This is a genomic window from Pseudomonas fluorescens group sp., from assembly GCF_020093335.1.
Classification (GTDB): Bacteria; Pseudomonadota; Gammaproteobacteria; order Pseudomonadales; family Pseudomonadaceae; genus Aquipseudomonas; species Aquipseudomonas petroselini.
This window is the reverse complement of the sequence record NZ_JAIOKW010000033.1, coordinates 1-56,223: the sequence shown is the minus strand read 5'-3', so window position 1 is coordinate 56,223 and position 56,223 is coordinate 1. Positions and strand designations below refer to the sequence as shown.

The window sequence follows — 56,223 nt, the reverse complement described above, 5'->3', positions numbered from 1 at the left end:
TGCCCGTGATTTTAGGCCCGAAACCGTCGGAGTACTTCGACTGGCCACCGACGTTGACGGTGAACAGGGTACGGCCGTGGAAGCTGTTCAGCGCCGCAATGATCTCGTACTTCTCAGTGCCGAAACGGTCGAACGCCACGCGACGGGCCAGCTTGAAGGCGGCCTCGTTGGCTTCGGCGCCGGAGTTGCAGAAGAACACGCGCTCGGCAAAGGTGGCGTCGATCAGCTTATGCGCCAGGCGCAGGGCCGGCTCATTGGTGAACACGTTCGACACGTGCCACAGCTTGTTGGCCTGTTCGGTCAGCGCACCGACCAGCGCCGGGTGGGCGTGACCCAATACGTTGACCGCGATGCCGCCGGCAAAGTCGATCAGCTCTCGACCCGCCTGGTCCCATACGCGCGAACCTGCGCCACGCACGGGGATGAAGGCGGCAGGTGCGTAGTTGGGAACCATCACCTGGTCGAAATCGGCACGTTGCACCGGGGCTTGCTCAACGGACATCGGAGTCTCCTGAAGAGGAACGCCTGCCTGGAACTGGCGGGCGATGCAGGGATTGTAAGGACAGTTTTCAGAGCGGCCTTGCCGCCAAGCGACAACTTCTTATAGCGCCAACCCCCGTTTTACGCGGGTTTACGCCAATGCGACAAATAGCGTCGCAATGGCGCAGTTTAAACGTTCCACGCCGTCTTAGGCAGCGGGAATGCCGGCAGGTTATTTATCTACCGCCGAGTGCAGGCGCCGGATTGCTTTGCTGACAGCCTTCTTGATCATGCAAAGGACCGCGCTCGTGACCCCATCCTCCATCGTCCTCCACACCCCGCCCTTGAACACCTACGCCGACGTGCATGAGGAAACCCTCAAACAGTCGATACCCGCCTGGGTCATCAACGCCTCGCCAGCCAAGCGTGCGGCCCTCAGCCGTGGGCAAGCCGCCATTGCCGACTGGTACAAAACCGCAACCCCCAGGGAACATGACACCCTCAAAGCCCTCGTCGGCGCGGCCTGGGCCGCGCAAAACCAGGTGGACCAGGCGATGAACAACCTGCTGTCACCCGCCGACTTCGGCGCCCCACTGCTGCAACAGTTACTCAAGCAACGCTTCGGCATGGACCTCGATGTACGGGCTACCTACCTGCGGTTTTACGTGCCCCAGACTGTCCCGTGGTTTCCTATCCGCACCGGCGCAGCCCGGACCTGGACCGTCTCCCTGCTGGACGCCGCCTTGCATAACTTCGAAGCGGGTGAAGCCTTTGAAGCCCAGTCGGGCTTCATCACGCAGCCGCGCCACGATGGCCAGTTCGAGCCTTTGCCCACGCTTGACGCGCGCATCAGCGTGGCCCAGTTCACCGCCCTGTGCCGCGAACTCGATATAGGCGGTCGGTACCAGCACTACCTGGATCAATTCTTCGATGCCCGGAACGCGGTGGCCGTGACCCGACTGCGACTCAAGCTCGACACCACCCACAAAGCGGACCTGGCCGTTGCCCTGCAAATAGCCTGGATGAAAAAAGACCTGCTCGACGACCAGTCCTTTGTGCTGTTGCAACGCCTGCTCAGCCCACAAAGTGGCGGTAAAACCGGCGCGCCCCTGCAGTGTTACGACCTGAGCATCATGTCGAGCACACTGACCGGCATCGTGCTGTTTTCGCAGAGCCTGGGCAGCCGTCACGACGTTCCGATGATCGCCTACATCCCGGACGACCCCTACGCGCCGCTCAAACAATACCCCTCCCCCGCCGCCTTCATGAAGGCCTTGGGAAACAACTTGCGCACCGTCGAGTATCAACAGTTTTTCAGCCGTTTCATCCACCACGACGAGCGCGGGGAGTTTTTCGCCGACCTCAATCACCGGCTGTCCCGGGTCACCTGGCACCCGCACACACGGGGCGACCCGCTGCCGACGTGGCGCGACACGCCCATCGACAACCCTCATCTGACATTCGGTGGCCATGTCATCCAAGGCGACCTATTCCAGCACCTGTACCTGCAAAAGCTCAACAAGGTGTACCGGGACGCGAAAGCCCTCGCCGTGTCCACCGCCAGCGTCGATCAGAAGGTGCGCTGGGAGCGCTGGAGCGTCTTTCAGAAAATTGCTTCGACGCTGCTGCAAATCGCCGCCTTTATTGCTGCGCCCTTTATTCCGCCGATTGGCCTGGTGATGCTCGGCTATACCGCCTACCAGATGCTCGATGAAGCCTTCGAGTGGATTATCGACTGGGCCGAAGGCGAGGTCAGCGAAGCCTTCAGGCATTTGCTGTCGTTCGTCGAACAAGGGATACAACTGGGGCTGTTCATTGCGGGTGCGCCTTTGGCCACTGGCGCCTTGCGCAAGCTGCTACCGCCCGAGGCCTGGGCGTTTTTTGAGCGTCTCAAGCCCGTGATATTGCCAGATGGCCAGGCGCGCCTGTGGAAACCCGACCTCTCACCCTATGCCCACGACCTCACGCTGGCCAAGCACTCCTACCCCAACGTGCAGGGCCTGCACCCCTATAACGGCATAAAGGTGCTGCCCCATGCCAAGGGCATGCTGGTGGTACAAAGCGACCCGATCACCGAGCAGCCTTACCTGCAACATCCGTCCCGGCCCAACGCGTACCGCCCGCCCTTGACCACCAACGGCAAGGGTGCCTGGCTGACCGAGTTGGACCGCCCCCTGAGTTGGGACAGCCAGACCCTTATGCAACGCCTGGGCCCGCACACCCAGGGTTTGACCCACGAACAACTGGCCAATGTACGCCGCATCAGCGCCACCGAAGAAGGCGCGCTACGCAAGATGTACGCCACCGGCCATCCCCCGCCCGCGCTACTGCTCGACACCCTGGAACGTTTCAAGATCGACCAGGGCTTGCAGGACTTCATACGGCAAATGAGCAGCGATGACCCGCAGGTCTATGGGCAGGCCGACATCCAGACACAACTGCAACTGCTCACTAACCTGGACCCGTGGCCCAAGACCGCGACCCTGCGTGTTGTCGATACCCAAGGTCAACGCCTGTGGGAGTTTGCCGGGGATAAACAGGCCCGCGTCATCCTGATCCAAGAAGCCCAACTGCAAAACGGGGACCTGTTGCACACCCTGCTCGACGCCCTTGATGAGCCGCAGCAAAAGGCACTGCTGGGCGAATACTTCGGTGACCCGACCCTGTCCACGCGAGCGCGCGCCGCCAACCTGCGTAAAAAGCTGGCCGGCCTGGCCCGATCACACCGCACGGAACTCTTCGAGTCACGCTACCTGCTCCTTGACCGCCCTGCGGACGCGCGGCAAAAAGTGCTGGTCGACGCCACTCCCGGACTGCCTGCCAGCGCCGCCGAGGCCATACTGCACAGCGCAAACAGCGAGGAACTGCAACAACTCGACCAAGGCACGCTGGCGCCACGCCTGGCGGAACTGGCCAAAACACTGCAGGAACAAGCCCATCTCAATCACACCTACGAAGGCCTGTTCCTGGACGCCGTCGACGACCTCGACACCCACCGGCTGGCCCTGCATTCCCTCGAAAGACTGCCAGGGTGGACAGGCACCGTGCGCATGGAGATCCGCCGACCGGCACCGGCCTCTACGCTCATCGACGCGATTGGCACGCCGGCAGCGCCCACCCTTAGAACCCTGATTCGCGAACCTGATGGGCGTTACACCCCACACGACAGCGAAGGCCCGCTGTTTGGGCAGACGGATCTGTACACCGCCATGCTCCAGGCCCTTCCCGACAGTGAACGCGATGCCCTGAGCCTGCGAATCGGTCAAGCCCCCCAACTCAAGCAGGCACTGGCTGCCCACGCACTGGAGCGTGCACCGCTGAAAAAACTGATCATCGCCCACCCCGCGCCACCACCCCGCGACACCCGCACGCATCTGCGCCTGCTGGGCATGGACGGCTATCGTGCGGCGCCCGGGGAGCCGAGTGCCGGCCCGAGTCACCGGCCTTCCCTGGAAGAACAGGCACAACAGCTCTTCCCTGCGCGCACCGCCGAACAAATCAGCCAACTGATTCACAACTTGCAAACCCACCCCGGTGGGGCTCAACCGCGACTCACTGCTCTGAAGCAGGAATATCAACAGCTGGGCCGAGACCTGGACACCTGGGTGGTCAACACCCCCCGGCTATACCCAGGCACACAGGTGCGCATCAGCCGTTCGGAGTACGGGAACAACAAACAAAATCGACACCTTTGGGCACAAGAGCTCAGACGCTGCTGGCGCCAGGAAACCGAAGTCGACCCGTATTTCGACGTGCCCGAGCGAAACGGCCAGGTACTGAGTCTGCTCCACCCCGTCTCCGGCGAACTACCGTCGCTACGGGTGCGCTTCGATCACGTTTCCAAACTGGAGATCACCGGCCGTGGCGAGGCATTGGATGTCGATACGTTTCTACAGCTGTTCCCCAGGCTTCGTCATCTGAGCCTGAGGAAGATCCGACTCCACAGCCTCCCTGGGACGATCGGTACATGGGGGCATCTAAATGCGCTGATCCTCAGCGAATGCAACATCACCCTGACACCCATCAGCCACATCACGTTGACCACCCTCAGCCGGCTCCGGGCCCTGGACCTGTACAACAACCCCTTGGGCCTTATTCCCAACATCGAAAACCTGCCTGAGCTACGCGACCTGGACCTGTCCTCCACAGGCATCACGGCGCTACCCGCGGGACTTCTGAGCCGCCCTCAACTGGAACTGGCCGTGCTATCCGACAACCAGATCAGTGAACTGCCGGCGGCTTTTTTCGAGCTGCCCGGCGATACCCGCAAGGAGTTCGACCTTTCCAACAATCCACTTTCCCTGCAGACCCTGGAGCACGTCAAAGCCTACTTCCTGAGGACCGGCCGCCACTGGGACATTGATGCGCCCAGCGAGGAGGTCGAGCAGGTCAATACGCTGTTCCCGAGCTTCAGCACAGACGAGGTCAACCGCCTGATTTTCGGCTTACCCGGAAGCCTGGAAACCGGCCGAGTCGAACTGGCCCGCCTGCATCAGCAATACCAAGGCTTGAATAGCGACCTGAACCGCTGGGTCAGCAGTGCGGCATCCCCCGAGGAACAAGCCCGGCGCCTGGCCTTCCAGCACTCGCTCCAGGCGTGCTGGCGACGGGAAACCCCGCTGGACAACAACAGCCCTCAAGCCATTCCTACCTACACGCTTGAGCATCTAAAGCCGATTGAAGGTGAGTTCCCGCCGCTGGACAGCGTGTTCAGCCACGTATCCGCGCTGCGGCTGCAAGGCGAAGACGGTCCGTTCCCTTTACACTCAGCCCCGTTTTTAAGGGGTTTCCCGACACTCAATCACTTGTCGATTGGGCATTACACAATGGGCGATATTCCTGGCCCGCTGCTCGAACTGCCGCAGCTCACGTCTTTAAGCCTGCGCTACTGCGCACTGACCTTGTCTGCCGACAGCGCGGCCTCACTTGTCACCCTGGACGCCCTGGATTTACTCGACCTCAGCCACAATGCGCTGGAATGGGTGCCGGAATTCGGCCGCTTACCACGGCTGTCTCGCCTCAACCTTGAACATACCGGCCTCACTCAAATTCCCGACAGCTTGCTGACACCGGTAGCGCGCACGCAGATCAACTTGAGCGGTAACCGGATCACCCAGATTCCCGACGCGGTATTCAAGCTACGCCCCGAGGTGACCGGCGCCTTCGACCTGTCCCGTAACCCGCTGACAAACCAGGCACTGGCGCAGGTCAAACGCTATTGCCAACGAACCGGCGAACACCTGAAAGCCGACCCTCCTACCGCACTGAGCGAGCGGATCAAGGCCCTGTATCCCACGTTTACCGACAACGAAGCCAATCGCTTTTTCTTTGAATTACCCGGCGACCTGGAAGCCGCGGCGCCGGCGATTGAAGGCCTTGAACGCGAATTCCACCAACTGATGACCGACCTGCAGCAATGGGCCCTGGATATCCCCACACGACACCCCATCCTGGACGTTCCGCTGGACGCTGGGATGCGGGCTCAGGAGCAATTCAACCGCCTGGCCTTCAAGGCACTGCTGGAAGAGGCGTGGCGCAGGGAGACCGAACTGGACGAAACCAACGGCGCCACCACCCACAGAATAGTGTTCGAGAGTCCCTTGCTGGGGACGTTGCCGGAACTGTCCGCACGCTTCGACCATGTTTCGCTGCTGGAACTGGGAGGCGAAGGCGGCACCACAAACGTCGACGGGCTCCTACAGCGCTTCCTGCAACTCGACACCCTGATCCTGTCCAAACTCCGCTTGGGCGCTGTTCCCCAGCGGGTATTCGATATGCACAGGCTGACCAGCCTGACCCTGGCGGAGTCCAACCTTCGACTGACGGCTGCCAGCGCCGATGCACTGTCAGGCATGAGCACCCTCAGGTACCTTGATTTGAGCGAAAATCCGCTGGGTATCACGCCGGACGTCAGTCAGCTTAACCAACTGGAGTCGCTGTACCTGCAGGACACCCAGATCAGCGAAATCCCCCGCGGCCTGTTTGAATTGCGCGAACTGGGCGTGCTGGACTTGAGCGACAACCTGATCACCGAGATACCGGCAGACATCATCGACCTGGCGCCACGGCTCAACGGCGCGTCCGACCTGAGCGGTAACCCGCTGTCGGTGCAAAGCCTGGAGCATCTGCGCCAGTGCTATTTACTCACCGGTAACGACTTCGGCATCAGAGAGGCCACCCAGGATGCCGCCGGCAACCCGTTGGTGCGACCGGACGCCACTGAACCCATGGAGGAATAATCAGCCGCGCTCGGAGGGTACCGACGACAACTCGAATGGGCTACTGCTGCGTCGCTGGTTGCGGTCTTCGCGAGGGGTGGCGCCGAAGAAGTTGCGGTAGGCGCTGGAGAAGTGCGGCCCCGAGGAGAAACCGCACGACAGGCCGATCTGGATGATCGACTTGCTGGTTTGCATGAGCATCTGGCGCGCTTTGTTCAGGCGCAATTCCAGGTAGTACTGGCTGGGGACACGATTGAGGTACTGCTTGAAGATGCGCTCGAGCTGTCGTCGCGACACACACACGTGCTGGGCGATTTCGTCGGTGGTCAGCGGCTCCTCGATATTCGCTTCCATCAGCAACACCGCCTGGGTCAGCTTCGGATGGCTGGAGCCCAAGCGGTTTTGCAGAGGGATACGCTGGCGCTCGCCGCCTTCGCGGATGCGCTCCACCACCAACTCTTCGGACACCGCACCGGCCAGTTCGGCGCCGTGGTCACGGGCGAGTACCGCCAACAGCAGGTCGAGTACCGACATGCCACCGCAGGCGGTCAGGCGGTCGCGGTCCCAGTCGAACAGATGGCTGGTGGCGATGACCTTGGGGAAGCGTTCGGCGAAATCGTCCTGCCAGCGCCAGTGCACGGCGGCGCGGTAGCCATCGAGCAAACCGAGTTGGGCCAGCGGGTAGACACCGGCCGACAGGCCGCCGATCACGCACCCGGCGCGCACCAGCTGCTTGAGCGCAGTGCTCAGTTGTGACGCGATCACGGTCGGCGGTTCGTCCGCCAGCAGGAACAGTTTCTGGAAGCCCTCAAGCTTGCCGGCCCACGGCACGCCCGGCAGTTGCCAGTCGCCTTCGGCGGGCGGTTCGGCCTGCAGGAACGAGAGTTCATACACCACATCCGGATGCACCCGCTGAGCAACGCGCAAGGCCTCCTCAGCCAGCGCAAGCGTCAGTGCTTTTGTGCTGGGCCAAATCAGGAAACCAATTTTGTGGGCGGTCATGGAGTGCTATCCGAAGCCTGTAACAGTAATGAAGACAAGGGCCAATGCTAGCCCGTAAACCAACACAAATCTCAAAAACAATGAAGATCAATGTGGGAGGGGGCTTGCCCCCTCCCAAACAGAGCCAACCCCACAAGCAGGAATTATTTCAAGCTGCCGGACAGGAACTGCTGCAACCGCTCGGACTGCGGGTTCACCAGTACTTCACGCGGGTTGCCACGCTCTTCGACGATGCCTTTGTGCAAAAACACCAACTGGTTCGACACCTCACGGGCAAAGCCCATTTCGTGGGTCACCACCACCATGGTGCGGCCTTCCTGGGCCAGGTCCTGCATCACCTTGAGCACTTCGCCGACCAGCTCCGGGTCGAGGGCCGAGGTGGGTTCGTCGAACAGCATCACCTCCGGTTCCATTGCCAGGGCACGGGCGATCGCCACGCGCTGCTGCTCGCCGCCGGACATGTGGCCGGGGAACGCATCCTTACGATGGCCCACGCCGACTTTGGCCAGGTAGTGCTCGGCCTTTTCACGCGCGTCTTTCTTCGACATGCCCAGCACGTGCACCGGTGCTTCCATCACGTTTTCAAGCGCGGTCATGTGCGACCACAGGTTGAAATGCTGGAACACCATGGACAGGCGCGAACGCATGCGCTGCAGTTGCTTGGGGTCGGCGGCCTTCATGGCGCCGTCCTTGTTGGCCACCAGTTTCAGCTCTTCATTGTTGAGCAGGATCTTGCCGGCGTGGGGTTGCTCCAGCAGGTTGATGCAGCGCAAAAAGGTACTTTTGCCCGAACCACTGGAACCGATGATGCTGATCACATCACCGGCCGCGGCGGCCAGGGACACACCTTTGAGCACTTCATGACTGCCATAGCGTTTATGCAGGTCTTGGACTTCAAGTTTGTACATGCGGTCGGTTCTCACAAAAACAGGTGGTCAGTCGTTGAGCAAGCGCCCGTGACGCAGCGCTTCGCGCCCCGCCACCTTGGCCAGCCAGAAACCCGCTTGGGCATAACGTAGCCGTTCAACGGCAAACAACACCCCCGAGGTGCCCGCGCAAATCGTGCTGACGCGGTCTTCCAGGGGGTCAATCACTTCAAAAATCGGCTCGCCTTTTTCGACCACATCACCGGCTTTACGCAGGTAACTGATCACCCCGGCGTGGGGCGCGAACAGCAGTTCGGTGCCTTCAAACGGCAGGCCTTCACAGGGCTCGAACTGTGGCGCGGGCCATTCCCCCTTGATCAAGCCCTGCTCGGCGAGAAACGCGAGGATGCCTTCGGCGTGGAAGACCGCTTCATCGCGTCCGGTGTCGGCTTGGCCGCCCAGTTCCAGCGTCGTCGCCAGACAGGCCAGTGGGATCTGCGCCTCAGGGAACGCCTGGGATAAACGCAGCCATGGCAGCGAACAGGCCTCATCGAACGAACTGCCGCCGGAGTCTTCCGCCAACAGGCCGACTCTCACATTCAAGTGCGCCGACAGCGAGCGCCACTGCGGCCAGTGCTGCGGCAGCGCGTACATGTGCAGCGCGGCTTCGGCGTCGCAATGCAGGTCGAGCACCACATCGGCGGTGCAAGCGTGGCGGAGCAGGATGCGCTGCATGCCCTGCAACTGGCTGCTCGGCTCTGGCAATGCGCTGAGCACATCGTTCATGGCTTGGCGGATCATGCGCACATTGGCGTGGGAATCATCGCCCAGCTTGCCCTTGAGCAGCTCAGTGACCGGCTCGCTCAACTCAACAAAATCGCGGTTGAAGTTCTTGCCGCTGCCCACTTCGAAACGGCCCTGGTGGCTGCCTTGCAGCAACTGGCCCAGGCCCATCGGGTTGGCCACCGGCACCAGCTCGATCACGCCGTTGAGGGCGCCTTGCTGTTCCAGTTCGGTGAGACGCTTTTTCAGCTCCCAGGCGGCGCGCATGCCGGGCAATTCATCGGCGTGCAAGCTGGCCTGGATATAGGCCTTGCGCTCGCCCTTGCCGAAACGGAACACGCTCAGCTGGCGCTCGCAGCCCAGGTGGCCCCAGGGCAACAGGTGATCGATACGTTCCATATCAGTGCTTCCGTGGAGCCAGGTAGCTCAGCCAGCGGCGCTCGGCCAACTTGAACAGGCGCACCAGGATGAAGGTCAGGCACAGGTAGAACACACCGGCGGTGATATAGGCTTCGAACGGCAGGTAAAACTGCGCGTTCACCGTGCGTGCGGCACCGGTGATGTCGATCAGGGTGACGATGGACGCCAGGCTGGTGGTCTGCAGCATCATGATCACTTCGTTGCTGTACTGCGGCAGCGCACGGCGCAGGGCCGACGGCAGCAAAATGCGGCGGTACAGCTTGTAGCGCGACATGCCCATGGCCTTGGCCGCTTCGATCTCGCCGTTCGGCGTGGCCTTGAGGCTGCCGGCAATGATCTCGGCGGTGTAGGCGCTGGTGTTGATCGCAAAGGCCAGGCACGCGCAGAAGGTCGCGCTGGACAGCAGCGGCCACAGGACGCTTTCGCGCACCGCTTCGAATTGGGCCAGGCCGTAGTAGATCAAAAACAGCTGCACCAGCATCGGCGTGCCGCGAATCACATAGGTGTAGAGCCAGGCCGCACCGTTGACGATCGGCTGCTTGGACACGCGCATCAAGCCCAGGGGCAAGGCGGCGAGCAGGCCGAAGAACAGCGAGATGGCGAGCAGTTTCAGGGTGGTCAGCAGGCCGCCAAGGTACAGCGGCATGGCCTCCCAGATGACGTTGTAGTCGAAGATCATAGATCAGCCGCCCTTACGCCTACCGAGTAGCGCTTCTCAAGAGAACGCAGGGCCAACAACGACACGCTGGTGATCACCAGGTACATCGCCGCCACTGCGAGGAAGAAGGTAAAAGGCTCGCGGGTGGCGTCTGCCGCCTGCTTGGCCTTGAACATCATGTCTTGCAGGCCCACCACCGAAATCAGCGCGGTGGCCTTGGTGAGGACCAGCCAGTTGTTGGTAAACCCAGGGATCGCCAGCCGGATCATCTGCGGCACCATCACCCGGAAAAACACCTGGAAACTGCTCATGCCATACGCAAGGCCGGCTTCGGCCTGGCCCTTGGGAATGGCCATGAAGGCGCCGCGGAAAGTTTCCGACAGGTAGGCGCCGAAGATGAAACCCAGGGTGCCGATACCGGCGGCCAAGGGGTTCAAGTCGATATAGTCGTCGTAGCCGAGCATCGGCGCGACGCGGTTGAGCAGGTCCTGACCGCCGTAGAAAATCAGCAGGATCAGCACCAAGTCCGGAATCCCGCGGATCACCGTGGAGTACAAGTCACCCAGCCAGGCCAACCAGCGCACCGGCGACAGGCGTAACGCGACCCCGATCAGACCCAGAACAATGGCCAAGGCCATGGACGACAAGGCGAGCTGAAGCGTCAACCATGCGCCATCGAGGATGACGGCCCCGTAGCCTTTCAACATGATTCAGGTCCTCGAAAAGGGGGATGAAAAAATGGCGCAAACCGCAGGAATTCTGTTGCTTGCGCCATTTTGGACAGACCGTTGCGACGATTTACTTAGGGTCAGCGCCGTAAATATCGAAGTCGAAGTACTTGTCCTGGATTTTCTTGTACTCACCATTGGCACGGATCGCGGCAATGGCTGCGTTGATGCGGTCCAGGTTTTCCTTGTCGCCTTTGCGTACAGCGATGCCGATGCCGTCGCCGAAGTACTTGGGGTCGGTGAACTGTGGGCCCACGAACGCGTAGCCTTTACCGGCTGGGGTTTTCAGGAAGCCGTCTTGCAGCAGGGTAGCGTCAGCCACGGTGCCGTCGAGGCGACCGGCTTCCACGTCCAGGTAGATTTCGTTCTGCGAGCTGTAAGGCACAACCGTGGCGCCTTTAGGGGCCAGGACTTCCTTGGCGAAACGATCGTGGATCGAACCGCGTTGCACGCCGATTTTCTTGCCCTTCAATTCATCCAGGCTGTCGCTGACGGTGGTGCCTTCCTTCATCACCAGTTGCGCTGGGCTCAGGTAATAGCGGTTGGTGAAGTCCACGGACTTCTTACGGTCTTCGGTGATGGACATGGACGACAGGATCGCGTCGATCTTGCGCACTTTCAGCGCTGGGATCAGGCCGTCGAACTCTTGTTCGACCCAGGTGCACTTCACGTCCATCTGCTTGCACAGGGCGTTGCCGATGTCGTAGTCAAAACCGACGATGCTGCCATCGGGCGCTTTGGAAGCAAACGGAGGGTAAGCCGCTTCGATACCTATTTTCAGAGGCTTGCCTTCAGCGAAAGCCTGCATGGACAGCACGGACAGCGCCAGGGCGCCCAACAGCACGAGTTTCTTCATCTTGGGACTCCATCGGTATAGGGCAAAACAGCAGTATGAGCCATGGCCCACGATGCGACGTAAGGGAAACCGAATTGCGCTGCTGCGTCCTACACCAGTTACACACCGGAGACGACGAGCGAGTGATCGGCATTCTAACGACAGGCCGGAAGCCGATATTTCCTCAATGCGACAACAATTTACAGAAGCACCGAGAAAGCGGTTCCAGCTCATTGACAGCCTCTGGATTTTATGCAGAGACAAAAGACATTAAACCTGTAGACGCTGCAAATTGCGGGCCTATTATTCGCAAACCCTTCTAGCACGGCAAGTGTGGCGTTTAATCTTATTTCTAGGGGTGTCTGGAACGCGGTTTTTCGGGGCATGGGCGTAGCACATTGCCTCATGTTCGGGCGGCAGGTTACACATTTGCGTTCGACGGTAACATTCAGAAACCTCCTACGAGAAAAACCGATATTTATTTGACTGGCGCAGATCCCATGTGGGAGGGGGCTTGCCCCCGATAGCGGTGGACCAGCGCCAAATATGGCCACTGACACACTGCCATCGGGGGCAAGCCCCCTCCCACATTTGATCTCCATAGGTTTCAAGATCCCACAAAAAAGCCCCACCCGACTCACGCCGGATGGGGCTTCGTCCCACTAACCCGCGTTACGCGACGTTCATGGTCTTGTGTGTCTCAATCAAATGCGCCACCACGCCCGGATCCGCCAGGGTGGAGATATCCCCCAACCCGTCATACTCGGCCGTGGCAATCTTGCGCAGAATCCGCCGCATGATTTTCCCCGAGCGCGTCTTCGGCAAGCCCGGCGCCCACTGGATCACGTCCGGCGAAGCAATCGGCCCGATCTCTTTGCGCACCCAGTTTTTCAACTCCAGGCGCAGCGCTTCGTTCGGCTCTTCGCCATTTTTGAGCGTGACATACACATAGATGCCCTGCCCTTTGATGTCGTGCGGCACACCGACGACGGCCGCTTCGGCAACTTTCGGGTGCGCAACCATCGCGCTTTCAATCTCGGCGGTGCCCATGCGGTGGCCGGACACGTTCAACACGTCGTCCACACGCCCGGTGATCCAGTAGTAACCGTCCTCGTCACGCCGCGCACCGTCACCGGTGAAGTACATGCCACGGAACGTCTTGAAGTAGGTGTCAACGAAGCGGTCATGGTCGCCAAACAGCGTACGCGCCTGGCCTGGCCACGAATCGAGGATCACCAGGTTACCTTCAGCGGCGCCTTCGATCAGGTTGCCGAGGTTGTCCACCAGCGCCGGCACCACGCCGAAGAACGGGCGTGCCGCCGAACCCGGTTTGAGCGCATGCGCGCCCGGCAATGGGCTCATCATGTTGCCGCCGGTTTCGGTCTGCCACCAGGTGTCGACGATCGGGCAACGGGATTGGCCGACGTTCTTGTAGTACCAGTCCCACGCCTCTGGGTTAATCGGCTCACCCACCGAACCGAGCAAACGCAGGCTGCTGCCATCGGCGCCTTCAACAGCGGCGGTGCCGGAAGCCATCATCGCGCGGATCGCGGTCGGGGCGGTGTAGAGGATATTGACCTTGTGCTTGTCGACGATCTTCGCCACCCGCGTGATATCCGGGTAGTTCGGCACGCCTTCGAACAGCAAGGTGGTCGCGCCATTGGCCAGCGGGCCGTAGACAATATAAGTATGGCCAGTGACCCAGCCGACGTCGGCGGTGCACCAGTAGATTTCGCCTGGGCGGTAGTCGAACACACGCTCATGGGTCAGGGCCGCATACAACAGGTAGCCGCCGGTGGTGTGCTGCACGCCCTTAGGCTTGCCGGTGGAGCCAGAGGTGTAGAGGATGAACAGCGCTTCTTCGGCGCCCATCTCTTTGGGCGCACACACGGTGCCCGCCACTTTCATCAGGTCTTCGTACCAGATGTCGCGATGCTGGTTCCACTTGATCTGGCCATTGGTGCGCTTGCACACGATGACCTTCTGGATGCTGCTGGTTTCCGGGTTGGTCAGGGCGTCGTCGACGTTGGCCTTCAGTGGGATTTTCTTACCGGCGCGGATGCCTTCGTCTGCAGTGATCACCACCTTCGACTTACAGTCGATGATGCGGCCGGCCAGGGCCTCCGGCGAGAAACCGCCAAACACCACCGAGTGAATCGCACCGATGCGGGTACAGGCCAGCATGGCGACCACGGCTTCGGGGATCATCGGCATATAGATAGTCACCACGTCGCCGCGGTGCACATCCTGGCCACGCAGGGCGTTGGCGAACTTGCAGACTTCTTCATGCAGCTCGCGGTAGGTGATGGTGCGGCTCTCGGCAGGGTCATCGCCCTCCCAGATGATCGCCGCCTGGTCGCCACGCTCGGCGAGGTGACGGTCCAGGCAGTTGTAGGAAACGTTCAAGGTGCCATCGGCAAACCACTTGATGTCGACATGGTGATCGTCGAAAGAAGTCTGCTTCACCGTGGTGAAAGGCTTGATCCAGTCGAGGCGCTTGGCTTGCTCGCGCCAGAAGCCATCGGGGTTGACCACCGACTGCTGGTACATGGCCTTGTAGGTTGCCTCGTCGGTCAGCGTGTTGGCTGCTACTTCGGGGCGAACGGGGTACAGGGAAGCCGCACTCATCTTTCTTACCTCGGTGACATAGTTGTTGTTGTATGGCCCTGTTGTAGCCGGGGCTGGCCTATAGAACCATTCGACGATGGTAGTAACAAGCCCCTACAAATTGCCCTGATATCCCCTCCTGCACCTCTAGCCCGCGGTCTGCGGCGCTTCGCAGCATTGTGAAAAAAGCTTTACCACAGGATTGTTACAAAAACCGCCAACAGTGTTTATCAAAAGCACGGGTATATGAATATAACCTGAGGGCCTAAAATCACTTCCGCCAACACGGCACTTTAGTTAAATACAGCAGTGATTAACAACGCAACAGCCCCCACGAAGGCAACGTTAATCCGAACTTCCCAACTCTTAAGTTACACACGTGGCCTCACAAGGGTCCCGTGACCCCTTTCGCCCTGAAGAAGGTAAATAGAGAAATGAAAGCTTTAGTAGTTATGGCCCTCAGCAGCCTGTGCGCCACCGCCGCCCTGGCCGACGAAGCCCCGACTGACGTAGCTGGTCGCAACACCCCGATCGTTGAGGACTACACTTACAGCACCCATCTGGACGTAGCAAAAGTACTGTCCATGAGCAACATTCCAGAAGTGTGCGAAGTTGTACCGGTAAAGATGGAATACGAAGACTCACAAGGTCAGCGTCATATTCTTAATTACCATGTGATGGGCAATGGTTGCTCTAACGGGTAATAACTTGGTTATTTAGATTCAACTCGGATCTTGGTCGCCGCAAGAAATCGATCTTGCGGCCAAGAACCGCCCCCAAGCCCGACACCGCCCAAATGTGGGAGGGGGCTTGCCCCAATAGCAATAGCCGCCACACCCACCCTATAAAGCCTGACTCACCACTCCTCTCCCCGCCCTACAAAAAACATCCCACCGCCCGTCAAAAAAATCCAACCGCAGCAAAGCCTTATAAACCCGCACTCTGGCCGAAAAACACGCCATTCGGGCCCGTCTCCGTGACCATCCGCCTCAACACAAACCGGTTTTTTTCCCCTACAATGCGCGGGTAAATCGGGCCTGCAATATCCCTTTACACAGGGATGAAGAGCCAGACCTGAGGCCTCCGCTGGAGCAAGCACCTACCGCTCCGCCCCTCAAGCCTCACGCAGAGCACCCGTTACCCTATTGCGTTTAATGCCTGCGCTAGCTGCTGCAACAAACGATTCCTTAAGATCCACCGCGGCCCTGGGGCCGTGTGAACACCCAACCATCCGGTTTCACACGGGCACCTTGAGCCCTCACGCAGGAGACGACACGTCATGCTGAGCTGGGACGAATTCGACAAAGAAGAAGACGGCGAAGTAGCCACCAAAGGCGCCAACGCCGGCCACGCCACCGAAGCCAACATGGACCGCCTCGACGGTGCCGGCGCTGCCGCCGCCATCGAAGCCCGCGCCGTCACCGCCAGTGACTCCGCCGCCATCGTGCGCGCCAAGGCCGCCCTCGACAAACTCGACGTCGCCGAAGGCCTCGCCGAACTCGAAGGCTCCGCCGCCCGCGTCGCCGTCGACGAAAAGCGCATGATCAACTGCCGCGCCGACCTCAACCAACTCGTGCCCTTCAAGTACGACTGGGCCTGGCAAAAGTACCTCGACGGTTGCGCCAACCACTGGATGCCGCAAGAGGTCAACATGACCGCCGACATCGCCCTGTGGAAAAACCCCGAAGGCCTGACCGACGACGAACGCCGCATCGTCATGCGCAACTTGGGCTTCTTCTCCACCGCCGACTCCCTGGTGGCCAACAACCTGGTGCTGGCCGTGTACCGCCTGATCACCAACCCGGAGTGCCGCCAGTACATCCTGCGCCAGGCCTTCGAAGAAGCGATCCACACCCACGCCTACCAGTACTGCATCGAATCGCTGGCCATGGATGAAGGCGAGATCTTCAACATGTACCACGAGATTCCATCGGTCGCCAAAAAGGCTGCCTGGGGCCTGAAGTACACCCGTTCGATCTCCGATCCGAAGTTCGAAACCGGTACCGTTGAGACGGATAAAGAGCTGCTGCGTAACCTGGTCGCCTACTACTGCGTACTGGAAGGCATCTTCTTCTACTGCGGCTTCACCCAGATCCTCTCCATGGGCCGTCGCAACAAAATGACCGGCGTGGCAGAACAGTTCCAGTACATCCTGCGCGACGAGTCGATGCACCTGAACTTCGGTATCGATGTGATCAACCAGATCAAAATCGAAAACCCGCATTTGTGGGATGCCGAGATGAAGGAAGAAGCGACCCAGATGATTCTGCAAGGGACTCAGCTGGAGATTGAATACGCTCGCGATACCATGCCACGCGGCGTGCTGGGCATGAACGCGGCGATGATGGAAGACTACTTGAAGTTCATCGCTAACCGTCGTCTGTCGCAGATTGGGTTGAAGGAAGAGTATCCAGGCACCACCAACCCGTTCCCGTGGATGAGTGAGATTATGGACTTGAAGAAAGAGAAGAATTTCTTTGAGACTCGGGTTATTGAGTATCAGACGGGGGGCGCGTTGAGCTGGGATTGATGATGGCTTAACGCCATGATATAAACGCTTACCTTACAAGGATGTCAGGAAGCGCAAGAGGGCCCCGCATTAGGGGCCTTTTTTATTTCTAAGCATCTATGTGAGCTAACACCCAACACACGCAATAGGGAAGCTCCGATGATTTTAGTAGCAGGCTTATTTTTACGTCACTACGGTGTTTACAAAAACATAAACTATATCCCTCTATCTGACGGCGAAAATTTCACCTCCCTCATCGGAGAAAATGGCGTTGGAAAGAGCTCGATACTTGACGCCCTTGACAAATATTTTAACCATAAAGACTCAAAAGACTGGGTAATTAACAAACAAGCGCAACTTGAAGGTGGTATCAGCACAAACGATAAGACCCCCTTTATCAGCCCCCTCTTCCTAATTTCGATTTCAGACTCCAACAAGCACCTTGACGAAAATTCTATAAAGTCTCTAGAAGCCATAAGCAACTATCTGTGGTCAAGCTCAAAAAAAGGCGTACTAGATGACTTCCTCACCCATAGAGACACGATCAAAACCACAGAAGCAGAAACCACACACTATCTAATCTCTATCGGAAAAAGACACAATGAGAAGGACGCCTTCTTTTTAACTTTCGAACCAGAGCTAAAAAAAATATTTGACGATTTAAGTTTAGACTTCAAACTGGAAACAACAAAGTTGTTAGCTTGGATCATAGAGAGCATAACCTACCTATATATACCAGTAGAGACAAATGTAAACTCCTTTACAAAACTTGAAGCCGCCGACATGCAAATCCTCATGGACAAAAACATCCATAGAGAAGTAGGCTCATCAATCGATGAAAGAACGGTCAAAGAGATAAATAAAAACCTTGACAATTTCATTACAGATATAGAAAAAAATCTTCCCGACTACAAGTACAAATCTACAGGAAAGAGAAAGAATCTCACAAAGTTAGATATAGTTCAAAAAACTATTGAAGCTTACTTCTCGGTGAAAATTCTTCACAGAAAGGTAGGTACTTCTGAAGTACCTATTCAACATCTAAGTTCGGGAGAAAAAAGAAGAGCTTTAGTTGACTTAGCGTACGCCTACCTTGTCCATGGGGATGTGAGAGAGAAGGATGTTATACTTGCGATCGACGAACCGGAAAGCTCGTTACATGTTAGTGCATGCTTCAATCAATTTGAGAACTTGAAAAAAATAGCTCAAAACAAAACTCAGCTCATCATCACAACCCATTGGTACGGACACCTTCCAATACTTAGCAGCGGAAAGTCAGTACTGATATCTAAGGAGGGAAATGAGATCCAAAAAGACTCATTTAATCTCTCAAACTATAGAGAGCAGATAGCTCAAGAGCAGAAAGCCCTTAAGCAAAATGCTCCTCCATATTCAGTACAACTAAAAAGCTACAACGACCTAACGCAATCAATTATTGAGTCGCTTCAAAATGGCTACAACTGGATAATATGTGAGGGCAGCTCAGAAAAAATTTATTTTGAGCATTTCTTTAAAGAAGAGATCGAAAAGCAAAGATTATGCATTTTACCGTGCGGTGGCTCTGCAGAAGTCCTCAGAATGGCCCGCTATATAAAAACGCCACTACAAGACAAAAACATTGCAATAACCGGAAAAGTTCTATGCTTAATTGACACAGATATAGAAGCAAAAACATTCGAACATGACAACAATCTCAGCAATTTGCTGGTCAAGCGCTTATTAAATATCAATAGCACCATAGAGCTTGTTGAAATCAATGACATTCGAAAAATACCCGCAACTGAAATTGAAGATGCGCTAGACCCACGCATATATTTCGAAACGCTATCATCTTTTGATAACCCCGAAATAAATAGAATTTTAGAAACATCTGATTTTGATCACGCCGCTGTAAATTCAGCCGACTGCATGGACCTCAAAACCTCAGAAAAAGTCATAATCAAAGATTTCTTTGATGGCCCAAATATTAAGTATAATTTCGCAAAGAAATATGTTGAATTCTCAGACTTAGACCCAATAGGTTTTTTCCCTAGCTGGGTAGGAAAAATCAAAGAAGAGTTTATTGAAATAAAACCTAAACTCATTAGGCGCCGCAAACCATAAACTTTCTATTGACCGCATACAAAAAAATTACTAGCCTCTTGCCCGGTGCCTAAGAAACACCTCACACAGCGGACTGACCGCACCCGACAGTAGCGGCTTTTTTGTGCCTGCGGTTTCCCCGTGGGCATCGAAAATCTCTGTTATGCCGGGAGTGGGCTAATACAAGACCCGAAAGGGGAATATGTCCGGCCCTCTGTGTGGGGTTTCTTAACTCCCGGCACCCAGCCCTAAGAAAGCTGACATCACACAGAGGTAACGGAAATGCCTAGAATTCTCACCTTCGTCGAGAAGGTTATCTGCTGCGTACGTACCGACCTTCAAATGCCTCCAATCCTGGAGGTGCTCCATGCGTGATACCTTAGTTCCTACCGTCTTTTCGCGTCACAACCTTTCTCTGCATGCCCTCCTCCTAGAAAATCAACCTTGGTTCTGCGCTCGTGACCTTGGCCGCCTGATGGGCTGGTATTTGGATGAGCGAACAACTCGTAAGCTCGATGAGGACCAACGAAGAACTGTAAACATTTTGTTCCACGGTCGTGGGAAGAAATGCTGCTGATCAGCGAGTCAGGTGCTTATGCGCTGCTGGTCTATCACTACACGCCAGGGAATCGCCTACTGCGTAGCTGGCTCACCCATGAAGTCGTTCCAACATTGCGGGATGAACGTCAGCCGCGAACAGCGGAGCGGCCGCTGTTAAGCATGTTGGACTGGCCGGAAATGTCGCTGAACCTGCTGCACTGGCAGGATGAAGGCTGGATTCGCCTTCGAGACATGCCATATCTATTGGTCAATCGAACCTATCGGAAAGAGTCAGCAAGGACACAGTGGTGGCGCAAGCTCACTCAACCTTTCTTCCGAATGAAACAGCGAATCTACTAACGCAGACGACCGCCGAATCCCACCTAAGCGTAGGAAATTTCGTAGACGCCATAATGGCTACTCAGTATCGTCCGAGGGTTTTCTACCCTCGGCGGCTGTATGGATATTACGAAAGACAAAACGGACTGGAACGACACGGAATTGGCAGCAGCGGTCGAAGCGTACTTAAAGATGTTGGCCTGGGAAAAGAGCGGCCAACCTTTCAACAAAGCGATCGAAAACCGCCTTCTGCGTGAAGGCCCGGTGGCAGGCCGTGCAAAGGGCTCCATCGAGTTCCGCATGCAAAACATTTCCACCGTGCTTGTGCGTATGGGCTGGGACCGCATAGAAGGCTATAAGCCTGCAAAGAACGTGGGCACAGGCGTAGAGCAACGTATCCGCCAGGCCCTCGCCGCACAGGGTGTATTCGAATCCGACGACGCCGCCCAAACAGCGGATGAGCAAACGCTTATCCGCCGTGCGTCCAAACTGCAGCAGCAACCTTTCACTCAACTACCGGACGGCATTGCCCAGCCCCAGAAGGTATCGACCGTCAGCACGGCCTTCGTCCGTGATCCAAAGGTCCGCGCCTGGGTGTTGAAAGAAGCCAAAGGCATCTGCGAAGGCTGCGGCTCAAACGCGCCTTTTGAAGTCGACGGTTTGCCATTTCTTGAAGTACATCACGTCAAGCACCTCGCCCAGAAGGGTTCGGATCGCATCTCCAATGCTGTAGCCTTGTGCCCCAATTGCCATCAGCGTTGTCACCGGTCGAGTGACCGGGATGCCTTCACCGAGGGGCTTTACGCCAAAGTCGGAAGATTGGCACGGGAGTAAACTCCTGCTGTCACACCTGATGCACACTCAAAAAATACTAGATAGGACCGAGGCCACCCCGTGAACCCAGACATGCTCGAAGCCGGCCCCGCTGACGCCAAAGTACTCTCCGTCTTTGACTTCGACGGCACCCTCACCCACCACGACAGTTTCGTGCCGTTCCTCAAGTTCGCCTTTGGCACCGGTGAGTTTTATGGCCGGATGGTCAAGCTGGCGGTGCCAGGTCTGCGCTTTTTGTTGCAGCAGATCAGCCGGGATGAGTTGAAGGCGCAGTTGATCCGCACCTTTATGACCGGGGTGGAGAAGGCGTGGGTGCAGCAGAAGGCCGAGGAGTATTGCCAGCGCAATTGGGCGCGGTTGATGCGCCCGGCCGGCGTGCTGTCGGTGGAGCAGGAGTTGGGTTCGGGGGCGGTGGTGACGCTGTGTTCGGCGTCGCCGGCGTTGGTGTTGCAGCCGTTTGCCGATCGTCTTGGGATCAAGTTGATCGGGACTGAGCTTGAGGTGGTGGATGGGGTGCTGACCGGTAAGCTCACCGGGAATAACTGCCGGTGTGAGAACAAGGTGCTGCGACTTGAAGCGGTGTATGGGGATTTGGGCGAGTATCGGCTGCGGGCCTGGGGCGATACGCGTGGGGATCGGGAGTTGTTGGCGGCGGCGCAGGATGCGCATTTTCGGCATTTTCATGCGAAGAAGAAGCGGGCTCGGTTGAAGCGGTGATACGGGTGGGGTTGGCAGATACTCGCTAGGCGCCTATCCAGTTCTCCACAATCAAGCCATTTACGCGCTTGAACTCACCCTCATTGTTAGTCACCAACACCAAGCCTGAGCTTCTAGCGTGCCCGGCAATGTGTAGGTCATTGACGCCAATAGGCGTGCCCTTTTTCTCCAGGTCTGAACGGATCGAGCCGTAGTGAAAAGCCGCCTTGTCGTCGTAGCTAAGGACATCGAGCCGGGAAGAGAAGTCTTCCACGGCGCGCGTGTTTTTTTCTACAAGCTGACTCTTTTCTGCGCCATGCATCAGCTCTGCGAGGGTGATTGAGGAGATAACCATGCGCCCTACGTTGGCGTTGAATTTCTCCAGTATCTCAATCGGCCGACGCTTGATGATGTAGATCACGATGTTGGTATCAAGCATGTACTTAATCATCAAAGGACTCTCGTTCTTGCTGGGTTTGATCGGCGCGCTCCTCCATGAAATCCTCAGATACCGATTCACTGGCAAGAAAAAAGCTGTCCCAAGTGTTTTCCACAGGCGAAATGATCAGCTCTCTCCCTACAGCACGGACCTCGACAGTTTTCACTCCCGCAGGAAAACGCATGTCGGCAGGGATGCGGATATTTTGCGTCCGATTGTTAGTAAAGATGGTTCCAAAAGACATAGAGAACACCTCTCTGGGTAGGGAAAGACCAAGAAGAATGATAGATCGAGGATGCTCTATTGCATAGCTCTATGGCAACCGTCCGACGACTGTCTATTCTTAGCGCACTAGCATGGGGGGCTAGGGGTCAATCATCCAATTCACCCCTCCTGATAGCTGCTTGTTGCTTCCTACTATCAGGAAAACGCTAATGCACTCTGAAATTCGCTAACAAATCGGCTATCCGCGTTGAACACGATAACGGTCCGTAGAGATGCGATATGAGGTCGTGGGCTCGACAGGGAAACCGAGTCGATCCCTTCGCAGCCTCGCTGAAGCTCGACAGCTCCCACAGTTGATCTCTGTCGCTCGGAGGGACGGTGTTTGGCTTGAGTGTTATGTCGTGGCTTTGAGGTCTACGCCCAGGGCTGTGGCGAAGGCTTTTACCATCGGGCTGCGCGGGGCGTTATGGCGCAGGATGAGGTTGAAGGCGGTGCTCAGGTGAACGTGCTCCGGGCACAGTGCGCGCAGGCGCCCTTCCCTTACCAGTGGCGCGGCGTAGTGTTCGGGCAGGAAGCCGAGGAAGCGGCCGGTGAGGATCAGGATGGCGACGGCTTCGACTTGCGAGGCCGAGGCGGACTGGCTGTCGTAATTGACGAAGGTGGCCTTGTCGCGATGGATCGCATACCGGTGGTTCACTAGGCGTTGAAGATTCTGTCTGCGGTGCTGGCCTGCAACGCCATCACCGTGATCTTGATGCAGTACCAGATCGGGCGGTTTCTCAAGCGTGAGCAACTGCGTTACTGGATCGTGCTCGGCACCTTGCTGTTCATTGTCGGGCTGATCGGGTTCAGCCTGGCCGACAGCCTGGTCACTTGGTGCCTGGCGATGTTCGTATTCACCTTGGGCGAGATGATCATCTACCCCTCGGAGTTTCTGTTTATCGACACCATTGCTCCCGATGCCCTGCGCGGCAGTTATTACGGTGCGCAAAACCTGGCCGCGTTTGGCGGGGCAATGAGCCCGGTGATGTGTGGGTATTTGCTGATCAATGCGGCGCCAGCCAGCATGTTCTATGCATTGGGGGCGCTGACGGCGGTCGGTGGAACGCTGTGCTTCTTGAGCGGCCGAAGGGTTGCAGTTTCTTGCTGATATTTGCGCGGGATCCCGCTATTAATAGCGAAACTTCTCACGGACCCGAGCCCCATGAAATTCGACACGGCCTACAGCCTGAGTCTCGACGACAAGCTGTCGATCTACGACGTACGAGACCTGAATTTCGACGAAACCGCCGACTTCGATTCCGACAAGGACAGCTTCCTCTGCCCCAACGAGGCCTGCCGTGCGGCGTTCGATACGGGCAATACGCTGAGCACCTTCAACGCGAAGAACGTTAACTATCAGCGCACGCCCCATTTCAAGAACAAGACCAGCACCCAGCATATCGACGGCTGCCGTTACGCCAGCACCCACAAGACCGCGACCGGTGAAGGTGACGACGAGCGTGAAGACAACTTCCCCTCGGAATTTGTACTCACGCGCCGTCAATACGAACGTAAGGCCCCGCTTGCCGGGGCTGAGGGAAGTGCCCCACGCGAGCCAGCGAAAGCGCCTTCAAACCGTAGCTCTGCGCCCCACAGCACCCACGACACCACCCCGGACAAAACCAGCGTCTTCGCCCACCCGGTGGAATGCTATGTGTCGAATATCGACGACAAGGACAAGCTCAAGGCGATGCCGCTGAAGATTGGCGACCACACCGCGACCTACTGGACGTTTTTCAAGAAAATCGAATACCTGCAAGACAACAAGGGCCTGATCTACTGGGGCAAGATCAAGGCGATCAAGGACTACACCAGCAGCTTTCGCATCGACTTCGAGAAGAAGGTGTGGCTCGACAAAAAGCCCTATTCGGTCAACGTCTACCTGAGCAAAAAACTCATCGACACTTACCGCAAGCGCAAGGCTTTCCTGGAGCAGATCAAGGCGGCGGTGGACAGTGAGCGAGAGCTGTATTGCTTCTTCTACGGGGTGACGCCGGCGTTGAAACACGTACCGAGCACAAAAAAACCCGAACAGACGTTCGGGGTGTTCAGCGCGAACATCGAGAACCTGGATCACCTGATTATCCGGGAGGCGCCGGGGGTGGAGTAACGGCTGATTAAACATCCAGTTGATGAGCGGTCAAAACAACTGTACAAAAACACAGTATAGTTTGCCCTCCCCCGTCGAATCCTGGAGAAAACCATGTCCTCTCTGGCAATGAGCTCTTTTGTAGAACAGCAGATCGTCCTGCATCAATTCACCGCCAAGCACAGCGTGCAGGCCCGCGCGATGCTGGGCTGGAGCACCGAAGACCTGGCCCGGTTGGCGGGCGTGACGGCGCAAGCGGTTCAGCACTTCGAAAGCCAGGGCGACGTGGGCGATGAAACCCGCCTGGCATTGGCGTTCAGGCTGGAGGCTGAGGGGCTGGTGTTTTTTCCGGGCTTTGCGCCGGGGTGGGGAATGAGTGTGCGTCGGTTCGACCTTCCTTCAACCGAGCCCAGTGCCCACAACAGCGCCCGACGCTCCCTTTGCGATGTACTGGGATGGCCGGTCAAAACCCAGGTTTGATTGCCACCTGGGCGGCCTGCTCATACCCATGGGCCACTGCCAACAAGGTAGGTTCAGCCCAGCGAGTGCCGAAAAAATAGGCACTGGTGGGTAAACCGTCCTCATCCGTCCCGGAAGGTACGGCGATCCCTGGGTAGCCGGCTGCCGCGACACCGAAGTAACTGTTTGTCTCGAAATCCGACACCATGACGTCCAGGTTTTCCGATTTGATCGGGTCATCTATGGCGCTGCGGAAATCCTGGATGAGCGCGTCCCACAGTGGCTGACGCTGCTCCGGCGTCAGGGTTGAGGCACTGATTTCCTTGAGTAGTGGTTGATGATCCTCGTTGGCGCCATCACGTTCATCGTTGAACCTGATGAGTTCGGTCAGTGATCTGACCGGTAGTCCCGAGCGATTGGCCAAGTAAGCATTGAGTTCTTCTTTCGCGTCCGAGAACAACAACTCGTCATAGCGTGAAGCATCGGCCAGGCGCATGTTGACGGGCACCAGTACCGCGCCTTGCTCGCGAAGCACCTCGAGTGTCCGACTGAATTGCGCACTGTTCACCACGGGCAGGGTTTCACCCTCTTTGGAAAACGTCGCAAGGTAACCGATACGCTTGCCCTTCAACGCACCTGGAACCAATAGCTTTGTGTAATCAATGCCTTGGGGCGCGCCCACACTCGCCGTGTCCTGGGGATCGCTGCCTGACATGGCATTGAGCATCAACGCAGCATCCATTACCGAGCGAGCCATCGGGCCTGGCGTGTCCTGGTGCTGGCTCGCGGGAATAATCCCGTTGCGGTCCAGCAGGCCGACGCTGGGTTTGAGCCCCACCACACCATTGCGGGCGGCCGGCACAATGATCGAACCATTGGTTTCAGCCCCCACCGCCAAGGGCGCCAACCCTGCCGCGACTGCGGCGGCAGAGCCGGAACTGGAGCCCCCGACGTCGGCATCCGAATGATGCGGGTTACGGGTTTGCCCGCCCCGGCTGCTCCAGCCATCGGGGCCTCCACGAAACCCGGCCATTTCACTCATGTTGGTTTTACCCAAGATGACCGCGCCCTGCTTGATCAGGTAATCCACCAACGGGGCATTCTTGCCGGCACTTGCCCCCACAAGCCCAAACGCACCTGCACTGGTTTGCATGCCTGTGGTTTCGAGGGTGTCCTTGAGCAAAATGGGAATACCATGCAGTGGCCCGCGCACCTTGCCGCTGGCTCGCTCGCGATCCAACTCGCGCGCAGCCTCAAGCGCTTCAGGGTTGAGTTCGATAACAGACCTCAGTTGAGGGTCCAGCCTGCGAATCCGCTCTTGCAGGAAACTGACCAGATCGACCGAGGTGAGCCCACCCGGCCGGGCCATTTGCCTGCCAAGCTCATTGACACTGAGGTATTCGGTACCGGGGGCGACTGGCTTGGAGGCCGCAGGTAAGTAGTCGCCGGCAATGGACTGCAGGGCCAGCTGGGCAATCGAGCCCAGACCATACGCAATAGAGAACATAAGACCTCTTCAGGGAGTCAGAAACGACGAAGGACCCACATCGATCCATGCCCCAGTCTAAAAACCTCTCGTCCTCCCAGCATTGCGACGCACGTCGCTTACACCGTGGGATTAGTCAACACGTCGAGTAGCCCGGCCTGTACCGGTGTCAGGCGCCGAGCATTGCGGTACACCCGCACCAGAATCGGCAGTAAATCCTTGGAAGATCGCGCGCCATAGAACCACAGCGTTGAACCGTCCCCGAGCGGCTCGCCAAGCCTTGGGTAACCCGTCCAGCACGCCGCATGGAACGCAGCGCTTTGACTGTCGGACACCAGCGCATCCAAGCGGTATTGACTCATTAGCGTGTCGATTTCATTGCGGGTGTGCAGATCGAACCTCAGGGAGTCATCCGCTCGCTGTGCAGGCACCGGCACCAGTGTCAGCCCAGCCAGACGAAGGGTTTCCAGCGCCAGCGTAAAGAGCGCACGGTGCTCAATACGTTCGTGGTCATTGCCGTGCTCGTACCGTTCTGCAACCCCCACGCACAGCCCAGTCGTTCTCCGGTCTGCCGTGAAGGTGGTGTTGTTCTGCACCAAAGGCACCTCCACCATCACCGGCCCCGAAGGATCGATGCCGCTTAAGGCAATCAGCGACAGCGATGGGTCACGCACAGGTTTCACGGGCAGGGCAGGCGCGTCATACCCTGGAATCGGGATGCCGCCCGCGGGGCGTTTGTCGCCACCGGGGGCCGTCCCGAAAGCGGTACCGCTCGGGGCGGGTGTATCGACGGAGGGAGTGGGTGGCACTGTCGCCAGACCTGCTATCTCCGCCGGCGAAGATGACGGTGGCGGCGAAGGTGAGCCCGGTCGACAAGGCACGCCCAGCAGCCAAATTTTCCTACACTTGATGTCCATGTGGACAGCCCTCCGGAAGATGACTTTCCGAAGGATCATCGCACCCTCATCCGAGGCCTGGAACTGCTTGGAAACACCCGGAAAACTCCTTTTTCCGACGCGTCTTCCGACTGCCAGCCCAGTCGTCAGCCAGCCAAGTGCTCTTGCGCACCTTGTGTTTCCACCTCCAGCCACCACGCATACCCACGCTCAGGCTGGTTCAAGCTGAATGCCTGCCCCATCGGCGGTGTGGTAATCGACACGTTGCGCTCCCAGGCCAGCGCCATGATCCGGTCAAACGGTTCGTGCCAGGCATGGAACGCCAGGTCGAAGGTACCGTTGTGAATCGGCAGCAGCCAGCGCCCCTTGAGGTCGATATGGGCTTGCAGGGTTTGCTCAGGTTGCATATGCACATGGGGCCAATCGACGTTGTAAGCACCTGTTTCCATCAGCGTCAGGTCAAAGGGGCCGTACTGTTCACCGATACGTTTAAAGCCGTCGAAGTAACCGGTATCGCCGCTGAAAAAGATCCGCCGCGCCCCGTCGATCATCACCCAGGAACACCACAGGGTCTGGTTGGCATCAAACAGCCCGCGTCCGGAAAAATGCTGCGCAGGTGTCGCGACAAACCGAATACCGTCCACCTCAGTGCCCTGCCACCAATCCAACTGGCGCACTTTGCTGGCCTCCACCCCCCACTTCACCAGCAGGTCACCGACACCCAACGGCGCAAGAAAACAGCGGGTTTTCTCGGCCAATTGAACGACAGCCTTGCGGTCAAGGTGGTCGTAATGGTTGTGGGAAAGAATCACCGCTTCCAACGGTGGCAGCGCTTCAAGACTGATGGGCGGCTGGTGGAAGCGCTTGGGACCGGCCCAACTGAACGGTGAGGCACGCTCGGCGAATACCGGGTCGGTGACCCAGAATTTACCGCGCATTTTCAGCAAAACCGTCGAATGCCCGAGGCGGAACACGCTGTGATCCGGGGCGGCCAGTAATTGCTCGCGGGTCAGCGATTGCACCGGGATCTGCCCCACCGGCCGTGTACTGCGTGGTTTGTTGAACAGCATGTTCCAGAAAATACGCAAGGTCTTGCCAAAGCCTCCGTGCTGCACGGGAGGCTCTTTGCTGAAATGCGCCTGATCGTGCCTGGGCGCTGCTGGCGAAGAATCGACACGGGACGAGATCGTGGCCATTACCGGGTGACTCCTACGGATCGCTTATAAGTTACACTGCACAGTGTAGTTTCAAGATTGCAACAAAATCCGGAGCAAGTAAACTGCCGAGTGTAATTTCCTTGAAGAGCCGAACGCCACCCATGACTGCCCCTCAACGCCTCACCGACCGCAAGCGCGAAGCCATCGTGGCAGCGGCCATTGCCGAGTTTCGCGCAAACGGTTTCGAGGTCACCAGCATGGACAAGATCGCCGCCACCGCCGGCGTTTCCAAGCGTACGGTGTACAACCACTTCCCCAGCAAGGAAGAACTGTTCGCCGAAATCCTCCACAAACTCTGGGCCAGCAGTGTTGCACAGCTCGACGTCAGCTACGCCAGCGACCGCCCGTTGCGCGAACAATTGCGGGGGTTGCTGGAAGCAAAGATGAAGATGATGTCGGACGTGAATTTCCTCGACCTCGCCAGGGTCGCTATCGCTGCCACCATCCATTCGCCGGAACGTGCGCAGGACATGGTCACCCGCCTGAGCCAACGCGAAGAAGGGTTTACCCAATGGGTGCGTGCCGCCCAGGAAGATGGCCGGCTCAACTGCAGTGACCCGGCCTTTGCCGCCCACCAGATCCAAAGCCTGCTCAAGGCGTTTGCCTTCTGGCCACAGATTACCCTTGGGCAACCGACCCTGGATGCGGCCAGCCAAGCCAGCGTAATCGAGTCGGCCATCGACCTGTTCCTGGCCGGCTACGAAGTCAAAGCACCGGGCCAGCCGTAAAAAGCCGTTGCACGAGCGACGTCCCAGGTCGTTTTTGACGCATTCGCCCTCTGTTTTGCGCAAATGGCCTGGAAGGACACTGATTATTCCCCCGCGAATAATTGACAATATTCGTGGGCATTCTCCGATCAGCGGTGAAGCCCACGAACATGTGTCGTCGTATCTGCAAAAAAGAGCTGACCCAGGAATTTATGGAAAACAGACAAGGCAAAGGGCTTTCCTTTGCCAGGCGTATCTACAGGCCAAGGATTATCGGCACAGCCATGTGCTGTATCAGCGTGATAGCGGCCCTGTACCCGCTCGCGATGCCGGGTTGGCTCTGGGCGCTGTTATTGATCAATGCTTTCGTCTGGCCACACGTGGCGTATCAATGGGCAACCCGCTCCAAATACCCCTATGACGCCGAGCAACGCAACCTGCTGTATGACGCACTGTTCAGTGGGTTCTGGGCCGCGACGCTGCAATTTACACCGCTGACCACCGTGACCTTGCTGTCGATGGTCGCCATGAACAACGTCGCTGCCGGTGGTAAGCGCCTGCTGATACGCGGCGCACTGGCCCAAGTACTCGGCGCCGCTATCGGCGCTGTGGTGTTCGGCCTGCACTTCAACCCGTCGGTCAGCCTGGTTGAGGTTTACGCCTGCCTGCCCATGCTCACGCTCTACCCCATGGCCATCGGCATGGTCTGCTATCAACTGGCGATCAAACTGTCGGAACACAAGCGAGCTCTCAGCGCCCTGAGCCGTATCGATAGCCTCACCGGCCTGCTCAATCACGGTTCGTGGAAAGACCTGCTGCACCTCAAGTTCCACAAGTGCCAGCAACAGCAAAGCCATGCCACCATCGCCTTGATCGATATCGATCACTTCAAGCGAATCAATGACACCCACGGGCATATCGTCGGCGACGCGGTACTGCGGCAACTAAGCCTGGAGTTGCGGCGCAACCTGCGGGAAAACGACCTGGCCGGGCGTTACGGAGGCGATGAATTCTGTGTGATTCTTCCACAAATGCCGCTGGAACAAGCCGCCCAGGTCATGGAGCGCATGCGTGAAACCTTCAGCAATTACCGCAACCCACAGATCCCGGAACTGCGCGTGAGCCTGAGCATCGGCCTGGCGGGGTTCCAGCCGTCCTTTACCAATGCCGCCATGTGGCTCAATGCCGCGGACCGGGCGCTGTATGCCGCCAAAGACACCGGGCGCAACCGGGTCAGCGTAAGTGACGACAAGGTCGCCTATTCCGCTTGACGTTGTCCGATAACTGCTCGTCTGAATAGTGCGTCCTGCACCCCAGGCAGCAGCATAATGCCACCATTGGTCGCCTGCCCAAAAAAGGTCCTGCCCCTGGGGCGAACTTCCCGTCAGGCTGATCACTCTGAACCCGTTGTTCCACCCCGTTCTGTCGGCACAAGGAAGCTGACAATGAGCAAGTCAACCGTATGGCGTATGCCTTACGGGGGCAGGCGCATACCCAAGGAAACTCCAGCAGTCGCTTGCCCGAGCACCCGACCATGTTATTCAACACCCATAAACAAACCATCAACACCCTGCAACACACCGTCGCCCAACAGGCCAGCCTGCTGGAGGCCATCGAGCGCGCCATGGCGGTGATCGAATTCGACCTGCACGGCAATGTCCTGCGCGCCAATGCCAACTTCCTGCAGACCATGAACTACCGCGCCGAGCAGGTGGAGGGCCAGTCCCACCGCATGTTCTGCACCCCGGCGTTCGCTCGCAGCGCCGAGTACAACCAGTTGTGGTCGAACCTGCGCAATGGCCAGTTCCAGTCCGGCACCTTTGAACGAGTGGCCGGCAATGGCCAATCGGTGTGGCTGGAAGCCAGCTACAACCCGGTGCGAAATGACGCCGGCCAGGTGATAAAAGTGGTGAAGTACGCGATGGACGTCACCCCACGCCTGCAGGCGGAAAGTGAAGCCAATGCCAAACTGGAGGCCATCGGGCGTGCCATGGCGGTGATCGAATTCAACCTCGACGGCACCATCATCACGGCCAACGCAAACTTTCTGCAGCGCATGGGTTACACCTTGGCGCAGATCCAGGGCCAGCATCACCGCCTGTTCTGCACTGCGGAACTGGCCGGCAGTTCGGCCTACAGCGACTTCTGGCGACGCCTGAACCAGGGCGAATTGTTCAGCGGCCAGTTCGAGCGGGTCGATAAAAACGGCCGGACCGTATGGCTTGAAGCCAACTACAACCCGGTGTACGACGCCAGTGGGCGCCTGTGCAAAGTGGTGAAATTCGCCTCGGATATCACCGCCACGGTGCAACAACATGCGGCCGACGCCGCCAGCGCCGCCCAGGCGTACCACATCTCCCTGAACACGCGGGACATCGCCGAAAAAGGTGCCGAGGTGATCCAGCAAACAGCCAGCGGCATGCGCGACATTGCCGCGGACATTGATGGCTCCTCGCAACTGATCGCCAAGCTGGGTGAGCGTTCGCAGCAAATCACCGCCATCGTCAACACCATTCGGGGCATCGCCGACCAGACCAACCTGCTGGCACTCAACGCCGCCATTGAAGCGGCGCGGGCAGGCGAACAAGGTCGCGGGTTTGCCGTGGTGGCTGATGAAGTCCGGCAACTGGCAGCACGCACCAGCGGCTCCACGACGGAAATTTCCAGCATGATCGCAATGATCCAGGACGAAACCCGCCAGGCCATCCACAGCATGGACGGCACCCGCGACCGCGCCGCACAAGGTCTCGACCTGGCCGATCGCGCCGGTACGGTGATCCTGCAGATCCGCGCAGGTACCAGCGAGGCTGTGCAGGCGGTGAGTGCGTTTGCCAATGAACGTGGGGCCAACTGACCCGATCTTCATGCGGGCAGCCGGGGGCTCGGTCTATAGTGCACAACTGTCTATTTGTTGAGCACCCGAGCCCGCCATGACCTCAGAAAAGCCCGAAGCCGCCCCCGTCGACCACCTGCGCTTCCACCGCCGCCACGCCCATTTGGCGCCGACCTTCGGTAACGACACCTTTGCCCTCAAGGCCGAAGCCTTCGCACGCTTCTTCGGTACGCCCACGTTCCTCGGTGCGCAAACCGCCATTGTGGTGCTGTGGGTGGTACTGAACATCACCGGCATCACGCATTTCGACGTGTACCCGTTCATCCTGCTCAACCTGGCCTTCAGCCTGCAATCGGCCTATGCCGCGCCCTTGATCCTGCTGGCCCAGACGCGCCAGGCCGCTCGCGACAAAGCCCAGTCCGACGCCGACGCGCAGCACCGCGAAGCGCTGGCCGTTGCCAACACCGAACGCCAGGCCCAGGCCGCGCAGACCACCAAACAGTTGCTGGAACTGCTGGAACAGAACACCCGGCTCACGGAAATGACCAAACAGCTGACAGAACATATCGAAAGCCTGACGTGCGAAATGCATGAGCACTTTGTGCGAAAAACCTAAGGCAAGCGCACATGCCCACTCAGCTCATCAAACAGTGTCACCACCGAGCGCAACGCCCGGCAGTCAGGGCGCGTAAGCAACCACAGCGCCGTATCGTGCCCCGCCAACGCGGGGCCCAGCGGTTGCAGGCCGTCGTCGACTAGAAAGTCGGGCAACGCCGCCACGCCCAACCCCGCCCGTACCAACTCGGTGACCGACTGCATACTGTTGCAGCGATAACTCAAGCGCACGCCGGGCAGGTGCTCGCGGCGCCAGGCCACTGTGGGATGATCGGGCAGGAAATCATCCGGGGCGATCCAAGGCAGGTCCGCCCACTCCCGGCCCGCGTATTGGCTTGCCAACCCTGGGCTGGCGCACACCCGATAGGCCACGCCGCCCAAACGGCGGCCAACCAGATGCTCCGGCGGCGCGCGGGTGAGGCGCAAGGCAATATCCGCATCGCGGCGGCTGAGGTTGGCGAAATCATTCGACGTGCTCAGCTCCAAGGTCAGCGCCGGGTACTGCGGCATGAACTGCGCCAGGGCCGGCAACAGCAAACCTTGCAGCACCGAGTCGGTACAGGTCAGGCGCACCGTGCCGCTGATCACCTCACCGCCCTGTTCCACACCGATGCGCGCCGCTTGCAGCGCTTGTTCGGCACATTCCGCCTGCTGCGCCAGGTGGCTCGCCAGGCTCGTGGGCAGGTAACCGGCGCGGCTTTTTTCAAACAGCGTCTGGCCCAACGCCGCCTCCAGGCGCCGCACTGCACGGAACACCGTAGACACATCCACGCGCAATAACGTCGCCGCCCGCGCCAGGGTACCGCCGCGCACCAGGGCGAGGATCAGCGACAGGTCAGGGTAGTCAATGGAATAGTGCGTGGCTGCATTGAGCATGTGGGCAAACGCCAATTTTTATTGCGTGAACGCCAATCTATAGTGCGTCCCAGGACACCACAAGCCACGGGATGTACACCATGAACGCCACGCCCTTGCACCTCGCCCTGATCGGCGATTACAACCCTGATGTTATCGCTCACCAGGCGATTCCCCTGGCGCTGCAACAGGCGGCCGACACGCTGGGCCTGACCCTCCATACCCAATGGCTCGACACGGAGGCGATGCCAGAAACCCTCCACTACTTCGACGGTTTCTGGTGCGTCCCCGGCAGCCCCTACCGCGACACCGATGGCGCACTGCGGGCGATCCGTTTTGCCCGCGAACAGCGGCGACCGTTCCTCGGCACCTGCGGCGGTTTTCAACATGCCGTACTGGAATACGCGCGCAATGTGCTCGGTTGGAAGGACGCCGAGCACGGCGAACTCGCCCCACAGGCCAAGCGCGCGGTGATCGCGCCGTTGAGCTGTACCCTGGTGGAAGCCACCGACAACGTGCGTCTGGTGCCCTACACTCACATCGCCGACGCCTACGGCACCCTTGATCTGCTGGAAGGTTATCGCTGCCGCTACGGCGTGAACCCTGAGTTCGTTGATGCCCTGCTCGAAGGCGACCTGATCCCCAGTGGTCATGATTCGGCTGGCGACCTGCGCGCAGTGGAACTGCTCGATCATCCGTTCTTCGTGGCCACGTTGTTCCAGCCCGAACGCAGCGCGCTGAAAGGCGTCACCCCGCCCTTGGCGATTGCCCTGCTCAACGCCTGCCAGGCGGTGTCGGCATGATCGCCCGTACGCCCAACCCGCCCTATTACGCGGTGATTTTCAGCTCACTGCGCACCGAGGGCGACCAAGGTTACGGCCAGGCGGCCGGCCGCATGCTCGAACTGGCGCGCGAACAACCGGGGTTTCTCGGCGTGGAATCGGCGCGGGAAGACGGCCTGGGGATCACCGTATCGTACTGGGAGAGTGAGGCGGCGATCCTGGCCTGGAAGCAGCAGGCCGAGCACCAGGCGGTGCGCGAACAGGGGCGCGCCACGTGGTATTCGGCCTTTCAGACCCGGGTATGCAAAGTCGAGCGGGCCTACGCCTTCCAGAATTGAAAGACAGGCCCCTCCTGCGCCTAACTGACCAGGCTGCGCAACGCAGTGATCTGCGGGATTTCCACCCGACGCATATACACCCGCAGTGGCTCGGTGATGTTGATGCGGTCGTCGATGTTCTGGTCCAGCAGCAACTGGATGCGTTCGCGGGACAGGGTCATAGTCTGCTCCGGGGCCGGCAGCCAGACGAATTCGGCGGTGGGGATGATGCCGTCATCGGCCACGTCCATGCCGAAGGCGTCTTCGCTGAAACGTACGATGTACTGGCCCGTCTTGCGGTTGAGGCCAACAAACCCGTGGAGTTGGTCGGCGGCCTGGCAGATAAGCTCGGAGGTGATGCGCATGGTAAACCTCACTGAAAAGTCCCACAGGGACTGGAAAGATGGTTTACACGCGTGGCGAAAGTACCGCCCTCTGACGGGGCAGCTTCGCGCAAGAGTACTGCAATGCATCCCCTAAAAACCCGAAAAACTTTGGCCGTGCGCACGTTAATGTCGGTTTGGTGATAGCGCCTTTCGCAATCAATTGTTAAAAAGGAGGCCTTCTCAAAGCTACCTCCACGAAAGGACTTCGCATATGCCTGCCACGTTTACCAAGAGCGCCCTGCTGCTCGCCCTGATGCTCGGCCTCGGCCAGGCACATGCGCAAGACCCGATCAGCCCGGCTGAATTGGCGACTAACGAAGGCATCCCCTACCCTGCCGTGATCGCCCACCGTGGCGCCTCCTATGACGCCCCCGAGTCCACCGCCGCCGCCTACAAGGTCGCCCGCGACCTGGGTGCCGATTACCTGGAAATGGACCTGCAGCGCAGCAAGGACGGCGTGCTGTTCGCCCTGCACGACAACAACCTGCAGCGCACCACCGACGTGGCCACCAAGTTCCCCGACCGCAAGGACGCCCCGGCCAACGAGTTCACGTGGAAAGAACTGCAAACCCTCGACGCCGGCAGCTGGTTCAACGCCGCCTACCCGGACCGTGCACGCCCAGGTTTCGTCGGCCTGAAAATCCAGAGCCTGGACGACATCATCAAGATCGCCGAAGGCAACCCGCAGCACAAACCGGGCCTGTACATCGAGACCAAAGAACCCAAGCAATTCCCAGGCATCGAAGCCGACCTGAAGAACAAGCTGCTGGACAAAGGCTGGCTGAGTTCGGCCGGTTCCAAGCTGGGCAAGAGCAACACCGGCGTCGGCCAGGGCAAGGGCCGCGTGGTGCTGCAAACTTTTGAAGTGGCAAGCCTCAAAGCGCTGCAGAACGAAATGCCCAACACCCCGAAAATCCTGCTGTTGTGGGTGGGTGAAGGCAGCATCGAGCCGAAAAACAAGCAGACCTTCGCGGAGTCCGGCGAAACCACCAAGGCCGCGTATTACGCCAAGCAAGAACCGAAGGATGCTGCCGAGTTCGAAAAATGGGTCGACGAAGCCAAGAGCCTCGGCGCCATAGGCACCGGCCCTTCGGCTGAGCTGACCGCCCATGGCGACCAGAGCTACACCGACTTGGTGAAACCCGAAATGAACAAGCTGACCCACGACAAAGGCCTGCTGGTGCACGTGTACACCGTCGATGAGCCGGTGGACTTCGACAAGGTGATGAAAGCCGGCGTCGACGGCATCTTCACCAACCGCGCCGCCGAACTGCTGAAGTTCTACAAGCGCTGGCCGTCGTCCAGCGTGCAGGATCTGTTGAACGACTATAAGTACTGAGTCAAAGGCCTGATCCTCGGGGCGCTGGGGCGCACAGAGGCCAGTCGCTAACCGTTTCATCCGAGTCTCGCTTTTACAGGAGGCTCAAGCCTGAAAGCCTGCGTGTTAATCGGATTGAACAAACGGCGTAACGGCTTGAACTAATTAAGGATGAATTAAGTTGCACTGGCTAACCTGATCCCACTTAAACAGCTCACCGAAGAAGGACACACCATGAAAACCCTGACTACGTTGTTCGCCGCTACCGCCCTGACCCTGACCGCCGGCCTGGCCCAGGCTGATGTTCGCCCGGACCACATCGAAGGCCTGCTCAAGTCCGGCGCAGTGATGCCTTTCGAGAAACTCAACGCGGCCGCTGTGGCCAAACACGCTGGTGCCACCATCAACGACACCGAGCTGGACCACAACAAAAGCGGCGTACTGGTCTACGAAGTTGACCTGACCGACACCACCGGCAAGAAGTTTGAAGTGAAACTCGACGCCAAGACCGGCGCCGTGCTGGAAGACAAACTCGATACTTGAGTGATCGCCTCACATAAAAACCGCGCTACCTTTGGGTAGCGCGGTTTTTTTATGCCTGCGGGTAGGAAAACCCTCCCTCTAACGAATGAAATAACACCTACAGCGCACAAGGTCGCTAAAATCCCACTCATTGGCCGGGGCATAACGCTCACCACCTTACGGATCGAGAGTGCTGCATGGGGCAAAAAGCCGCCGACATCGCCACCATTGGCAGAATCAGTGCCGTCCCCGCGATGCTCAAAGTCATCAGTGATATGACCGGCCTGCGCTTTGCCGCTGTCGCGCGGGTGACCGACGACACCTGGACCGCCTGCGCCGTGCTCGACCAACTGGACTTCGGCCTTGGGGTGGGCGGTGAGCTGGACCTAGCCACCACGATCTGCCACGAGATTCGCGGCTCCCACGTGTCCGTGGTGATCGACAAAGCCAGCGAAGATCCGGTCTACCACGACCACCACACCCCGCGGCTCTACCAGTTTGAAAGCTATATTTCGGTGCCGGTGTTCCGTACCGACGGCAGATTCTTCGGCACCATCTGCGCCCTGGACCCCAACCCCGCCCATCTGCGCAGCAGCAGTATCCAGAGCACCATGGAGTCGTTCGCCCGGGTGCTGTCCTTGCAAATCGAAGCCGAAGAAGCCGCGCATTACACGCAAACGCAATTGCAGGAAGAACGCAGCACCGCCGAATTGCGCGAGCAATTCATTGCAGTGCTCGGCCACGACCTGCGCAACCCGCTGTTCGCGATCAACTTCGGTGCGGAACGGCTGCTGCGCAAATTCCCCGACCCGGCCACCGACACCCTCGTACGCCATATCCTCACCAGCGGTCGCCGCGCCGCACAGTTGGTCGAAGACCTGCTGGACTTTGCCCGTGGCCGCCTGGGCAGCGGTATCCCGCTGAACATCGGCGATTGCCAGGGTTTGCAGGAGGCATTGCAGCATGTGGTCTCGGAAGTGCAGAGCGTGCACCCGCAACGGGTGATCCAGGCGGATATCGGCGACCTGCAGGGCGTGAGCGGCGACCGTGATCGCCTGGCGCAGTTGCTCTCCAACCTGGTGGCCAATGCCATCCATCATGGTCATCACGATGGACCGGTGGAGGTCACGGCAAAAATCGAACAGGGTCGTTTCAACCTGAGCGTGAAAAACCCCGGACAGATTGACGCCCAAGCCTTGCCCCGGCTGTTCGAGCCCTACTCGCGCCCCGCCAAGGACACCCCCCAGGCCGGTCTGGGACTGGGGTTGTACATCGTCAAGCAGATTGCCGACGCCCATGGCGGTGAATTGAGCGTCTCCACCACCGCTGAGCACGGCACCGTGTTCACGTTCAGCCTGCCAACGGCCTGATCAGGCGCCGAGGCGCGCCGTCACCTCGTTCAACTCGCTCGACAACCCGCGCAGGTTGTGGCTCGCCGCTTCGGTCCGCTTGACGTTGTCGAGGTTGGCCGTCGCCACCGTGGTGATCTGCGTGATATTGCGCGAGATGTCCTCGGCCACCGACGTCTGCTCCTCGGCCGCCGTGGCAATCTGGCGATTCATGTCACGGATGGCCTCGACGGCCTGGGTGATGTGCGCGAGCATGGCGCCGGCCTGGGTGACCTTCTCCACACTGTCATCGCTGCACGACTGACCGCTCACAATCGCTTGGGCCGCATCCACCGCGCCGGTCTGCACCGCCTCGATAATCCCGTTGATCTCGATGATCGACGCCGCCGTGCGTTGCGCCAGGCTGCGCACTTCATCGGCCACCACCGCAAAACCGCGGCCGGCTTCGCCTGCGCGCGCGGCCTCGATGGCGGCGTTCAGTGCCAGCAAATTGGTCTGCTCGGCGATGCCACGAATCACTTCCAGCACCTTGCCGATGCGCACGCTATCGGTTTCCAGACGACGGATGATGGTGCCGGTGTTGAGGATCTCGTTGCGCATCTGACCGATGGTCGCGATGGTGACCTTCATCACTTCGCCGCCTTCACGGGCCGAGTGGTCCGCCTCGTCGGCCGCACGGGAAGCACTGGCGGCGTGGCGCGCGACTTCCTGGGCGGTGGCTGACATTTCGGTCATGGCCGTGGCCACTTGGTCGGTGCGGTTGAATTGATCGCTGGTGCCGGTCGCCATCTGCCCGGCGATGGCATTCAGTTCGCCGCTGGCACCGACCAGGTCGGTGGCGCTGCGCTGCAAGCGGCTGAAGGTTTCGGCGAGGAAGTCGCGCAAGGTATTCGCGGCAGCGGCCAGGTGGCCCAGCTCATCCTGGCGCCGGCTGGCCACGCGCTCAGCGAAGCGACCGTGGCTCAGTTGCGTCACATAGTCGATCAGGCTACGGATCGGCAGGATCAAATTGCGGTTGATCAGCCACAGGCTGAACAGGCCGATTAACACACCGGACAGCAACATGATCGCCAGGCCCACCAGCACGGTGCGCTCGGCGTAGGCACTGATGGCCTTGGATTGCTGGCTGCCTTGTTCGCGCAGGTCACTGACCAGCGCGCTCATCTGCTCACTCGCGGCGCGATCCACACCCTTGACTGCGGTGTCGCCGACGGTTGCATCGCCACCCGCCGCCACGTAGGCATCGCGGCCCTTCTGGTAGGCCACACCCAGTTGCTGGTGTGCCTGGCGCAGGGTTTCGATGCGCTGGTTCAGGGCCGGGTCGCGGGTGGTCTGGGTGACCAGACGCGCGAGGATGCCTTGCACATCGCGTTGGCGGTCCTGGAACTGACCCCAGTATTTCTCCATGTCCTGCGGCTGCTTGCCGCGCAGCAACACGTTTTTCCATTCCTGCACCTGCACCTTGAATTGCAGGTTGGCCTCGTCGATCAATTGTGAGGTCAGCAATGGCCCATCGATCAAACTGCGGTAACTCTGCACCCCGTTGGACAGGAAATTGAAACACGCCAGGGCGATCAATAGCATCGCCAACAGGCTGCCACCGAGCAGCGAAAGGATTTGTGCTCTCAAGGAGGTTCGCAAAACATTCATCGGGGAAAAGCCTCGATACAAGGAAGTGGTGCATGCACGCCGTTAACTTCCCTGTCATCAAAAGCACCGCCGGTCCACAGCGGTTGCTAATGCTTTGGATCCGCCGTGCTAGAGGCTTCTTGAACGGTTCCTGACAAGAGGTCAAATAAATGTCACCGCAACGAAATAAATCGCAAGCCGTCACAAAACTGTCAAATTCCCTTGCAATGATTCGCTACGCGCCCTGTGAAACGTCCTACAGGCCTTTTCTCTGCGAGCCCTCATGAACCACAGCATCGACCACAGCCACCAGGACTCCGACCTGTTTGGCTTGCTTTACGGTTTCCGTTTCCGCCCCGGTGAAAAGGGTGAGCAAATCGATTCGGCCACGGCGCTCCAGGCGCTGCAACAACCGGCCGACCCGGATGAGTTTTTGTGGCTGCACCTGAACCTCGCCCACGCGGCGTGCGAGCGTTGGATGCAGGCACACCTGGATTTGCCGGAAGAATTTTTCGAAGCCTTGCATGAAGGTTCACGCTCCACGCGTATCGAACACGTCGACTCGGCCTTGTTGGCGGTGGTCAACGACGTGGTGTTCAATTTCAGCAGCATGGTGTCGTCGGATATTTCTACGCTGTGGGTTTGCGCCCGCAGCCGCCTGCTGATCAGCGCGCGCCTGCAACCGCTGCATTCGGTGGACAAGTTGCGCTCGTCGGTGAAAGCCGGTGAAAGCTTTCGCTCGCCGCTGGCGTTGCTGGTGCACCTGCTGCGCGACCAGGGTGAAGTGCTGACGCAGATCGTGCGCAAGACCAGCATCAGCGTCGACCATATCGAAGACCAGTTGCTGTCTTCGCGCCTGTCCACCAACCGCGCGGAGCTTGGTGCCGCGCGCCGGGTGCTGGTGCGCCTGCAACGCCTGCTGGCGCTGGAACCGGGCTCGCTGCTGCGCCTGCTCAACCGGCCGCCGCAGTGGCTGCAGAAGGAAGACGTGAAGGAATTGCGTAAATCCACCGAGGAGTTTGCGCTGATCATCAACGACCTGATGGCCTTGGGTGAGCGGATCAAGCTGTTGCAGGAAGAGATCGCCGCCAACCTCAACGAGCAAAGCAACCGCACGCTGTTCACCCTCACCGTGGTGACGGTGTTGGCATTGCCGATCAATATAATCGCCGGTTTTTTCGGCATGAACGTGGGCGGTGTGCCACTTTCGCAGGACCCTGAAGGCTTTTGGATATTGGTGGCGTTGGTGGCGACCTTTACCTTGATTGCCGGGCGATGGGCCTTCAGGAAGCGCAAAGACTACTGAACTGGAACGCAGTTGACATGTGAGAGGGGGCTTGCCCCCGATAGCGGTGGATCAGGCAGTTTGTCTTTAGCTGACCTACTGCAATCGGGGGCAAGCCCCCTCCCACATAGGTTCTGCGGCGTATACAGGATCAGCGGCTATCCCAATTCCATCAAACACTGACCTATGGCAGCATCTCTGTAACATTCTGCAATGACTATGAACGACATCCTCACAACACTGGATGCTCCGGCATGGCCACCCCTTCCCTGACTGCCTCCACCCACACCTCAGTTGCAGACCCCAAACCCAGGCTGGACAAGAAACCCAGCCTGGTGACGGTGATCATCTTCTTCGCCGTGCTCGCCATGGGGCTGTTGTTCACCGCCTACAGCCTGATGCATGACATGCATGAAATGGGCGCCCAACTCACCACGTGGACGCCGTTTTTGCTGCTCGGCGTGGCGCTGTTGATCGCCTTGGGTTTCGAGTTCGTCAACGGCTTCCACGACACCGCCAACGCCGTGGCGACGGTGATCTACACCAACTCGCTGCCGCCGCATTTCGCGGTGGTGTGGTCGGGCTTTTTCAACTTCCTCGGCGTGCTGCTGTCGAGCGGCGCGGTGGCGTTCGGGATCATTGCGCTGCTGCCGGTCGAGCTGATTTTGCAGGTGGGTTCATCGGCCGGTTTCGCGATGATCTTCGCCCTGTTGATCGCCGCGATCCTGTGGAACCTCGGCACCTGGTGGCTGGGTTTGCCGGCGTCGTCGTCCCACACCCTGATCGGCTCGATCATCGGCGTGGGCGTGGCGAATGCCTTGATGCACGGGCGTGACGGCACCAGCGGCGTGGACTGGAGCCAGGCGATCAAAATCGGTTACGCCTTGCTGCTGTCGCCGCTGATCGGCTTCGCGTTTGCGGCCATGCTGTTACTGGCCCTGCGCGCCTTCGTCAAAAACCGTGCGCTGTACAAGGCGCCGAAAGGCGACACCCCGCCGCCATGGTGGATCCGCGGCATGCTGATCGCCACCTGCACCGGCGTGTCCTTCGCCCACGGTTCCAACGATGGGCAAAAAGGCATGGGCCTGATCATGCTGATCCTGGTCGGCACCCTGCCGATGGCCTACGCGCTGAACCGCACCATGCCGGCCGAGCAGTCGTTGCAGTTCGCGGCCGTGGCCGAAGTCACCCAGGTTGCCCTGGTGAAAAGCGCACCGCAACCGCTGAGCGGCGATCCGCGCCCGATTCTCTCGACCTACGTACGCACCAAGGAAGCCACTGCAGAACTGGTGCCGGCCCTCGCGGCCCTGGCCGGGCAGATCGGTGAGGAGGTCAAAGGCTACGGCTCCCTGGCCAAAGTGCCTGCCGAAGCCGTCGGCAACGTGCGTAACGACATGTACCTGAGCAGCGAAACCATTCGCCTGATGGACAAGGGCAAGGTCGGCAATTTCGACGCCGATACCCAAGGCAAGCTGCAACTGTTCAAGCAACAAATCGACAATTCCACGCGCTTCATTCCGCTGTGGGTCAAGATCGCCGTGGCAATCGCCCTGGGCCTCGGCACCATGGTGGGCTGGAAGCGCATCGTGGTGACCGTGGGTGAAAAGATCGGCAAGACCCACCTGACTTACGCCCAAGGCGCCTCGGCTGAAATGGTGGCAATGCTGACCATCGGCGCGGCGGATATGTATGGGTTGCCGGTGTCGACGACGCATGTGTTGTCGTCGGGCGTCGCGGGGACGATGGTGGCTAATGGCGGTGGGTTGCAGATGCGTACGATCCGTAACCTGGCGATGGCGTGGGTACTCACGTTGCCGGCGGCGATCCTGCTTTCCGGCAGCCTTTACTGGCTGTTCACCCAACTCTTCTGACACAAAACCAAAGCAAAAGTGAACAGAGAACCAAATGTGGGAGGGGGCAAGCCCCCTCCCACAGTTTTATCCAGCGAACAGTCCAGCCATCATCTTCAGGCGCTTTTTGTAGATCCGCCGCGCTTCCAACGCCTCCTCCAGTGTCACCGCCACAAACCCCGCCCGCTGGTTCGGCTGCATCTGCCCAATCAAGTCCAGGTCGGCGCTGATCACGGTGCCAATCATCGCGTAGCCACCGCCCGACACCGCGTCCCGGTGCAACACAATCGGCTCCAGCCCGGCCGGTACCTGGATCGAGCCGATCGGGTAGCAACTGTCGACGATATTCGACGGATCCGATCCCGCGCCAAACGGCTGCTCCCGTGGCTGGAAGCTCAGCGCACTGCCGCCTTTGAAGCGATAGCCGATGCGGTCAGCTTCGGAACCCACGGTCCAGGGCTCGGCAAAAAAGCTGCTTTTGGCCGCAGCGGTCAGGCGCTCGTAATACAGGCCAGGCACCACACGCAGGGTCACATCGCCACCCACCGACCGGCGCAACGCCATCGGCAGGCTGTTGCCCGCACGGCCCGTGCCGCTGGGTTCGCCGATGGGCAATTCATCGCCTGCCTGCAAGCGTCGCCCGTGAAACCCGCCGAGTGCGCCAAGGGTATAGGTGGAGCGACTGCCGAGCACCAGCGGCACGTCAATGCCACCCGCCACCGCGAGGTAGGTGCGCGCGCCGGCCTTGGGAAACTCAAAGCGCAAGACCTGCCCGGCGCGCACCTGGAATGCAGTGTCCTGATGCACGACTTCACCGTCCAGGCGCGGCGACATTAAGGCGCCGCTGAGTGCCACCAGCGCGTCCTGCTGAAACTCAAGCTCGGGGCCGATCAGCGTGCATTCCAGGCCCGCCGCGCCCACCGGGTTGCCCACCAGGTGGTTGGCCGCACTCAGCGCGTACTGGTCCAGTGCGCCCGACGGCGGGATGCCCAAATGGTAATAACCTTCGCGGCCAAGGTCCTGCACGGAGGTGGCGAGGCCGGGTTTGAGGACCTTAATCATGCCAGCGCCTCCTGCAGGGTTTTCGGATAGCCAATGGGGTCGGCGAGAAAGGCGTCGAGGGAAAATTCCACCGGACGGATGCGCAAGTCGAAGCGTCCTGCGTCCACCTCGGCGACGGCAAGATCGTAGGCGTCGCGGTCCATGGGTTTGAACTGCACGATGTCACCGGGGCGGAAGAACACCATGTGTTCCTTGAGGTACGCCAATTGCTGCGCCGGGTCGTAGATGGGCGCCGGGGTCACGCCGAACATCTGATAACCGCCAGCACCGCGCACCGAGTAGATGCAACCAAAACAGCCGCCATGGCCGAGGGTCAGCTTCGGTGTATCGGTGCGCGGTCGCAGGTACTTGGGCACCTGCAATTGGCGCTCGCGCTCGACCATCTGGAACATGAACGGCAAGCCCGCGACAAACCCGACCATCGACACAAACCACGGCGCGCCGCTGTGGGCGGCGATAAACGCATCGACATCGGCCAGGCCATTGATGCGCGCGGCGTACTCCAGATCGGTGCCGCTGGGGTCCTGATGGCGGTCGCGAAAACGCATGAGCGTTTCATGGGTCCAGGGGTCGTTGTAGAGCACCGGGATTTCGATGATGCGCGTGTGCAAGGTGCGCTCGGCCACGGCCTGCGCTTCGGCGGTCTGCACCGCATCGAGCAACACATGGGGGGCGATGCGGTCGGGGTCGAAGCGAATCTGGAACGACGCATTGGCCAGGCACACATCCAGCACGCCTTCGAGCGCCAGGCGTTCCACGGCGCGTGTCACCGCCATGCCTTTGAAAAAGGCTTCCAGGGACATGCTGTCACTGACCTCGGCAAACAGGTGTTCATCACCGCCGAAGCTGTAGCGGATGGGGGACATTTCAGCCATGTCTGTTCCTCTTGGAATCATTGTAGAAAGGCAGGCGAAAAAAAAATGTTCAGGGCGTTTCTTGTTGTGGTGACTGGGCTTGCTGTGGTGAACACCCTTGTTGTGGTGAGCGGGCTTGTTGTGGTGAACAAGCTTGTTGTGGTGAGCGGGCTTGCCCCGCGCTGGGCTGCGAAGCGGCCCCAATAAGACCACCGCGTAGTGTCAGGCTACACGCGGCGTCGGGTTTAGGGGCGGCTTCGCCACCCAGCGCGGGGCAAGCCCGCTCACTACAGAAACCCATTCGTTACCACGATGCCTGCTTGATCCAGGGCTTCGCGGGTGGCTTCTACCAACTCAAGCGCGCCGGGCGTGTCGCTGTGCAGGCAGATGGAATCGAATTCGATAAACACGTCTTCGCCTTCTACGGTGCGCACCAGACCGGTCTGGCACGCACGCAAGACTCGCGCCGCGACCGTTGCCGGATCCAGCGCCCGGACCTGGCGGGTAAACACGATGGAGCCGCTGAGATCGTACTCACGGTCAGCATAAAACTCGCGCACCACCGGTTGCCCCAGTTCGGTGGCGACCCGCCAGATCACCGAATTGGGCATGCAGTAGAGCAACAGCGTCGGCTCGAGGATTTGCAGGTTCTGCACCAGCAACCGCGCCGCTTCTTCATCGCGGGCGAGGTGCATATACAGCGCGCCATGGGGTTTGATGTGTTGCAGGGTCATGCCCTGGGCCCGTGCGATTTCACGCAGGGCGCCGAGCTGGTAGAGCATGTCGTCGACCAATTCCTGAGGCGGCGCGTTGATGTGGCGACGGCCAAAGCCGACCAGGTCCCGAAAGCCCGGATGCGCGCCGATGGCCACGCCCAATTGCTTGGCCCGCTCAACCGTACGACGCATGGTGCCGGGGTCGCCAGCGTGAAAGCCGGTGGCGATATTGGCCGAGCTGATGTACGCCATCAGCTCCGCATCCACACCGTCGCCGATGGTCCAGGGGCCGAAGCCTTCGCCCATGTCCGAATTGAAATCCACTGCCTGCATCGAGGTCGCTCCGCCTAAGTGATGCTGGAAAAGTAGGCTGCGGCTTGACCCCTTGGGAAGATCTATTATCAGATGGCCCATCTTCTGAAAATCAGATAGCCCTACGTTTTGGAGAGGCCGATGTCCCTGACCCTGCGCCAAGTCCGCTACTTCGTCGCCACCGCCGAAATCGGTCAGATTTCCCAGGCGGCCATCCACCTGAACATCTCCCAGTCGGCGGTGACTACGGCAATCAAGGAACTGGAAGCCATGCTCGGCGTGCAGTTGTTCGTGCGCTCGGCCCAAGGCATGAACCTGACCGACGCCGGGCGGCACTTTCTCAACCGCGCCTATGTGATTCTGCGCAGCGTCGATGACGCGCTGAACAGCCCGCTGCCCGACTACCGCGCCAGCGGCGTGCTGCGCCTGGCCGCCAGTTACACGGTACTCGGCTACTTCCTGCCGCACCACTTGCAGCGCATGGAACACTGGCACCCGGACGTGACCATCGAGGTCTTCGAGCAGGAGCGCCAGGCCATCGAACACGGTTTGCTCGACGGCCAGTTCGACATGGCCGTGGTGCTCACCGCCAACCTCACTCACCCGGATATTATCTCGGAAATCCTGTTCAATTCGGAACGCCGCCTGTGGCTGCCCAGCCATCATCCCTTGTGCGAACGTGGCGCCGTGAGCCTGGCCGATGTGGCCCGCGAACCCTACATCCTGCTCACCGTCGACGAGGCCGAACACAGCGCCATGCGCTACTGGGAACAGGCCGGGCAAACGCCCCAGGTGCGGCTGCGTACCAGCTCGGTGGAGGCGGTGCGCAGCATGGTCGCCAACGGCAGCGGCGTGGCGATCCTGTCGGACCTGGTGCATCGGCCCTGGTCATTGGAAGGCAAGCGCATCGAAACCCTGACGGTCACTGACCCGGTCACGCCGATGAGCGTGGGCCTGGCCTGGCACCGCGAGCGCACATTCACCCCGGCGATGCAGGCGGTACGCGATTACTTCCACGATGCGTTCCTGGCCCCGCAGCAATTATCGGCGCGGCGTTAGAGCTGGGATTGCAACGTTGCCGCCAGCCAATCCATGAACACCCGCACGCGCTGCGGCAGGTGCCGCTGCCCCGCGTAGAGCAGCGATACATCCAGCGCTGGCGCGGGGTAATCCGGCAGCACTGCGACCAGTTCACCGCTGGCCAATAAATCACCGATGCCCAAGGCCGGCACCTGAGTAATCCCGAAGCCCCCCAGGCACGCCGCTTTGTACGCATCGGTGCTGTTGACCGTCACGCGCCCGGCCATGGCAATACGCTGCACCTTGTTGCCCTGCACGTATTCAAACCCCGCCGAACGCGCGCCCAGTGGTCGCACGTAATGCACCAACTGATGCCGCGCCAGGTCGGCCAGGGTCTCGGGCACGCCATGACGTTGCAGGTAGGCCGCGCTCGCGCAGTTGATCATCGGCAGGCTGCACAACCGCCGTGCCACCACCGTCTGGTCCGGCTGTGCGCCGACCCGCAACACGCAATCAAACCCCTCGGCGAGCAGGTCGACCTGGCGGTCGGTGGTGCTGATTTCCAGCTCGATCAACGGGTGCGCATCCATGAATGACGGCAGGCGCGGCAGGATCAATTCCCGCGCCATCACATTGGGCATGTCCACCCGAATACGCCCGCTGAGTTGCGCTTCATCCTGGCGAAACAGCCCCTCCAGCTCCTCCATGTGCGACAGCAAATCCTTGCTGCGCTCATACAGCACACGTCCGTCCTGAGTCGCCTGCACCGTGCGCGTAGTGCGCTGCAACAGGCGCGCGCCGAGCAGTTCCTCCAGCGCCTGCACGTGCTCGGACACGGTTGAACGCGGCAAGCCCAGGCTCTCGCCGGCCTGGGTAAAACTCGACAGTTCGGTGACGCGCACGAAGGTGCGCAGCAGCTCAAGTTTGTTCATGGGATTGTTCGCCTTATCCGGCCAGTGATTCCGGTATAGCGCTGTTTATCACGATATGGCCGGACAAATAAACTGCTCCCAACGCTCAATCACAGAGGACATCACCATGACCCGCAAAATCGCATTGATCACCGGTGCCAGCCGCGGCCTGGGCAAAAACACCGCGTTGCACTTGGCAGCTCAAGGCGTCGATATCATCGGCACTTACCACAGCAAGGCCGATGAAGCGCAGGCGTTGGTCGCCCAGATCGAACAACGGGGCGGCCGCGCGGTGATGCTGAAACTCGACGTGAGCCAAAGCGCGACCTTTGGCGATTTCGTCGGCGAGGTTGCCAGCTCACTCAAGGATGTTTTCGCACAGGATCAGTTCGATTTTCTGATCAACAACGCCGGTATCGGCATTCACGCCAGCTTTGCCGACACCACCGAAGCGCAGTTCGACCAACTGGTAGCGATTCAATTCAAGGGCCCGTTTTTCCTCACCCAGAAGCTGTTGCCACTGATCCGCGACGGCGGCCGCATCCTCAATATCTCCAGCGGCCTGGCGCGTTTCAGCCTGCCCGGCTACGCCGCTTACGCCGCCATGAAAGGCGCCATGGAGGTGCTCACCCGCTACCAGGCCAAGGAACTGGGTGGGCGTGGCATCAGCGTCAACATCCTCGCCCCTGGCGCGATTGAAACCGACTTCGGCGGCGGCGCGGTACGCGATAACGCCAACCTCAACGCAATGGTCGCCAGTAACACTGCACTGGGCCGCGCCGGCTTACCGGACGATATCGGCGGAGCGATTGCCAGCCTGCTGGCCGACGGTAGCCACTGGATCACCGGCCAGCGGATCGAGGCCTCGGGCGGTATGTTTCTGTAGGAGTTTGTCGCGCAGCACGTCATACCCCCAGTGATACACATAGGTGTACGGCAGGAAGAACAGCAGTACACCGATGTCGAGCATAAACGCCTGCATCAGGCTGATATTCAGCCACGCCGCGATCAGCGGCACGGCCACGATAATCAGCCCGCCTTCAAACATCAGCGCATGCAGCACCCGCGTCCAGCCACCTGCGGCGAGTTGCAGGCGCACCTTGAGGCGGTCAAACAGGCTGTTGAACACGATGTTCCAGGTCAATGCCAGCAGGCTCAGCCCCAAGGTCACCGCGCCCATTTCCAGGGCCGGCCTGCCGGTGATCCACACCAGCAGCGGTGTACAAATCAACAACGCCAAGCCTTCAAAGCCCAGGGCTTGGCAAACGCGTTCAGTAATCGACTTGGTAGGGCTCATAACCTGCGCTCCATGAATGACGAGGGTTGCCATGATCACGCCCTGACTCGATACTTCATAACCAATAACCATCGACCAAGGCGATAGACATGGCGTCCAACGAAGTGCTGCAAGCGTTTGTCCAGGCGGCCACCCAAGGGTCGTTTTCCGCCGCGGCGCGCAAGCTGGGCAAGAGCCAGTCCACCGTCAGCGCGGCAGTCGCGAGCTTGGAGATCGACCTGGATGTGGTGCTGTTCGATCGCAGCAGCCGCAAGCCGACGTTGACGCCAGCCGGCCATGTGCTGCTGGAACGGGCCGAGCAGGTGCTGGAAGCCAGCAGCCGCCTGGAACTGGCGGCGAGTCAGTTAGCCCAGGGGTTGGAGCCGAGACTGACGATTGCGATGTCGGACACGTATCAATCGCAGCGTTTTGAAACCGCGATCATTGCGTTCGCCGAGCGTTACCCCGACCTCGAACTGGAATGGCTGATCGCCGAATGCGACGACCTGATCGACCTGGTGCAAAGCGGCCGGGCGCAGATTGCGTTTATCGAACAGCAGGACGTCTACCCGCCTGACCTGACGCGCTCGCCGGTGCAGGAGCGCACCGAGATCGCGTTGTTCGTGTCGCCGCAACACGCCTTGGCCAGCCTCGACAGCGTCGACCACCAGACCTTGAAACACCATCGCGAATTGCGCTTGGCGAGCATCGTCAAACCTTACGACAACCGCGCCGCTGGCCGGGTCTGGTCCGCCGCCAGTTACCTGATGTTGATGGAGATGGCCCAGCTGGGTTTCGGCTGGGCGCCCCTGCCCCGCTGGCTGGTGGAGCGTTTTGGCAACGCCAGCCTGCAGGAACTCAAGGTGCGGGGCTGGCCACGCTCGGTCACGGTGGATGCGTTGTGGTCGCGCCAGCATGCACCGGGGCCGGCAGGGAGTTGGTTGTTGGCCACGATGCTGGAGTGAGCCCTCTGGACAATGAAGGCAGTGTGGGAGCGGGCTTCATTGTCTGGGGGATTGGAGTTCGGCCAGGCGTTGTTCGAGGAAGCGTCTTTCCGGGATTTGCTGGGTCAGTGACAGGGCTTTTTCGTAGGCGGTGCGCGCCGCTTCGACACGCCCCAGTTGCCGACAAAACTCGCCCCGCGCCGAATGCGCCAGGTGGTAATCCTGCAACTCGCCGCGCGCCAGAATCTGCTCTACCTGCTGCAACCCCGCCAGCGGGCCATCGCGCATGGCCACCGCTACGGCGCGGTTCAGTTCGATCACCGGCGACGGCATTATCCTGAGCAGCACATCGTAGAGCCCGACGATTTGCCGCCAGTCCGTCTGGTCTGCACGTGTGGCTTCGGCATGCACCGCCGCGATGGCGGCCTGCAGGCCATACGGGCCAAAGCGCCGGGCGCTCAGCGCCTGTTCCGCCAACGCACAGCCTTCGGCGATCAGGGACGCATCCCACAGCGAGCGGTCCTGTTCATCCAGCAGCACCAATTCGCCACTCGCCGAAGTGCGCGCCGAGCGTCGGGACTCGTGCAACAGCATCAGCGCCAGCAGCCCCATGACTTCCGGCTCGGGCAGCAACGCCATCAACAGACGCCCCAGGCGGATAGCTTCGCGCGTCAACGCTTCACGGGTCAGGTCAGCGCCCATGGAGGCCGAATAGCCCTCGTTGAACACCAGGTAAATCACGCGCAACACGCTGTCGAGACGCTCGGGCAGCTCCGCCAGGGACGGCACCTGATACGGAATTGCGGCCTCGCGGATCTTGCCCTTCGCCCGCACGATACGTTGGGCGATGGTGGCCGGCGTGGCCAGAAACGCCCGGGCGATTTCCTCGGTGGTGAGGTCACAAATCTCGCGCAAGGTCAGCGCCGCCTGAGCGTCGGCCGCCAGCGCCGGATGGCAGCAGGTGAAGATCAGGCGCAGGCGGTCGTCTTCCAAGTCTTCATCACTCCAGTCAGCCGCCTCCAGCGCATTGGCCTGCGCCTGCAGCAACGGGGTAAAACGCGCCTGGCGGCGCAGACGGTCGATGGCCTTGAAGCGCCCGGTCGAGACCAGCCACGCGCGTGGGTTGTCCGGCACACCGTCCAGCGGCCAACGTTGCACCGCGACGAAAAACGCTTCGTGCAGGGCTTCTTCGGCCAGGTCGAAGTCGCCGAGCACGCGAATCAGCGTCGCGAGCACCCGCCTTGATTCGCTGCGGTAGATCGCCTCGACCGAAAAGGTCAATCGCGCATGCCTTGGGTGACCAGGGTTACCAGGCGGTCGAGACTCTGACCCCAGCCATCGTGAAAGCCCATGGTTTCGTGGGCCTGTTTGTCTTCGGCACGCCAATGCATGGCGCGGGCGGTGTAGAGGGTCTTGTTGCCCTCGACCTCCTGCAGGGTCACTTCGGCGGTCATGAACGGCTTGCCCGACGGAATCCAGCCCGGCGTAAAGGCGTCGGTAAACACCAAGCGCCGTGGCGCGACGATCTCCAGGAACACGCCCTGGGTCGGGTACTCCGCACCGTCGGGCGCACGCATCAGGGTGCGAAACAGGCCTCCGACCCACAGGTTCATTTCGCACTCGGGGGTGGTCATGCCGTGGGGGCCCCACCATTGCTGGAGCAAGGTGGGCTCGGTCCAGGCACGGAACACGCGGCTTCGCGGTGCATCGATCACGCGGCTGATGGACAATTCAAACTCGGCAGGTTGCGTAGACATGGGGTAAACCTCTTGAGTCTTATGGTTGTTGTTCAGAGATTCAATTCGCGCACGGGGCGCACTTCCACACTGCCGACCCGGGCGGCCGGAATGCCGCCGGCCACCTGGATCGCTTCGTTCAGGTCCCGCGCCTCGATCAGGTAGAAGCCGGCGAGCTGCTCCTTGGTCTCGGCAAACGGCCCGTCGGTGATCGACACCTTGCCATTGCGCATGCGCACGGTGGTGGCGGTGGTGACCGACTCCAGCGCTTCGGCGGCCAGCATGCGGCCACTGCCGTGAACGGACGCCGCATAAGCATGGCATTCCGGGTCCTTGGGGCTGTCGGGCAGACTGTGCAGCAACGCTTCGTCGCTGTAGACCAGGCACAGGTATTTCATGACGTTCTCCGTTTTCGGACTACTGACTATAGATCGCGATGGTCAAGGTTTCAGGTCGAACAGACCGGTGCCGGTTTCCATGTCGAAAGGCGCAGACCAGTGCTCATGCACCACTTTCCATTGGCCATTAATGCGCTGGTAACCCGCGGTCACGCGCATCCAGCAGGTTTTAAGCACGCCATCCGGCCCGGTGCCACCACAGTGGGCGAGCCAGTGGGCAAAGGCGCTGTCGTCGGCGGCGACGATATGCAGCTCATGAAAGTCAAACACGCCGGGGCCAGGGCAAAACTCCATGCAGGCCTGCCAGTGCGCCTGGTAAGCGGCCTTGCCCTTGAATTGCAGGGCGCTGACGGCGTCGAACGCGACGATATCGTCGGCGTAGAAGCTGACAATTTTCTCGACATCCTTAGCGGTGACGGCGTGTTTCCATTGTTCGATCAGGGTGTTGATGGCGGTGCTCATGGTGATACTCCTTCGGGAGGAAAAGCGCGGAATACACCCTTAATCGAACAAGCCAGCGGCAAATCGACAGCCCACTGAAAAATAATTTCGCCCCCGGCAAACCCGCTAGAATCCACGCCTCTTTGTAGGATTTCGGATGCGCCACTGATGGAAACCCGCCTCGTCCCCTATGAGACGCTGAGCCTTGTGCAGAAACAGCACCTCGACACCCTGCAAGTGCATCCCGAGCAACTGGCGTACTCCGGCGATATCTACTGCGCGCTGAACAGCCTGTTGGTCAACCCCAACCCCAACGCCATCAAAGGCTTCGCCCTGCTCGCCGACGACCTGCCCGTAGCCTTTCTGCTGCTCAAACGCCCACCGTGCCTGCCCCATTGGGCGGATGAGCACAGCGCGACCTTGCATGCGTTGCAGGTGGATCGGCATCAACAAGGGCGCGGGTTCGGTAGGGCCTGCTTGCAGGCGCTGCCGGCGGCGGCATTGCAGGCATGGCCGCAGATCAAGGGCCTGGAGTTGTCGGTGGACGCGGATAATGTGGCGGCGATGGGGTTGTACTTGAGGGCTGGATGGGTGGATAGCGGGGAGGCGTATAAGGGCCGGATTGGGTATGAGCGAAGGTTGAGGTGGGTGGTTGCCAAGTGAATCTTGACGGCAAGCCAATGTAACGCAAACATGACACCTCTCAAGCTATGTAATGGTTACGTGACATGGATGCTTCACTCATCACGCAGAGGCTCGCCAAGCAGATTCGTGCGAAGCGTCTCAGCCAAGGTTTCAAGCAATCAGATCTATCCAAGCTAGCGGGCGTTACTCGCCAGAAACTCATAGAGATCGAGCAAGGCAGTATGTCCGTTTCAATGGGTGCCTATTCACGCGTGATGGCAGCCTTAAGCAGTGAGGTAATACTGGTAGCGGCGCGTTTGCCAATGCTTGAAGAACTCGCCGAAATTTTCAAAGATTAGGCTTTTTGCCTTTTGCAAAGGTGACTCACATGCTGACAACCCTCGAACAACTCGAAACCCTCTACGGCCTCCCCCACGAGCGCGCCGTGCGCAAGGAAATCCCGTTTCTCAACGAGGACTACCAGGCCATGGTGCGGGCTTCGCCGTTGGTGGTGGTGAGTTCGTCCGGGCCGGACGGCATCGACGGTTCGCCACGCGGCGATGTGCCTGGGTTTGTGCGGATTGTGGATGAGCGCACCTTGGCGATTCCGGACCGGCCGGGGAACAATCGCGTGGATACCTTGCGCAACTTGGTGCAGGACCCGCGGATTGCGTTGCTGTTCATCATTCCAGGGGTTGGCGAAACCTTGCGCGTGAACGGCCGGGCGCAGATTTCCATCGAGCCTGAACTGCTGGAGAGTTTTGCGGTGAATGGCAAGCCGGCGCGGTCGGTGATTCTGGTGCAGGTAGAGGCCGCGTATTTCCACTGTTCCAAGGCGTTTGTGCGCTCGGACTGCTGGAACCCGGAGAAACATTTGGACCGCTCGGCGTTGCCGTCAGCGGGGGCGTTTCACAAGCGGCTCAATGATGGGCAGTTTGATGCCGAGGCGTATGACCGGGAGATGCCGGAGCGGGTCAGAATTACGTTGTATTGATGTCCCGTAGGAGCCGGCGTGCCGGCTCCCACAAGGGTCGCGGTCAGCCTCTTTCGCCTACCGGCAACCAGATTTCCACCGTCCCGGTGCCCTTGCGCCCGTCAAAATCGGCACTGTAGCGCTCGAAATCCGCGCCCATCACCTTGTAGCCCGAATGCGGCAGCCATTCGAACATGATGCGCTCGTACGTTTGTTCCAGTGCCTGCACCGGCCCGTAATGCGGGAACACGGCATAGTTGAGCGGCGGAATCTCGATGGACTCGAAGTTGCTCGGTACGTCGCCCTTGGTCGGGACCTCGACACCGGCCATGTAGTCGAATTCGCCATGCTTGGGGTTGTGGCAAACACCATACGTCACACCGCCAACCCGTTTCTTGATGTCCTTGATGCAGGTATCGAACAATTCCCACAGCTTGGGGATATCCCCCACGGTGGCCTTTGAGTAACGCCCTTGCACCCCGGCGATCACCAGGGCTTTACCGGCTTCCATGCGTGGCTCTAACGGTTGTTTTGTCTGCTGATCCATACGAACAGTCTCCTTCTTATGAGGGTACAAACCCGTATCGAGTATAGGGGCATATCCGCGCTGGACTCCATGCAGAAAATTTTCCTACGCATCTGGACAACTGGCCATCATCGACCGTATTGTCTGCCCCGCAGGCCACCGCAGTGGCCGACGTCGCTCGGACGGTTCCGGGCGCTTACGTACTCTCGAGGCAACAATGGCAGACCAAGGTTCGCCGCGCCGCTTTGCGCGCATAGATCGACTCCCTCCTTACGTTTTTAATATCACTGCCGAGCTGAAGATGGCTGCGCGTCGGCGCGGCGAAGACATCATCGACTTGAGCATGGGTAACCCGGACGGCGCCACTCCCCCGCATATCGTGGAGAAAATGGTCACCGTCGCCCAGCGTGAAGACACCCACGGCTACTCCACGTCCAAAGGCATTCCGCGCCTGCGCCGGGCGATTTCGCGCTGGTACAAAGACCGTTATGAAGTGGACATCGACCCCGAAACCGAGGCCATCGTCACCATCGGTTCCAAGGAAGGCCTGGCGCACTTGATGCTGGCCACCCTGGACCAGGGCGACACGGTGTTGGTGCCGAACCCGAGCTACCCGATTCACATCTACGGTGCCGTGATTGCCGGCGCCCAGGTTCGATCGGTGCCGCTGGTGCCCGGCGTGGACTTCTTCGACGAGCTGGAGCGGGCGATTCGCGGCTCGATCCCCAAGCCAAAGATGATGATCCTCGGCTTCCCGTCCAACCCCACCGCGCAGTGCGTGGAACTGGACTTCTTCGAGCGCGTGATTGCGCTGGCCAAGCAGTACGACGTGCTGGTGGTGCATGACCTGGCCTACGCCGACATCGTCTACGACGGCTGGAAAGCCCCGTCGATCATGCAGGTGCCGGGCGCCAAGGACATTGCGGTGGAGTTTTTCACCCTGTCCAAGAGCTACAACATGGCCGGCTGGCGCATCGGCTTCATGGTCGGTAACCCGGAACTGGTCAACGCCCTGGCGCGGATCAAGAGTTACCACGACTACGGCACCTTCACCCCGCTGCAGGTGGCGGCGATTGCGGCGCTGGAAGGCGACCAACAGTGCGTGAAAGACATCGCCGAGCAGTACCGCCAGCGCCGCAATGTGCTGGTCAAGGGCCTGCATGAGCTGGGCTGGATGGTGGAGAATCCGAAGGCGTCGATGTACGTCTGGGCGAAGATTCCCGAGCAGTATGCCGCCATGGGGTCGCTGGAGTTTGCCAAGAAATTGCTGCTGGACGCGAAGGTGTGTGTATCGCCGGGGATTGGCTTTGGCGAGTATGGCGATGACCATGTGCGCTTTGCGCTGATCGAGAACCAGGACCGCATTCGCCAGGCGGTGCGGGGGATCCGGGGGATGTTCAGGGCGGATGGGTTGGCCCAGAAAGCCTGACCCGATCCACCTGAAGAAATATGCTCAAACTGTGGGAGGGGGCTTGCCCCCGATAGCAGAGTGTCAGTCACTGCATCCGGTGACTGAACCACTGCCATCGGGG

General features: G+C 59.6%; 52 protein-coding genes and 3 pseudogenes (1 of these 55 only partly in view). 28 read left to right on the top strand and 27 right to left on the bottom strand.

The genetic code is table 11. From position 1 onward, the window contains the following. Nucleotides 1–502: the beginning of an aspartate aminotransferase family protein gene (locus tag K7431_RS24545; protein ID WP_015885476.1), read on the bottom strand. The gene continues 719 nt to the left of window position 1, outside the view; the window shows 502 of its 1,221 coding nt (coding positions 1–502); its start codon is at nucleotides 500–502; its stop codon lies off the left edge, out of view. Between the two features lie 286 nt (nucleotides 503–788). On the opposite strand from K7431_RS24545, the gene K7431_RS24540 reads away from it, so the two are divergent. Further along, a complete protein-coding gene (locus K7431_RS24540) occupies nucleotides 789–6,719 on the top strand; it encodes a dermonecrotic toxin domain-containing protein (RefSeq protein ID WP_043205778.1) in 5,931 nt (1,976 codons plus the stop codon). Here K7431_RS24540 and K7431_RS24535 read toward each other — a convergent pair whose 3' ends face one another. From K7431_RS24535 to acs, 7 genes are all read right to left on the bottom strand, one after another. Beyond that, complete coding sequence (locus tag K7431_RS24535) at nucleotides 6,720–7,700, bottom strand: GlxA family transcriptional regulator (protein WP_015885478.1); 981 nt, start codon at nucleotides 7,698–7,700, stop codon at nucleotides 6,720–6,722. Nucleotides 7,701–7,843: 143 nt separating this feature from the next. Then, nucleotides 7,844–8,608, bottom strand: a complete 765-nt coding sequence (locus tag K7431_RS24530) for an ABC transporter ATP-binding protein (protein ID WP_003214336.1) — start codon at nucleotides 8,606–8,608, stop codon at nucleotides 7,844–7,846. Nucleotides 8,609–8,635: 27 nt separating this feature from the next. After that, a complete protein-coding gene (locus tag K7431_RS24525; protein ID WP_015885479.1) occupies nucleotides 8,636–9,748 on the bottom strand; it encodes a succinylglutamate desuccinylase/aspartoacylase family protein in 1,113 nt (370 codons plus the stop codon). 1 nt (nucleotide 9,749) lies between these two features. Continuing rightward, nucleotides 9,750–10,448: an ABC transporter permease gene (locus K7431_RS24520; protein ID WP_015885480.1), complete on the bottom strand. Its 699-nt coding sequence runs from the start codon at nucleotides 10,446–10,448 to the stop codon at nucleotides 9,750–9,752. Next, nucleotides 10,445–11,134, bottom strand: coding sequence for an ABC transporter permease (locus K7431_RS24515; RefSeq protein WP_015885481.1), 690 nt, complete (start codon nucleotides 11,132–11,134; stop codon nucleotides 10,445–10,447). Before K7431_RS24515 ends, K7431_RS24520 begins: the two co-directional genes overlap by 4 nt. Before the next feature lie 91 nt (nucleotides 11,135–11,225). Beyond that, entirely contained in the window at nucleotides 11,226–12,011 is a 786-nt protein-coding gene (locus tag K7431_RS24510) for an ABC transporter substrate-binding protein (protein ID WP_015885482.1), read from the bottom strand. A gap of 651 nt (nucleotides 12,012–12,662) precedes the next feature. Continuing rightward, entirely contained in the window at nucleotides 12,663–14,618 is a 1,956-nt protein-coding gene (gene acs / locus K7431_RS24505) for an acetate--CoA ligase (protein WP_015885483.1), read from the bottom strand. A 413-nt stretch (nucleotides 14,619–15,031) separates the two neighbouring features. Here acs and K7431_RS24500 point away from each other — a divergent pair, with 413 nt between their 5' ends. From K7431_RS24500 to K7431_RS24475, 6 genes and pseudogenes are all read left to right on the top strand, one after another. Beyond that, complete coding sequence (locus tag K7431_RS24500; protein WP_015885484.1) at nucleotides 15,032–15,301, top strand: DUF2790 domain-containing protein; 270 nt, start codon at nucleotides 15,032–15,034, stop codon at nucleotides 15,299–15,301. A 575-nt stretch (nucleotides 15,302–15,876) separates the two neighbouring features. Beyond that, nucleotides 15,877–17,127 (top strand): ribonucleotide-diphosphate reductase subunit beta, encoded by a 1,251-nt coding sequence (locus tag K7431_RS24495; protein ID WP_015885485.1) that lies wholly within the window; start codon nucleotides 15,877–15,879, stop codon nucleotides 17,125–17,127. A gap of 138 nt (nucleotides 17,128–17,265) precedes the next feature. Then, the gene (locus K7431_RS24490) at nucleotides 17,266–19,209 is read left to right on the top strand and encodes an AAA family ATPase (protein WP_015885486.1); all 1,944 of its coding nucleotides are present in this window, start codon (nucleotides 17,266–17,268) and stop codon (nucleotides 19,207–19,209) included. A gap of 346 nt (nucleotides 19,210–19,555) precedes the next feature. After that, nucleotides 19,556–20,088: pseudogene (locus tag K7431_RS24485) on the top strand (BRO-N domain-containing protein). Nucleotides 20,089–20,187: 99 nt separating this feature from the next. Continuing rightward, on the top strand, nucleotides 20,188–20,901 hold the full coding sequence (locus K7431_RS24480; protein ID WP_015885488.1) for an HNH endonuclease: 714 nt from the start codon (nucleotides 20,188–20,190) through the stop codon (nucleotides 20,899–20,901). A 72-nt stretch (nucleotides 20,902–20,973) separates the two neighbouring features. Further along, entirely contained in the window at nucleotides 20,974–21,618 is a 645-nt protein-coding gene (locus K7431_RS24475) for an HAD-IB family hydrolase (RefSeq protein WP_043205780.1), read from the top strand. Nucleotides 21,619–21,643: 25 nt separating this feature from the next. On the opposite strand, the gene vapC is transcribed toward K7431_RS24475, so the two are convergent. The 3 genes and pseudogenes from vapC to K7431_RS24460 form a co-directional block, all read right to left on the bottom strand. After that, the gene (gene vapC, locus K7431_RS24470; RefSeq protein ID WP_043205781.1) at nucleotides 21,644–22,048 is read right to left on the bottom strand and encodes a type II toxin-antitoxin system tRNA(fMet)-specific endonuclease VapC; all 405 of its coding nucleotides are present in this window, start codon (nucleotides 22,046–22,048) and stop codon (nucleotides 21,644–21,646) included. Continuing rightward, complete coding sequence (vapB, locus tag K7431_RS24465; RefSeq protein WP_043205782.1) at nucleotides 22,041–22,280, bottom strand: type II toxin-antitoxin system VapB family antitoxin; 240 nt, start codon at nucleotides 22,278–22,280, stop codon at nucleotides 22,041–22,043. The genes vapC and vapB overlap by 8 nt, the downstream gene beginning before the upstream one ends. A gap of 375 nt (nucleotides 22,281–22,655) precedes the next feature. Continuing rightward, nucleotides 22,656–22,961: pseudogene (locus K7431_RS24460) on the bottom strand (LysR substrate-binding domain-containing protein); the annotation flags it as partial. Here K7431_RS24460 and K7431_RS24455 point away from each other — a divergent pair. From K7431_RS24455 to K7431_RS24445, 3 genes and pseudogenes are all read left to right on the top strand, one after another. Beyond that, nucleotides 22,962–23,411, top strand: a pseudogene (locus K7431_RS24455) (MFS transporter); the annotation flags it as partial. It abuts the pseudogene before it with no gap. A 54-nt stretch (nucleotides 23,412–23,465) separates the two neighbouring features. Next, nucleotides 23,466–24,413 carry a hypothetical protein gene (locus K7431_RS24450; RefSeq protein ID WP_043205784.1) on the top strand — a complete coding sequence of 316 codons (948 nt, stop codon included), beginning with the start codon at nucleotides 23,466–23,468 and terminating at the stop codon, nucleotides 24,411–24,413. Between the two features lie 93 nt (nucleotides 24,414–24,506). Continuing rightward, on the top strand, nucleotides 24,507–24,872 hold the full coding sequence (locus K7431_RS24445) for a helix-turn-helix transcriptional regulator (RefSeq protein WP_015885491.1): 366 nt from the start codon (nucleotides 24,507–24,509) through the stop codon (nucleotides 24,870–24,872). Here the strand turns inward: K7431_RS24445 and K7431_RS24440 are convergent. From K7431_RS24440 to K7431_RS24430, 3 genes are all read right to left on the bottom strand, one after another. Further along, nucleotides 24,856–26,358: an amidase family protein gene (locus tag K7431_RS24440; RefSeq protein WP_015885492.1), complete on the bottom strand. Its 1,503-nt coding sequence runs from the start codon at nucleotides 26,356–26,358 to the stop codon at nucleotides 24,856–24,858. The genes K7431_RS24445 and K7431_RS24440 overlap by 17 nt on opposite strands. Before the next feature lie 98 nt (nucleotides 26,359–26,456). Beyond that, on the bottom strand, nucleotides 26,457–27,011 hold the full coding sequence (locus K7431_RS24435; RefSeq protein ID WP_148270935.1) for a hypothetical protein: 555 nt from the start codon (nucleotides 27,009–27,011) through the stop codon (nucleotides 26,457–26,459). Between the two features lie 368 nt (nucleotides 27,012–27,379). Beyond that, complete coding sequence (locus tag K7431_RS24430) at nucleotides 27,380–28,429, bottom strand: MBL fold metallo-hydrolase (protein ID WP_015885494.1); 1,050 nt, start codon at nucleotides 28,427–28,429, stop codon at nucleotides 27,380–27,382. Nucleotides 28,430–28,551: 122 nt separating this feature from the next. On the opposite strand from K7431_RS24430, the gene K7431_RS24425 reads away from it, so the two are divergent. The 4 genes from K7431_RS24425 (at nucleotide 28,552) to K7431_RS24410 (ending at nucleotide 32,606) form a co-directional block, all read left to right on the top strand. Beyond that, nucleotides 28,552–29,178: a TetR/AcrR family transcriptional regulator gene (locus tag K7431_RS24425; protein WP_015885495.1), complete on the top strand. Its 627-nt coding sequence runs from the start codon at nucleotides 28,552–28,554 to the stop codon at nucleotides 29,176–29,178. Between the two features lie 191 nt (nucleotides 29,179–29,369). Continuing rightward, nucleotides 29,370–30,428 (top strand): diguanylate cyclase, encoded by a 1,059-nt coding sequence (locus tag K7431_RS24420; RefSeq protein WP_015885496.1) that lies wholly within the window; start codon nucleotides 29,370–29,372, stop codon nucleotides 30,426–30,428. Nucleotides 30,429–30,691: 263 nt separating this feature from the next. Next, entirely contained in the window at nucleotides 30,692–32,011 is a 1,320-nt protein-coding gene (locus tag K7431_RS24415; protein WP_015885497.1) for a methyl-accepting chemotaxis protein, read from the top strand. Nucleotides 32,012–32,087: 76 nt separating this feature from the next. After that, the gene (locus K7431_RS24410) at nucleotides 32,088–32,606 is read left to right on the top strand and encodes a DUF1003 domain-containing protein (RefSeq protein ID WP_015885498.1); all 519 of its coding nucleotides are present in this window, start codon (nucleotides 32,088–32,090) and stop codon (nucleotides 32,604–32,606) included. On the opposite strand, the gene K7431_RS24405 is transcribed toward K7431_RS24410, so the two are convergent. Next, complete coding sequence (locus tag K7431_RS24405; RefSeq protein ID WP_015885499.1) at nucleotides 32,603–33,481, bottom strand: LysR family transcriptional regulator; 879 nt, start codon at nucleotides 33,479–33,481, stop codon at nucleotides 32,603–32,605. The two genes, K7431_RS24410 and K7431_RS24405, sit on opposite strands and share 4 nt — an antisense overlap. A gap of 80 nt (nucleotides 33,482–33,561) precedes the next feature. Here K7431_RS24405 and K7431_RS24400 point away from each other — a divergent pair, with 80 nt between their 5' ends. Further along, complete coding sequence (locus K7431_RS24400) at nucleotides 33,562–34,263, top strand: CTP synthase C-terminal region-related (seleno)protein (protein ID WP_173390388.1); 702 nt, start codon at nucleotides 33,562–33,564, stop codon at nucleotides 34,261–34,263. Continuing rightward, on the top strand, nucleotides 34,260–34,580 hold the full coding sequence (locus K7431_RS24395; RefSeq protein ID WP_015885501.1) for an antibiotic biosynthesis monooxygenase family protein: 321 nt from the start codon (nucleotides 34,260–34,262) through the stop codon (nucleotides 34,578–34,580). The genes K7431_RS24400 and K7431_RS24395 overlap by 4 nt, the downstream gene beginning before the upstream one ends. A gap of 20 nt (nucleotides 34,581–34,600) precedes the next feature. Here K7431_RS24395 and K7431_RS24390 read toward each other — a convergent pair whose 3' ends face one another. Next, nucleotides 34,601–34,924 (bottom strand): DUF2025 family protein, encoded by a 324-nt coding sequence (locus K7431_RS24390; protein ID WP_015885502.1) that lies wholly within the window; start codon nucleotides 34,922–34,924, stop codon nucleotides 34,601–34,603. Between the two features lie 232 nt (nucleotides 34,925–35,156). Between K7431_RS24390 and K7431_RS24385 the strand changes: the two genes are divergently transcribed. The 3 genes from K7431_RS24385 (at nucleotide 35,157) to K7431_RS24375 (ending at nucleotide 38,155) form a co-directional block, all read left to right on the top strand. Then, nucleotides 35,157–36,284 (top strand): glycerophosphodiester phosphodiesterase family protein, encoded by a 1,128-nt coding sequence (locus tag K7431_RS24385; RefSeq protein ID WP_015885503.1) that lies wholly within the window; start codon nucleotides 35,157–35,159, stop codon nucleotides 36,282–36,284. 213 nt (nucleotides 36,285–36,497) lie between these two features. Further along, a complete protein-coding gene (locus K7431_RS24380) occupies nucleotides 36,498–36,806 on the top strand; it encodes a PepSY domain-containing protein (RefSeq protein ID WP_015885504.1) in 309 nt (102 codons plus the stop codon). Between the two features lie 176 nt (nucleotides 36,807–36,982). Next, nucleotides 36,983–38,155: a GAF domain-containing sensor histidine kinase gene (locus K7431_RS24375; RefSeq protein ID WP_015885505.1), complete on the top strand. Its 1,173-nt coding sequence runs from the start codon at nucleotides 36,983–36,985 to the stop codon at nucleotides 38,153–38,155. On the opposite strand, the gene K7431_RS24370 is transcribed toward K7431_RS24375, so the two are convergent. Then, nucleotides 38,156–39,784 carry a methyl-accepting chemotaxis protein gene (locus K7431_RS24370; protein ID WP_015885506.1) on the bottom strand — a complete coding sequence of 543 codons (1,629 nt, stop codon included), beginning with the start codon at nucleotides 39,782–39,784 and terminating at the stop codon, nucleotides 38,156–38,158. 262 nt (nucleotides 39,785–40,046) lie between these two features. Between K7431_RS24370 and K7431_RS24365 the strand changes: the two genes are divergently transcribed. Next, a complete protein-coding gene (locus tag K7431_RS24365; protein ID WP_015885507.1) occupies nucleotides 40,047–41,069 on the top strand; it encodes a transporter in 1,023 nt (340 codons plus the stop codon). 233 nt (nucleotides 41,070–41,302) lie between these two features. Further along, the gene (locus tag K7431_RS24360; RefSeq protein WP_015885508.1) at nucleotides 41,303–42,919 is read left to right on the top strand and encodes an inorganic phosphate transporter; all 1,617 of its coding nucleotides are present in this window, start codon (nucleotides 41,303–41,305) and stop codon (nucleotides 42,917–42,919) included. A gap of 66 nt (nucleotides 42,920–42,985) precedes the next feature. Here the strand turns inward: K7431_RS24360 and K7431_RS24355 are convergent, their stop codons facing one another. From K7431_RS24355 to K7431_RS24345, 3 genes are all read right to left on the bottom strand, one after another. Beyond that, entirely contained in the window at nucleotides 42,986–43,960 is a 975-nt protein-coding gene (locus tag K7431_RS24355) for a biotin-dependent carboxyltransferase family protein (protein WP_015885509.1), read from the bottom strand. Beyond that, a complete protein-coding gene (locus tag K7431_RS24350) occupies nucleotides 43,957–44,835 on the bottom strand; it encodes a 5-oxoprolinase subunit B family protein (RefSeq protein ID WP_043205785.1) in 879 nt (292 codons plus the stop codon). Before K7431_RS24350 ends, K7431_RS24355 begins: the two co-directional genes overlap by 4 nt. Before the next feature lie 266 nt (nucleotides 44,836–45,101). After that, a complete protein-coding gene (locus K7431_RS24345) occupies nucleotides 45,102–45,863 on the bottom strand; it encodes a 5-oxoprolinase subunit PxpA (RefSeq protein WP_015885511.1) in 762 nt (253 codons plus the stop codon). A gap of 120 nt (nucleotides 45,864–45,983) precedes the next feature. Between K7431_RS24345 and K7431_RS24340 the strand changes: the two genes are divergently transcribed. Further along, nucleotides 45,984–46,901, top strand: a complete 918-nt coding sequence (locus K7431_RS24340; protein ID WP_015885512.1) for a LysR family transcriptional regulator — start codon at nucleotides 45,984–45,986, stop codon at nucleotides 46,899–46,901. Here K7431_RS24340 and K7431_RS24335 read toward each other — a convergent pair. Further along, complete coding sequence (locus tag K7431_RS24335; protein WP_015885513.1) at nucleotides 46,898–47,794, bottom strand: LysR family transcriptional regulator; 897 nt, start codon at nucleotides 47,792–47,794, stop codon at nucleotides 46,898–46,900. The two genes, K7431_RS24340 and K7431_RS24335, sit on opposite strands and share 4 nt — an antisense overlap. 106 nt (nucleotides 47,795–47,900) lie before the next feature. Between K7431_RS24335 and K7431_RS24330 the strand changes: the two genes are divergently transcribed. Next, on the top strand, nucleotides 47,901–48,659 hold the full coding sequence (locus K7431_RS24330) for an SDR family NAD(P)-dependent oxidoreductase (protein ID WP_015885514.1): 759 nt from the start codon (nucleotides 47,901–47,903) through the stop codon (nucleotides 48,657–48,659). Here K7431_RS24330 and K7431_RS24325 read toward each other — a convergent pair. Further along, nucleotides 48,558–49,070, bottom strand: a complete 513-nt coding sequence (locus K7431_RS24325) for a multidrug/biocide efflux PACE transporter (protein WP_043205787.1) — start codon at nucleotides 49,068–49,070, stop codon at nucleotides 48,558–48,560. The genes K7431_RS24330 and K7431_RS24325 overlap by 102 nt on opposite strands. A gap of 89 nt (nucleotides 49,071–49,159) precedes the next feature. Between K7431_RS24325 and K7431_RS24320 the strand changes: the two genes are divergently transcribed. Continuing rightward, nucleotides 49,160–50,014: a LysR family transcriptional regulator gene (locus K7431_RS24320; protein ID WP_015885515.1), complete on the top strand. Its 855-nt coding sequence runs from the start codon at nucleotides 49,160–49,162 to the stop codon at nucleotides 50,012–50,014. Nucleotides 50,015–50,050: 36 nt separating this feature from the next. On the opposite strand, the gene K7431_RS24315 is transcribed toward K7431_RS24320, so the two are convergent. From K7431_RS24315 to K7431_RS24300, 4 genes are read right to left on the bottom strand one after another with little or no spacing between them, the layout of a single operon-like run. Continuing rightward, the gene (locus tag K7431_RS24315; RefSeq protein WP_015885516.1) at nucleotides 50,051–51,274 is read right to left on the bottom strand and encodes an RNA polymerase sigma factor; all 1,224 of its coding nucleotides are present in this window, start codon (nucleotides 51,272–51,274) and stop codon (nucleotides 50,051–50,053) included. Beyond that, entirely contained in the window at nucleotides 51,271–51,750 is a 480-nt protein-coding gene (locus tag K7431_RS24310; protein ID WP_015885517.1) for an SRPBCC family protein, read from the bottom strand. Before K7431_RS24310 ends, K7431_RS24315 begins: the two co-directional genes overlap by 4 nt. 32 nt (nucleotides 51,751–51,782) lie before the next feature. Next, complete coding sequence (locus tag K7431_RS24305; RefSeq protein ID WP_015885518.1) at nucleotides 51,783–52,127, bottom strand: YciI family protein; 345 nt, start codon at nucleotides 52,125–52,127, stop codon at nucleotides 51,783–51,785. 42 nt (nucleotides 52,128–52,169) lie between these two features. Next, the gene (locus K7431_RS24300; RefSeq protein WP_015885519.1) at nucleotides 52,170–52,589 is read right to left on the bottom strand and encodes a YybH family protein; all 420 of its coding nucleotides are present in this window, start codon (nucleotides 52,587–52,589) and stop codon (nucleotides 52,170–52,172) included. Between the two features lie 147 nt (nucleotides 52,590–52,736). On the opposite strand from K7431_RS24300, the gene K7431_RS24295 reads away from it, so the two are divergent. The 3 genes from K7431_RS24295 (at nucleotide 52,737) to K7431_RS24285 (ending at nucleotide 54,186) form a co-directional block, all read left to right on the top strand. Beyond that, complete coding sequence (locus tag K7431_RS24295; protein WP_015885520.1) at nucleotides 52,737–53,231, top strand: GNAT family N-acetyltransferase; 495 nt, start codon at nucleotides 52,737–52,739, stop codon at nucleotides 53,229–53,231. A 65-nt stretch (nucleotides 53,232–53,296) separates the two neighbouring features. Continuing rightward, complete coding sequence (locus tag K7431_RS24290) at nucleotides 53,297–53,551, top strand: helix-turn-helix domain-containing protein (protein ID WP_043205788.1); 255 nt, start codon at nucleotides 53,297–53,299, stop codon at nucleotides 53,549–53,551. 29 nt (nucleotides 53,552–53,580) lie between these two features. Next, nucleotides 53,581–54,186 carry a pyridoxamine 5'-phosphate oxidase family protein gene (locus tag K7431_RS24285; protein ID WP_043205789.1) on the top strand — a complete coding sequence of 202 codons (606 nt, stop codon included), beginning with the start codon at nucleotides 53,581–53,583 and terminating at the stop codon, nucleotides 54,184–54,186. A gap of 43 nt (nucleotides 54,187–54,229) precedes the next feature. On the opposite strand, the gene K7431_RS24280 is transcribed toward K7431_RS24285, so the two are convergent. After that, nucleotides 54,230–54,712, bottom strand: coding sequence for a GyrI-like domain-containing protein (locus tag K7431_RS24280; RefSeq protein ID WP_043205791.1), 483 nt, complete (start codon nucleotides 54,710–54,712; stop codon nucleotides 54,230–54,232). A 196-nt stretch (nucleotides 54,713–54,908) separates the two neighbouring features. Here K7431_RS24280 and alaC point away from each other — a divergent pair, with 196 nt between their 5' ends. Next, nucleotides 54,909–56,120 carry an alanine transaminase gene (alaC, locus tag K7431_RS24275; RefSeq protein ID WP_015885523.1) on the top strand — a complete coding sequence of 404 codons (1,212 nt, stop codon included), beginning with the start codon at nucleotides 54,909–54,911 and terminating at the stop codon, nucleotides 56,118–56,120. The last annotated feature ends 103 nt before the right edge of the window (nucleotides 56,121–56,223 follow it).

Excerpts from the sequence above, each read along its gene's own strand:
- K7431_RS24390 (WP_015885502.1), bottom strand. The coding sequence starts at position 34,924 with ATGCGCATCACCTCCGAGCTTATCTGCCAGGCCGCCGACCAACTCCAC.
- K7431_RS24475 (WP_043205780.1), top strand. The coding sequence starts at position 20,974 with ATGCTCGAAGCCGGCCCCGCTGACGCCAAAGTACTCTCCGTCTTTGAC.
- K7431_RS24280 (WP_043205791.1), bottom strand. The coding sequence starts at position 54,712 with ATGGATCAGCAGACAAAACAACCGTTAGAGCCACGCATGGAAGCCGGT.
- K7431_RS24385 (WP_015885503.1), top strand. The coding sequence starts at position 35,157 with ATGCCTGCCACGTTTACCAAGAGCGCCCTGCTGCTCGCCCTGATGCTC.
- K7431_RS24355 (WP_015885509.1), bottom strand. The coding sequence starts at position 43,960 with ATGATTAAGGTCCTCAAACCCGGCCTCGCCACCTCCGTGCAGGACCTT.
- K7431_RS24430 (WP_015885494.1), bottom strand. The coding sequence starts at position 28,429 with ATGGCCACGATCTCGTCCCGTGTCGATTCTTCGCCAGCAGCGCCCAGG.
- K7431_RS24380 (WP_015885504.1), top strand. The coding sequence starts at position 36,498 with ATGAAAACCCTGACTACGTTGTTCGCCGCTACCGCCCTGACCCTGACC.
- K7431_RS24420 (WP_015885496.1), top strand. The coding sequence starts at position 29,370 with ATGGAAAACAGACAAGGCAAAGGGCTTTCCTTTGCCAGGCGTATCTAC.
- K7431_RS24500 (WP_015885484.1), top strand. The coding sequence starts at position 15,032 with ATGAAAGCTTTAGTAGTTATGGCCCTCAGCAGCCTGTGCGCCACCGCC.
- K7431_RS24415 (WP_015885497.1), top strand. The coding sequence starts at position 30,692 with ATGTTATTCAACACCCATAAACAAACCATCAACACCCTGCAACACACC.
- K7431_RS24295 (WP_015885520.1), top strand. The coding sequence starts at position 52,737 with ATGGAAACCCGCCTCGTCCCCTATGAGACGCTGAGCCTTGTGCAGAAA.
- K7431_RS24285 (WP_043205789.1), top strand. The coding sequence starts at position 53,581 with ATGCTGACAACCCTCGAACAACTCGAAACCCTCTACGGCCTCCCCCAC.
- K7431_RS24480 (WP_015885488.1), top strand. The coding sequence starts at position 20,188 with ATGGATATTACGAAAGACAAAACGGACTGGAACGACACGGAATTGGCA.
- K7431_RS24510 (WP_015885482.1), bottom strand. The coding sequence starts at position 12,011 with ATGAAGAAACTCGTGCTGTTGGGCGCCCTGGCGCTGTCCGTGCTGTCC.
- K7431_RS24375 (WP_015885505.1), top strand. The coding sequence starts at position 36,983 with ATGGGGCAAAAAGCCGCCGACATCGCCACCATTGGCAGAATCAGTGCC.
- K7431_RS24535 (WP_015885478.1), bottom strand. The coding sequence starts at position 7,700 with ATGACCGCCCACAAAATTGGTTTCCTGATTTGGCCCAGCACAAAAGCA.
- K7431_RS24515 (WP_015885481.1), bottom strand. The coding sequence starts at position 11,134 with ATGTTGAAAGGCTACGGGGCCGTCATCCTCGATGGCGCATGGTTGACG.
- K7431_RS24400 (WP_173390388.1), top strand. The coding sequence starts at position 33,562 with ATGAACGCCACGCCCTTGCACCTCGCCCTGATCGGCGATTACAACCCT.
- K7431_RS24290 (WP_043205788.1), top strand. The coding sequence starts at position 53,297 with ATGGATGCTTCACTCATCACGCAGAGGCTCGCCAAGCAGATTCGTGCG.
- vapC (WP_043205781.1), bottom strand. The coding sequence starts at position 22,048 with ATGATTAAGTACATGCTTGATACCAACATCGTGATCTACATCATCAAG.
- K7431_RS24310 (WP_015885517.1), bottom strand. The coding sequence starts at position 51,750 with ATGTCTACGCAACCTGCCGAGTTTGAATTGTCCATCAGCCGCGTGATC.
- K7431_RS24345 (WP_015885511.1), bottom strand. The coding sequence starts at position 45,863 with ATGCAGGCAGTGGATTTCAATTCGGACATGGGCGAAGGCTTCGGCCCC.
- K7431_RS24335 (WP_015885513.1), bottom strand. The coding sequence starts at position 47,794 with ATGAACAAACTTGAGCTGCTGCGCACCTTCGTGCGCGTCACCGAACTG.
- K7431_RS24395 (WP_015885501.1), top strand. The coding sequence starts at position 34,260 with ATGATCGCCCGTACGCCCAACCCGCCCTATTACGCGGTGATTTTCAGC.
- K7431_RS24305 (WP_015885518.1), bottom strand. The coding sequence starts at position 52,127 with ATGAAATACCTGTGCCTGGTCTACAGCGACGAAGCGTTGCTGCACAGT.
- K7431_RS24495 (WP_015885485.1), top strand. The coding sequence starts at position 15,877 with ATGCTGAGCTGGGACGAATTCGACAAAGAAGAAGACGGCGAAGTAGCC.
- vapB (WP_043205782.1), bottom strand. The coding sequence starts at position 22,280 with ATGTCTTTTGGAACCATCTTTACTAACAATCGGACGCAAAATATCCGC.
- K7431_RS24330 (WP_015885514.1), top strand. The coding sequence starts at position 47,901 with ATGACCCGCAAAATCGCATTGATCACCGGTGCCAGCCGCGGCCTGGGC.
- K7431_RS24490 (WP_015885486.1), top strand. The coding sequence starts at position 17,266 with ATGATTTTAGTAGCAGGCTTATTTTTACGTCACTACGGTGTTTACAAA.
- K7431_RS24350 (WP_043205785.1), bottom strand. The coding sequence starts at position 44,835 with ATGGCTGAAATGTCCCCCATCCGCTACAGCTTCGGCGGTGATGAACAC.
- alaC (WP_015885523.1), top strand. The coding sequence starts at position 54,909 with ATGGCAGACCAAGGTTCGCCGCGCCGCTTTGCGCGCATAGATCGACTC.
- K7431_RS24450 (WP_043205784.1), top strand. The coding sequence starts at position 23,466 with ATGAAATTCGACACGGCCTACAGCCTGAGTCTCGACGACAAGCTGTCG.
- K7431_RS24325 (WP_043205787.1), bottom strand. The coding sequence starts at position 49,070 with ATGAGCCCTACCAAGTCGATTACTGAACGCGTTTGCCAAGCCCTGGGC.
- K7431_RS24520 (WP_015885480.1), bottom strand. The coding sequence starts at position 10,448 with ATGATCTTCGACTACAACGTCATCTGGGAGGCCATGCCGCTGTACCTT.
- K7431_RS24300 (WP_015885519.1), bottom strand. The coding sequence starts at position 52,589 with ATGAGCACCGCCATCAACACCCTGATCGAACAATGGAAACACGCCGTC.
- K7431_RS24530 (WP_003214336.1), bottom strand. The coding sequence starts at position 8,608 with ATGTACAAACTTGAAGTCCAAGACCTGCATAAACGCTATGGCAGTCAT.
- K7431_RS24440 (WP_015885492.1), bottom strand. The coding sequence starts at position 26,358 with ATGTTCTCTATTGCGTATGGTCTGGGCTCGATTGCCCAGCTGGCCCTG.
- K7431_RS24320 (WP_015885515.1), top strand. The coding sequence starts at position 49,160 with ATGGCGTCCAACGAAGTGCTGCAAGCGTTTGTCCAGGCGGCCACCCAA.
- K7431_RS24370 (WP_015885506.1), bottom strand. The coding sequence starts at position 39,784 with ATGAATGTTTTGCGAACCTCCTTGAGAGCACAAATCCTTTCGCTGCTC.
- K7431_RS24425 (WP_015885495.1), top strand. The coding sequence starts at position 28,552 with ATGACTGCCCCTCAACGCCTCACCGACCGCAAGCGCGAAGCCATCGTG.
- K7431_RS24405 (WP_015885499.1), bottom strand. The coding sequence starts at position 33,481 with ATGCTCAATGCAGCCACGCACTATTCCATTGACTACCCTGACCTGTCG.
- K7431_RS24340 (WP_015885512.1), top strand. The coding sequence starts at position 45,984 with ATGTCCCTGACCCTGCGCCAAGTCCGCTACTTCGTCGCCACCGCCGAA.
- K7431_RS24365 (WP_015885507.1), top strand. The coding sequence starts at position 40,047 with ATGAACCACAGCATCGACCACAGCCACCAGGACTCCGACCTGTTTGGC.
- K7431_RS24410 (WP_015885498.1), top strand. The coding sequence starts at position 32,088 with ATGACCTCAGAAAAGCCCGAAGCCGCCCCCGTCGACCACCTGCGCTTC.
- K7431_RS24445 (WP_015885491.1), top strand. The coding sequence starts at position 24,507 with ATGTCCTCTCTGGCAATGAGCTCTTTTGTAGAACAGCAGATCGTCCTG.
- K7431_RS24360 (WP_015885508.1), top strand. The coding sequence starts at position 41,303 with ATGGCCACCCCTTCCCTGACTGCCTCCACCCACACCTCAGTTGCAGAC.
- acs (WP_015885483.1), bottom strand. The coding sequence starts at position 14,618 with ATGAGTGCGGCTTCCCTGTACCCCGTTCGCCCCGAAGTAGCAGCCAAC.
- K7431_RS24525 (WP_015885479.1), bottom strand. The coding sequence starts at position 9,748 with ATGGAACGTATCGATCACCTGTTGCCCTGGGGCCACCTGGGCTGCGAG.